Source organism: Roseateles sp. P2_H4, from assembly GCF_056403315.1.
The window spans coordinates 166990-222157 of the sequence record NZ_JBFUFR010000004.1; the positions used below are offsets into that span (position 1 = coordinate 166990).

Here is a 55168-nt window from a genome sequence, read left to right on the forward strand (position 1 = left end):
TGCCGACCTTGCCGTCACCCTCGAAGAAATTCGGCGCACCTGGTGCGCAAAGCGCGATGCAGTGCCTGAGTCCGTCCCAGGCCTTGTCGACATCGAGCTCCCTGCGCTCCGCGTCCGCGAGGCTGAGCGTGCTCGGCGCCCGTGGAGGTTTCGCCTTGCCCAGCAGCCGCAACAGCCACGAGGTCCGGTTGTCGGCGGCCAGTTGCTCGAGATAGCTCGAGTCATCTTCGGCTTCGAGCACACGCCAAGCGAGCGCGGGCTCGGCGAGGACCGCGTCCAGATGGGATGCGCTGACAGAGTAGGCGATGAGGCAGATGCCCATGGCTCCAGGTGGGAGTTGTGAGCGGGCGACTATGCCGGCAAACCGTCGCTCGTGGCCAGACCTGAGAATCCCCGCCAACCACCGCCACTTTGGCAGGTCCCATGCCCAAACTGACCGCCGCCGACACCCCGCAAGCCGTCGACCAGTTCATGGCGACCCTCGACCATCCCTTCAAGGCCGAGATCGAGACGCTGCGCCGGGCCATGCTCGCCGTCGACCCGTCCGTCGCCGAAGGCATCAAGTGGAATGCGCCGAGCTGGCGCACGACCGACTACTTCGCCACGACGCATCTGCGCAGCAAGAGCGGCCTCGGGCTGATCCTGCACCTGGGCGCCAAGGTGCGCGCCCTGCCTGAGGGTGGCCTCGACATTCCCGACCCCGCCGGCCTGCTGAAGTGGCTGGGCAGGGACCGCGCGCAGGTCGAGTTCAGCTCGGCCGCCGACTTCACCGCCAAGCTGCCCGCTCTGCAGGCCTTGCTGCGGGCGTGGATAGCCCAGGTCTGATCACCCCCGGGGTCAGGGCGGCTTGCCGGCCTTGGCCTTGGYCGCGGCGGCGCGTTCCTTTTCGATCGCCCGTATGTCCGAGATGCGATAGACCATGCCGGCGCAGCGCTTGTTGTGCGCATAGGTGCGTGCATGGAAATCGTCGACGGTGGCTTGTTGCTCCGACGCTTCGCGATTGATGGGCTCGACGCGCGCGTTCAGCGCATCCATCTGCTCGTTGTAGGCGTTGACGGCCTTTTCGTCCGATCCATCGACCGTCTTCTGCAACGCGACATGCGCTTGCACCTCATCCTGGAACTGCTTCAAGACCGCCTTGTGCCTGTCGGCCTTCTTCTGCAGCAACGCCTGCTCGAGTTTGAGCTTGTCCTCGCCGTCCATGCACTGTCGCAGGTCGTCCTTGCTGCCGTAGCGCGGCCCGGAGGTCGCCTGGGCCTGGGCTGCTGCGGCCATGGCCGCCAGAAACGTGAACAGGGCCAGCGTGCGGGCGCGAGCGACGAAATGCATGGGAAGGGTCCGTGGTCTGCCAGATTTTGAGGCCGCGACTATGCCAACGAAACATCGGTGAAAACTGCCGCGCCACGCGCCGGCGCCCCGGGGTTAGCCCTGGCTGGCCATCGCTGCGGCCCGTGCCGGTTGACAGCCAGTCGCCACTCCGGGACAAACCCGCCATCGACGAGCCCGCTCATCTCATGCCCGAAAACACAAGCGCTCCCCTGACCGTCCTTTGCATCCCCGGCCCCTGGGAGTCCCGCTCGGATCTGGTCCAGGCCATTGCCCGCGGCGGCAGCGGCTATCTCTTCGCGGGTCAGGTCCTCATGAACATGCAAACCAAGCAGACCTGCGAGCTGGACTTCCAGGCCCGGGACGATCGGATGGCGGCGGCCTTTCGCGCGGCGGGGCCGCATTGGGTGGGCACGCCCGAGATGCAGCGCATCGCCGATCACAGCGCCGTGGCCTATCTGGTGGTCGACGGGGGCGTCGCGATGACGGCCGAGGCGCTGATGCAAGCCGCCGACGCGTTGCTGGAAGCCGGCGGCCTGGGCGTCAAGGTGGAGAGCAGCGGCGTGGCGCACCCACCGGCCGACTGGCGGGAGCTGTGTGCCCATCTGCATCTTTTCAGTGCCCACCGCGCCTATGTGCTCTACGTCACCGGGCCCCAGGTGTATTCCTGCGGCATGCACAACCTGGGCCTGCGTGACGCCATCGTCGACAACGATGGCGACCCGGCCGAAGCGGTCGAGCTGTTGCGCGCCTTCACCCGCTATCTGTTCACCGAGTCGCCCACCATCCGCGCGGGGCAGACCTTCGGCGCGGCACAGGATGCGCCCGTCTACCGGCTGCTGGACGATCCCGGCCCGGGCTACGAAGACGACTCGCTGTACGCCAACCCCTTCGGCTTCTGGCGCCTGGTGCGGGCCGCCTGAGGCTGGGCGGAAGAATCCTTCCGCGGCGCCTCGGGCGCCACTCCAGATAATCCCCGCCATGCCCCGCATCGCCGTCATCGAAGACGACCCCACCACCAGCGAACAGCTGGCCGGCTGGATTCGTGCCGCCCGCCCCGAGCTGACCGTCGACCAATGGTTGGACCGCGACGCCGCCGAAGCCGCCCTGCTGCGCGAACGCTATGACCTCGTCGTGCTCGACATCGAACTGGGCCGCGAGCGCAATGCCGGCGTCGCGCTGATCAACGAGATCAACAAGCAGGGCCTGGGCACGCCGGTGCTGGTGGTGTCGGCCATGCCGGCGGCCATCTACCGCAGCATCATGAAGGCGCTGGACGCCTGGGACTATCTGCAGAAGACGACCTTCGACGAGGCCGAGTTCATCGAGACCTTCCTGGACATCCTGCGCACGGCGCGGCTGCGTGAGCCGGCGCCGAAGCCGGCCACGAAGGCCGGCGACGAAAGCCTGCAGCTCGACCCGCTGAAGCAGCGCACGCCGATGTGGCGCGGCCAGCGCATCAACCTGCCGCTGACGGCCCAGCGCATCCTCGCGACGCTGCATGCGCGCGCCGGCGAGGTGGTCAGCTACGAGGAGCTGTTCGACGTGGTGAAGAGCGGCCGCAACCGCGACAACGTGCGCAAGCATGTGGCGACCATCCGCGATGCGTTCAGGGACGTAGACCCGACGTTTGACGGCATCGAGAACATTCCCATGCGCGGCTTCCGCTGGACGAGCCAATAGTCTTCCCCTGTGCATGACTCAATCCAGCTTCCCTCTCGACCGCATTGATGCAGACGGCCGAGGCCTTGCCGTTGGCAGTTCGGTCGTTGTTCTGTCGGTTGCTTCATGTGTCACTGGCTTGCCGATCGAAGACCAAGAACGCCTCGCAGGAATAGTCGGCCAAGTACGGCAGGTGATTCGCTTCGACGAAGCGGGCTTTGTCTGGCTCTGCTTCGTATCGGGCGAGCGCAGCGATGACTTCTGTCTCTTTCCCAGCGAGGTTCGCATTGCGTAGGCGTGCGGCATGCTCAGTTGATCGCTCGCTGCTCGCGAGCGACCTCAAGAAATGAAGCTCGGCCGGGTCGACTTTCCGTTGCCCGACATGCCGCGTCTCGGCGTCGCGGCCTTCCGCAACCGCATCGTCTTCCACCTCGTCTTCATCGCCCTGGCCCTGGCCACGCTGGCCCTGGCCGTCGCGCTGCTGAACGAGGAACGCCAGCGCAATGCCCAACGCTATCAGCAGACCTTCGCCAAGTCGCTGGCCGAGGTCGTCGCGCAGCTGCGCCACCCGTCGGGCCAGCTGGCGCTGATGAACCCCGAGCCGGCGCAGCTCGAAGCCGGGTGGGTGGCGCCCCTGGTGCTGCCCTTTGCCGCCATCGACTTCGACGACGCGACCAAGGCGCAGCGCGCCGTCGACATGGCCGGCTGCGCGCTGCAATACCCGGGCGGCGCCAGCCTGTGCACTGCCGTGGGCAGCAATGCCTATGCGGGCGGCTTCGTCTACCTCGTGGCCGGCCTGGACGCGCCGCCGCTGGTCTCGCGCGAGCGCGGCGCGCTGGACCTGGCCGACGTGCACCGCGTGCGCATCAGCCTGAAGCGCGACGGCGTCGAGCAGCATTGGCTGGCGCCCGTCGAGATGCTGGACGCCCAGCGCGGCCAGCTGCCCGGCTTCGCCGTACAGGCCGCCGACAACACGACGACGCTGCCGCACAAGGCCCGCCCGCAGCGCGACTTCCGCGGCTGGGTGTGGCGCGAAGGCCCCTGCCTCAGCACCGCCGAGCCCTGCCCGCGCCGCACGACCGTGTCCATCCGCCTGCCGGTGGAGGCCTTTCGCGAAGCCCTTTTCCGCCCCGGCGGCCCGCAGTGGCCACCGGCCGACCTGTCCCGCACCGGCCTGCGCCTGGCCCTGCTCGGCCCGGGCGACGCGTCGCTGTTCGACAGCGCGGCATCGGAGGGCCAGGCACCGCTGACGCTGGCGCGACTGTCGGGCACGCTGTCGCCCGGCGAGACGCTGAAGATCCTGCGTGGCAACAACGTCGTCGCGCTGCTGCAGGGCGCCGAAGAGACCGGCACGCCGCCCTCGCCCTGGTTGACGGCGCTGATCCAGCACCTGCCCTCGCCGGCCACGCCGCGCACGCTGCAGGCCAAGGACAGCGTGACGACACCGGCCGGCCGCTTCGACGTCACGCTGACCGGTGATCTGCAGGGCCTGGACCGGTCCCTGAGCGCCAGCGCCGCCCGCCTGGCCTGGCCGGTGGGCGCCATGCTGGGATCCATAGCGCTGGCCTGGCTCATCATCGAGATGGGCCTGATCCGCCGCGTCGCGACGCTGACGAAACGCGCCGCGGCGCTGTCCCACCAGCTGCAGTCGCCGGAGCGCTTCGAGCTCGGCACGCTGGACGTGGCCGACCTGCGCGGCCGCGACGAACTGGGCATCCTGGCCGGCAGCCTGTCTGACCTGCTGCAGCATGCCCGCGACAGCCTGCGCCGCGAGCAGCTGCGTGCCGAGCGCGAGCACGACCAATGGCATGCCGTGGGCCACGAGATCATGTCGCCGCTGCAGTCATTGATGCTGCTGCACGCGGGCGACACCGACCCGAGCCGGCGCTATGTGCAGCGCATGCAGCAGGCCGTCAAGGTGCTCTATGGCCAGGCCTCACCGAGCGAGGCCCTGGCCGCCGCGACGCTGGCCGTGGGGCGGCTGGACCTGGACGCCTTCCTGCGCCAGGTGGCCGAGAACGCGGCCTATGCCGGCATCGCCAATGTGGCCTATGCGCCGACCGAGCCCGTCTGGGTGCAGGCCGACGAGTACCCGCTGGAAGACGCCATCACCCATGTGCTGAGCAACGCCGACCGCTACCGCGTGCCGGGCACGGCGATCACGCTGGCGCTGCGCGTTGAGGGCGAGCTGGCCGCCGTCAACATCCACAACCAGGGCCCACAGATCGCTGACGACCAACTCGCGCGCATCTTCGACTACGGCGTCAGCGACGCCGAGCCGGAGAACGGTCAGCGGCGCGGCCAAGGCCTGTTCGTCGCCAAGACCTATCTGGCCAAGATGGGCGGCAGCATCGCGGCGCGCAATGTGGATGACGGCGTGGTGTTCGAGATCGGGCTGCGCCGCTCCTAGTTCGCCTTCTTCATCCGCCCCAGCAGCTCGCGCGTCGCCAGCTCCGACGTCAACGACACCTCCAGCGGCACCCGGCACAGACCGGCATGGGCGTATTGCAGGTTCTCGTAGACCTCGGCAGCCGCCGGGAAATGGTCGAGCAGGCCGGACAACATCTCGTGGCCCTGGTGCTCGCTCAGCTCCGCGCTGAGCTTTGTGACCAGCAGCTGGTACTGGTGCGGGTCCGCGGCATGGCCCAGACCCTCCAAGGATTGCAGCAACTGCGCCAGGCGCACGAGGACCAGCAGTTCGGCAGGGACGGCAAGCTTGATGACGGAAGGCATGGAACGCAGATGCCGCCGCCGGTCGACATTTCAAGCGGCTCGGTTGCGGCATGTTGCACACCGGCCCCGCACAATCGGCGCCAGGAGGCCCTTTCACATGAAGTTCCTGCCCGACGAAACCTATGCCCTGCTCAGCGCCACCGGCGCCATCCGCCAGGAGGTCGGCGGCCGCGAGTTCTGGAGTCAGTCGCAGGAGGCCCTGGACGCGCTGGGCAAGGACTGGCTGGTGTCGGAATTCCTCTGCGACGCCGACTGGGGCAGCTGGGAGATGCACCCCAACGGCGAAGAGTTCGTCTACCTGCTGGATGGCGACATCGAGTTCCTGATGGAGACGAGCGAAGGCGTCGCCACCGCCCAGCGCATCACCGACCGCGGCGCCGTCGTCGTGCCGCGCGGCGTCTGGCACACGGCCAAGGTGCTCCGGCCCAGCCGCATGTTCTTCATCACGATGGGTGCCGGCACGCGCCATCAGCCGGTCTGAAATGGAGCCCCTCGTCCAAGGCGTACCTTGGTCGGTCCCCCGAGGGGACGGCGATGCTTGCAGCATTGAGCCGCAAGCACATCGCCTGCACGGGCCGGCTTGGGAGCGGCCCGGCGCTCGGCCCGAAAGAATGGCAACTAAAGAGGAGATGGCATGCCCCGCGACATCGTCTACACCCCCAAGGCCGCCAAGCCGCCGCCGACCTACAGCCAGGCCGTCAAGGCCGCCRGCCTGGTCTTCGTGTCCGGCACGGCGCCGACAGACCCCGAGACCGGCCAGTTCGTCGGCACAACGGTGCAGGAGCAGACACGCCAGTGCCTGACCAACATCGCCGCCATCCTGGAGGCCGCGGGCAGCGCCATGGACAGGATCGTCAGCGTGACCATCGTGCTGGCCGAAGAGGACGACTTCGCCGGCATGAACGAGGAATACCTGCGCTGGTTCCCGGTCGATCCACCGGCTCGCCAGGGGGCCAAGTTGCCGGCGCGCGTCCCGGGGCTGAAGGTGTCCATCGCGGCGATTGCCGAGGCCTGAGACGCCGCATGGACGGCGAGCTCGACTGCCAACGCTGCGGCGCCTGCTGCGCCGTCTTCCGCGTGTCCTTCTACTGGGCCGAGGCCGACGACGCGCCGGGCGGCACGGTGCCCGTGGCGCTGACACGGCCGGTCGGCCCGCTGCATCGCTGCATGGCGGGCACCGAGACGCGGCCGGTGCGCTGCATCGCGCTGCACGGCGAGGTGGGCGATGCGGTGTCCTGCGGCATCTATGCCCAGCGCTCCAGCACCTGCCGCGGCGTGCAGCCCGGCGACAGCCAATGCCTGAAGGCGCGTGCCGCCCACGGCCTTGAAAGCCCACGCCACGCCGCCATCTCGGCAGATTCGCCCCAACACTCCCTGCCATGAAGTCACTCGGCAAACGCGCCACCGGCCTCCGTCTCGAACGCATGCGGGGCTCGCCGCAATACCTGGTGACGGATACGGGCGAGGGCTTTCGCAACGTCCACCCCATCCAGCCGGGGCTGCGTGACCGCAGCGAGAGGCCGTCGCTGGGCGACTTCCTCTGCTCCGAGGGCCGCCGCACGCCGGCCGGCCCCCTGCCCGCGCACAACCCGCTGGACGCCTGGCTCAAGCCCACCGACACCGGCCTGCGTGCCACCTGGCTGGGCCACTCTACGGTGATGATCGAGATCGATGGTTTTCGCGTGCTGACCGACCCCGTCTGGGGCAAGCGCGCCTCGCCGTCGCAGCTGGCCGGCCCCAAGCGCTTCCAGCCCGTGCCGCTGGCGCTCAAGGCCCTGCCCAGGCTCGACGCCGTCGTCATCTCCCACGACCACTACGACCACCTGGACATGGCCACGGTCAAGGAGCTGGTCAAGCTGCAGGACGTGCCCTTCGTCACCTCGCTCGGCGTCGGTGCCCACCTGGAGGCCTGGGGCATCCCGGCCGAGCGCATCGTCGAGCTGGACTGGTGGSAACACTGGCAGGCACCCCAGGGCGAGCTGCGCATCCATGCCGCGCCTTCGCAGCACTTCTCGGGCCGGTCGCTGAACGACCGCAACGCGACGCTGTGGTCGTCCATCGTCATCGAGACGCCAAAACACCGCGTCTTCTTCAGCGGCGACACCGGCCTGACGAGCGAATACGCCGCCATCCGCGAGCGCTTCGGCGCCTTCGACCTCGTCATGCTCGAGGTCGGCGCCTTCCACCCCTCCTGGGGGGACATCCACCTCGGGCCCGAGAACGCGCTGAAGGCTTACCAGCTGCTGGGCGGCGGTGCCTTCCTGCCAGTGCACTGGGGCACCTTCTCGCTGGCCTTGCATGATTGGGATGCACCGGCCGAGACCCTGCTCGAACTCGGCCCCAGGCAGGGCGCCCAGCTGCTGATGCCCCGCCTGGGCGAGGCCGTGGAGCCGGCCAAGGGCGAGCCGGCCAGGCCCTGGTGGCGCGAGGCCGAGGCACCCGGCCACAAGACCCTCAAGCCCGCCGAGCCCGACGAGCCCAGCAAGATGCCCAAGGCCATGCCCTGGCCGCTTGACTAATTCGAGGACGAGCCCGAGGCCGGCGCGCTGCCGCTGCCCTGGATCTTGTCTGAGGTCTTGCGCACCGCGTTGTTGGTCGCGTCGGCGCCTTTCTTGACGCCGCTGGCCGCCGCATCCACGCCCTTGGACACCCCGCGGGCCGTGGCGTTGGCGCCGCGTTCGATGCCGCGCACCGTTGCCTTGGCACCGCGCTCGATGCCGCTCGCCGCCGCATGCACGCCGCGTGCAACACCGCTGGCCGCTGCCTGGGCGCCGCGCGCCACGGCGCCTTCGATCTTGTCGATCGTGGAGGGGGCCTCGTCAGCCGCCATCGCGGAGGTGGCGATCAGCAGGCCGGCAAGAGCCAGGGCGGTGGGCATGCGTTTCACGAGTCATTCCAATCCGTGGGGAGGAATGGCCGATTCTGCATGCAGCCCGCCGGACGCGCGGATGTCAACGTGTGACGATGGGAAAGGTGCCCGTCGCCTTGTCCATCAGGCTCAGAAAGCGCCCCAGGTCGATCTTGCTGCCGCTCACCTTGACGTCGTCAGACAGCAGCAGATCCTTGGCGCCCGCCGTGCCAGCCATCATGCGAACGAAGAAGCCCTTGGTCAGCGTCAACGTGGCGTTCGCATCCGCGGCCGGCTCGGCGCGGCGGTGGTGCAGCACGGCGTTCTCTATCCACAGCACGTAGGACTCCTTGGTGTCGGTCAGCACCAGGTTGATCTTGAAGTCCTTGCCCTCGGCGGCGGGGCCGTTGAGGCCGGCGGCCATGGCTTCGAGGAAGCGCTCGATGGGCGTCTGGGCCAGCATGTCCAGGAAGGCCGCACGGTTGACGCCCTGCTTGGGCGCGCCGCCGCGCAGCTCGGCCGCAGCCGTCAGATAGCTGTTGCGCCAGGTGGAGGCTTCGGCGACGAAGCCGAGCTGGTCATAGGCGCGGGCCAGCAGCTCGCGCGCCGCCTGGTTGCCGGCGTCGGCGAAGACGACGTGGTTCAGCAGCTCGGCGGCCCAGCGGTAGTCGCCCTGGTCGAAGGCGGTCTGCGCGGCGGCCACGGCCTTGTCGGCGCCACCGGCTAGCGCCACATAGCGCTTGGCGACGTCCACCGGCGGCAGCGGGTCGAGGTGGGCCGGGTTGCCGTCGTAGGCGCCGAGGTAGAACTGGTAGACGGCCTTCACGTTGTGGCGCAAGTCGCCGTAGTAGCCGCGCGCGCCGAAATGGTTCTGCAGCGACTTGGGCAGGCGGATCTGGTCGGCGATCTCGGCCGGCGTCAGGCCGGCGTTGATGAGGCGCACGGTCTGGTCGTGGGTGTATTTGTAGACGTCGCGGTGCTTGGTGATGAAGTCGGCGATGCGCTCATGCCCCCAGACCGGCCAGTTGTGCTGGCCGACATAGACCTCGGCGTCGCCGAGCTGGTCCAGCGCGCCTTGCATATAGCCGGCCCAGCGCAGCGCGTCGCGCACCTTGGCGCCACGCACGGGCAGCAGGTTGTGCATGGTCTGCGCGAGGTTCTCGGCGCCGCCATAGAGCTTGAGTGACGGCACCGAGAAGGTCATCTCGGCCGGTGCCTCGGCGCCGGGCACGTTGTGGAAGACGAAGCGCACGCCGTCCAGCAAGCGCTCCTCGGTGGGCTGGGTGATGAGATCGGTGGGCGCCAGCACGCCGAAAGTGCCGTAGCCCACCGCCTTGCCCAGGCCGGTGTCGACCAGGCCCTTGGCCGAACGCTCCAGGTTCTTGCCGAACTGGAAGTGCGAGCGGCGGCCCATGGCGGTGCCGACCATGACGTTCTCGCTTGTCGCTTCTTCCATGAAGCCGGCGGAGGCGATGACGGGCACCGTGCGCGCCTGCTCGGCCGTCAGCACGCCGAGGGCGCCGCCGAAATGGTCGATGTGGCTATGCGAGAACAGCAGCGCGGTGACGGGCTTGTCGCCCAGATGCTTGCGCGCGAAGGCCAAGGCCGCGGCAGCCGTCTCGCGGCAGGTCAGCGCGTCGACGACGATCCAGCCGGTCTGGCCTTCGATCAGCGTGATGTTGCCCATGTCGAAACCGCGCAGCTGGTAGACGCCGTCGACGACCTTGAAAAGGCCGATCTGCGCGTTCAGCTTGGCGTGGCGCCACAGGCTGGGGTTGACGCTGGAGGGGGCTGCACCATCGACGAACTTGAAGGCGTCGAAGTCGATGAGCACGCTGCCATCGGCCGCGAGGATCTTGCCCTCGGGGCGGGCGATGAGGCCGCGCTTGGCGTCCTCGAAGCCCTGGGCCTCGTCCAGCGGCAGCGACTTGGCGAACTCGGCGTTCGCTTGCACCGTCGTGGCGCTGGCGTCGCCGGATGGGGCCGCAGATTCACGGCTGCAGCCGGCCAGGGCCAGGATTGCGGCGAGCAGGGTCAGTGTTTTCATCCGTGGTCTCCGAGTCAGCGCGCGTCCGCGCGGATGAGATCGGCGGCCTTCTCGCCGATCATGATGGTGGGTGCATTGGTGTTGCCGCCGATCAGCGTCGGCATGACGGAAGCGTCGACGACGCGCAGGCCGCCCACGCCGTGCACGCGCAAGCGGTCGTCGACGACGGCCATCGCATCGCGCCCCATCTTGCAAGTGCCCACCGGGTGGTATTGCGTGTCGGCGCGAGCGCGGATGTCGGCGATGAGGCCGGCTTCGTCATCGGCGCGCACCGGGTAGAGCATCTCGCCGCGGATGCCGTCGAAGGGCGAGGACTCGACGAGGCGCTGCTGGATCTGCGCGCCCTTGACGAGCAACTGCAGATCGCGCTCGTCGCTGAGGAAGCGCGGGTCGATGCGCGGTGCGGCCAGCGGGTCGGGCCCGGCCAGCTCGACGCTGCCACGGCTGTGCGGCCGCAGCACGTCCACATGGCAGGAGATGCCATGGCCCCAGTGCAGCTTGCGGGCATGGTCGTCGACGATGCCGAGCACGAAGACGAGCTGCAGATCCGGCACCGCCACCTGCGGGTCCGAGCGCAGGAAGGCGCCGGATTCGGCGATGCTGCTCGTCAGCAGGCCGGTGCGGTGGCGCCGCCATTCGCCGACGGCACGGGCCAGCCGCACGCCACCGCGCAGCGACACACCGAAGGTGGGCGTGGCCGAAGGGCAGCGCCAGGTCTGCACATGGTCGATGTGGTCCTGCAGGTTCTGGCCGACGCCGGGCAGGTCGCGCTGCACGTCCAGGCCCATGCGCTGCAGATGGGCACCGGGGCCGATGCCGGACAGCATCAGCAACTGGGGCGAACCGAAGGCCCCCGCGCTGACGATGACCTCGCGGCGCGCACGCACGAGGCGCGAGGCGCCGCCGACGCGGTAGTCCACGCCCACCGCGCGGGCGTTGGCCAGGCGCAGCTTGGTCGCTTTCGCGTGCGTGATGACCTGCAGATTGGGGCGGTCGAGATTGGGCGTGAGGTAGGCCTTGGCCGCGCTGCAGCGCTCGCCGTTGACCTGCGTCACCTGGTAGATGAAGGAGCCGAATTGCTCGGCGCCGTTGTAGTCGCCGATATTGGGCAGGCCCTGCAGCGCCGCGGCGGCGAGGAAGGCCTGGTTGATGGGACTGGGGCTGCGCGGCAGCGTGACATTCAGCGGCCCATCGCGGCCGTGCAGCGGGCAGTGGCCGAACTGCTCGTTGTGCTCGGCGCGGCGGAAATAGGGCAGCACCTCGTCATGGCTCCAGCCGCTGTTGCCCAGGCTGGCCCAGTGGTCGTAGTCGTGGCGGTGGCCACGCACATAGAGCATGGCGTTGATGGAGCTGCTGCCGCCCAGGGTCTTGCCGCGCGGCTGGTAGCCACGCCGGCCGTTCAGGCCGGGCTGGGGCACGGTCTCGTAGGCGTAGTTGTTGATGCGCGTGGGCACCATGGCGACGACGCCGGCCGGCGCGTGGATGAGGGCGCTGCTGTCCGGCCCGCCGTTTTCCAGCAGGGCCACCGTCACGCCGGGGTCTTCGCTGAGCCGCGCGGCCAGCACGCAGCCGGCCGAACCGGCACCCACGATCACGTAATCGAACTCCACAGCGCTTGTCTCCTCCAGCCTCTGGGCGGGCCGGGGAGCGAAGGATGAAAGCCGGCGGGTATTACGTCCAACGCATAATTAGTCGGCATTCATTGCGTGGAGCGCATAGTGAATCTGCGCCAGCTCTCCCACCTGATCGCGCTGGCCGACGAGGGCCGCTTCGTCGCCGCGGCGGAGCGCGTGCACCTGAGCCAGGCCGCTTTCAGCCGCAGCATCCAGGCCCTCGAAGCCGACTGGGGCCTGCGCCTGTTCGAGCGCGGTCCGCTGGGCGCCGTACTGACGCCGGCCGGCCGCACGCTGGTAGAGCGAGCGCGCCGCCTGGTCTTCGATGCCGACTGCCTGGAGCGCGATGCCGAGCTGCTGCGCGGCGGCTTGCTGGGCGAGTTGGCCTTTGGCGCCGGGCCCGTGCCGGCGGCCGTGCTGGTGCCGCCGCTGCTGGCCGAGTTGCGCCGCCAGGCGCCGGGCGTCGTCGCCCGCGTGCGCTACGGCAATGTGCCCAGCCTGCTGACGCTGCTGACCGACGAGGCCATCGAGTTCTTCGTTGCCGACCGGCGCATGCTGACCGACGCGAGCCGGCTGGAGATGGCGCCCGTGGCGCAGATCTATGGCGGCGTCTATGTCCGCAGCGGCCACCCGCTGCTGGGTGCGGAAAACGTGACGACGGCGGACCTGACGCGCTTCGGACTCGGTGTCGTGTCCACGTCACCGCAGCTCTTTGTCTACATCGCTCAGGGTCTGGGCTTCGCCAGCCCGGGCGAGCTGCCGGTCGTCGTCGAATGCGATGACGTCACCACGCTGGCGCGGCTGGCGGCCGACGGCGACATGCTGGCGCTGCTGCCACGCGCCCTGCCCACGGCCATCGAACTGGGCCTGCAGCCGCTGCGCGGCGTGAAGACCTTCGGCGATCTCTACGTGGACGCCCACGCCGTCTGGCTGCGCGGCCGCACGCTGGCGCCGGCGGCGGAGACGGCGATCCGGCTGTTCAGGGCGGTGGCGGGTTCGGGCAGCTGACGATCAGCGGGACGGCTTCACGCGCCGGGCGGCCGTCTCGATGCCCCAGGTGACGAGAGTGAGCTTCTGGCGATCACTCGCGAAGCGCAGTTCGAACGGGCGCTCCAGGGCGAAGTAGTGCGTCGGCGAGGCCGGCACAAAGGTCAGCTTGATCGACTGGCCTTCCAAGGTGCCTATCAATCGTCCGCCCTCGGCGATCAGCTGTAGCCGCATGGGTTGAGGCAAGTCCAGCTGCCATGCACCCTGGCGGGACCGCACCGCGGCCTCGGGCTGCCTGGCGGCGATGAAGGGCAGGCCGCCATCACCCGTCACCGGCGTCGCGGTCTCGGCGACGAGCCGCCATTGGCCATCCTCTTCACGCGCCCACAACGCCGTCCAGCGCGTGCTGCCCTGCCGGGGCAGGCCGCCGAAGTAGGTGAAGCTGCCGCGCTCCAGGCCGCTGAGCAGCACCACGCTGTCCGACACCCGCAGGCTCTCTTCCTCCAGCGTCTCGGACGCGACCTGGCGAAGCTGGTCGTTGCCGCGCCGGATCGCCAGCTGCGCGGCCGTGACGCGGCGGCCGCCAACGTCGGTGTAGACATAGCGCTTGGACAGGCCCTGCAGATAGGTGGCCATGTCACCGCGCCCATGCGCCGTGGACAGCTCGGCATCGCGGGCCTTGACCTCGGCGATCACTGGGTCTTCCGCCTCGGCGGCCCAGCCGATCGACTGGCCCAGCAGACCGGCGGCGACCAGCGCGACGAGGCGACCGCAGCGGCGCCACGGATCAAAGCGAGTGCAAGAGATCGGCATGGAATGCTCCCCTTGCCAGGATCGCCCCGGCAACACGCATCCTAGTAGTTCGCCCGCCGCTCAGCTCGCCGCCGCCATCCTCTCCGCCAGCCAGTCCACAAACACCCTCACCCGCGACGACAGCTGCCTGGCATGGGGAAACAGCACATAGACCGGCATCGGTGCCGGCTGCCAGTCGGCAAACACCTCGACCAGCTCGCCGCTCGCCAGCTCCTTTTCAAAGTTGTAGCGCGGCGCCTGGATGAAGCCCAGGCCGGCGAGGCAGCAGGCGCCATAGCCTGACGCGCTGTTGACGCTGACCGGGCCGCGCAGCACCAGGCTGTGCGGCTGGCCGTCGATGACGAAATCGAAGGGCAGGATGCGGCCGCTGCCGCCGATGTAGTTGACGGCCTGGTGCTCGTTGGCGAACTCCTCCAGCGTGCGCGGCAGGCCACGGCGGGCGATGTAGTCGCGGCTGGCACACGTCACCTGGCGCAGCTGGGCCACGCGCCGGCCCACCATGGACGAGTCCTTGGGCTCGCCCGAGCGCAGCACGCAGTCCACGCCTTCGCGCACGAGGTCGACAAAGCGGTCGCCCAGGCCGATCTCCAGTTCGACGTCGGGGTAGCGGGCATGGAAGTCGCCGAGATAGGGCAGCACGAAGCGCTGGGCCTGGTTGCCCTGCATGTCCACGCGCAGCTTGCCGCGCGGCTTGAGCTGGGCGCTGCGGAACAGGTCCTCGGCCTCGCCGACGTCCTGCAGGATCTGCTGGCAGCGCAGGTGATAGGCCTGGCCGTCCAGCGTCGGGCTCACGTGGCGCGTCGTGCGGTTGAGCAGGCGCACGCCCAGGCGCGCCTCCAGCTGCTGCACGGCCAGGCTGACCGAGGCGCGCGGCAGCTGCAGCTCGTCGGCGGCCTTGGTGAAGCTGGCCAGGTCGACGATGCGCACGAAGAGGCGCATCGCATCGAGTCGGTCCATGGCCGTTTGGCTCCAATTGTTTAGATGGACTGGATTGTTATGTCTTGTTCTGCTGATTTATCCGAACCAGCTCGAACAATACATTGAACTCACAGGGCCGCCACCGGTCCTGCCATCCAACCCCAACGACTGGAGCACCCCGTGAGCAACACCACCACTTCTTCTTCCTCTTCCCGCGTCGCCATCGTCACCGGCGCCTCGCGCGGCATCGGCGCGGCGATTGCGCAGCAACTTGCCGCCGATGGCCATGCCGTCGTCGTCAACTACGCCGGCAATGCCGTTGAAGCGCAAAAGGTCGTCGATGCGATCGTGGACCGTGGCGGCCGCGCCATCGCCGTGCAGGCCGACGTGGCCGACGCGGGCGCGGCCAAGCTGCTGTTCGACGCCGCCACCGAAGCCTTCGGCGGCGTTGACGTCCTCGTCAACAACGCCGGTGCCATGGCCAATGAACTGCCCCAGCTGGCGGACACCAGCGACGCTACTTTCGACCGCCTCTTCGACATCAATGTGAAGGGCAGTTTTTTCGCCATGCGCGAGGCGGCCAAGCGCCTGCGCCACGGCGGCCGCATCATCAATTTCTCGACCAGCGTCATCGGTCTGGCCCTGCCGGGCTATGCCGTCTACGCGGCCACCAAGAGCGCCATCGAGACGATGACGAACATCCTCGCCAAGGAGCTGCGCGGCAAGAACATCACCGTCAACGCCGTGGCCCCCGGCCCGACCGCGACGAATCTGTTCCTGAACGGCAAGACGCCCGAGCAGGTCGAGCGCCTGGCCAAGATGGCGCCGCTGGAGCGCCTGGGCCAACCCGAGGACATCGCGACGATCGTCGGCGTGCTGGCCGGCCCGCAGGGCGGCTGGGTCAACGGCCAGACGGTGCGCGTCAACGGCGGCATCGTCTGAGGAGGACTGCAGCATGAGCCAACAAGTCATCCTCGTCACCGGCGCCTCCAGTGGCATCGGCAAGCTGAGCGCGCTGGCCCTGGCCACCGCCGGCCACACCGTCTACGCCAGCATGCGCGGCGTGACCGCCAAGAACGCGGACAAGGCCCGCGAGCTGCGCGACTGGAGCTTCGCCCGCGGGCTGGACCTGCGCGTCGTGGAGCTGGACGTGCTGTCGCAGCCCAGCGCCGATGCGGCCGTCGCCACCATCGTGGCCGAACAGGGGCGGCTGGACGTCGTCATGCACAACGCCGGCCACCTCGTCGTCGGGCCGACCGAGGCCTACACGCCGGAGGAAATCACGGCCGTCTTCGACACCAATGTGCTGGGCGCCCAGCGCGTCAACCGCGCGGCATTGCCAGTGCTGCGCGAACAGCAGCGCGGCCTGCTGCTGTGGATAGGCAGCACGACGACGCGCGGCGGCTTCCCGCCCTTCCTCGGCCCCTATGCGGCGGCCAAGGCGGCGATGGACTCGTTGGCCGTGACGATGAGCTTCGAGCTGGCCCGCTTCGGCATCGAGACCAGCATCGTCGTGCCCGGCGCCTTCACCAGCGGCACGGATCATTTCGCCAACGCCGGCAAGCCGGCCGACGCGGCCAAGGCCACGGCCTATGCGCGCTACGCCGGCCTGATGGACCAGATCGGCGCGCGCCTGACCGCATTGATGCCGCCCGAGGCCGACCCGCAGGCGGTGGCCGACGAGGTCGCGCGCATCGTCGGCCTGGCCCATGGCCAGCGACCTTTCCGCTCGGTGGTGGACTTCATGGACGACGGCGCGGCCGCCGTCACCGAGGTAGCCGAACGCATGCGCGAGGAATTCGCCGCGCGCATCGGCATCGCGGATCTGCTCAGGCCGGCCGTCGTCTGATCAGAAGCTGAAATTGACCGGCGTCACGCCGCCAGCCGTCACCACCACCGGGGTCATCACCTGGGTCGTGCCGTTGAGATTGGCATTCAACGTGTAGAGCAGATCGACACCGCTGGCGCCGGAGATGAAGTTCAGCATGGCCGGCGGCGCGGCATAGGTTGCCACCCAAGGCGGCGCGGCCGGCAAGCGCAGCGTGTAGGCGCCGGTGGTCGAGTCCGACAGGGTCTCGGCGATCGTCACGACGCGCCCGCCGCTGAGTTGCTGGGTCGCCCGGACGCCGGCGGTGGCGGCCACGTCGGCAGCCTTCACGCTGCCCAGAACCTGGCCGTCGACGGCGGCCACGGGTGTCAACGGCGCGGCCGAGGTACTGACAGCGGTCACGGCGCTGGCTGTCACCGGCACGCCCGTCACGACCAGCGTGGCCCGCGATGTGGCCTTGACAACGAGGTCGTAAGTGCCCGCCGCCACCGGTGCCAGCACGAAGCGGCCGCTGGCCTCGGGCGTGGTGGCCTTCAGCACGACGCCGCCCTGTTGCAGGCTGACGACCGTGCCGCCATTGGCGACGCTGGCATCCACATAGCCGCTGACGCCCGACAGCAGATTGGGCACGACGGAGACGACGGGCTTGAGCAGGTATTGCCCCGAGTTGCCTGCGCTGACGACGGATTTGCAGGCGTCAAAGTCAAGCACGAAGTCGGCCAGCTGGTTGGCCGCGATGTCGATGTTGGCATTGAGCTTGAGGCCGCTCGTCTGGCCGCTGGGCGTCTTCAGCGCGACCTCGCTGCCACCGCTGGGCACCACCGAATTGGCCAGCGGCGTGGCCGTGCTGTTCTCGGCCAGCACCAGGCGCAGCTGGGCGTAATGGCCCACGGCCAGCGGTACCTGGCCGAGGCTGGCGAGCACGCCGTTCTGTAGCTCCAGCAGGTCGAAGCGCTGTGTCGGTCCGACCGTCAGATCCGTCCAACCCGCGCCGTCCTCGCTGGCATCGGCGCTGGCGTTGACGCGCACCTTTTGTACGGTCACATAGACATGGTCGAAGCCGCAGGCTGGCGCGTCGGTGAGGCTGAGGGCGAGGGTGCCCGAGATGTTGTTGGACGGTGTCGTGACGACCGGCGCACCGCCATCGTCGCCACCCCCACCGCAGGCCACCAGGACCAGGGCTGCCGCGCATGCACTCAGGGTTGGGTACTTCATGAGAACCTCCAATCGTGACCCCTCCCCGCCAACAGTGTTGGCTTTCGCCATGTGCCCAGGCTTTACGAATCGCGTCGGGTTGTTACCCGCTCACCGTCGCCTGCGCGCGGCGGCGGCCAGCTCCTGAGGGCTGACCACCCAGGCCGGATTGCCCACCACGCGCTCGACGACGAGGTCGATGAAGGCGCGCACCCGCGCCGGCTGGGCCACGCGGCTGCCGTAGTAGAGGTAAAGGCCGAGGTGGGCGCAGACATGCTCGGTCAGCAGCGGCACGAGCTGGCCGCTGCGGATCAGCGGGGCGGCCGTGGCGCCGACGAGCTGGCCGATGCACTGCCCGGCCACCACGGCATGGGCCTCCAGCTCGACGTCGTTGGTCATGAAGATCGAAGCGACGTCGCGCCCGACGATCTCGTCGCCCACCAGGAACTCCCAGGGCATGGCCTTGCCGGTGCTCGGGTGGCGAAAGCCGCTGCAGCGGTGGCGCGCGAGCTCATCGATGCTCCGCGGCGCGCCGTGGCGGGCGATATAGCCCGGTGCGGCGCAGACGATGAGCTGCAGCGGCATCAGATGGCGGGCGATCAGGCCTTCGCCCGGCGGCGTGCCGGCCCGAAAGCCCACGTCGACGCGGTCCGCCACCCAGTCGCCGATGCGGTCGTCCAGCTGCACATCGGGTTCCACATCGGGATGACGGGCACAGAACTCCTCCAGCACCGGCCACAGCACCGGCAGCATCAGCGAGCGCGCGGCCGTGATGCGCAGTGGCCCGGCGATGACATCGCGGCCCTGGCGCGCCCCGTGCAGCGCGCGCTGCAGCGCCTGCAGGCCGGGCGCGGCGGCGCCGAGAAAGCGCTCGCCCTCCTCCGTCAGGCTGAGCCGGCGCGTCGTGCGGTGGAAGAGGCGCACGCCGAGATAGCTCTCCAGCTGCGTCAGCGCCTGGCTGGCCGCCTGCGGCGTGATGCCCTGCGCCACGGCGGCCTGGCGCAGGCTACCCAGCTCGGCAGCCTTGGTGAAGGTGGTGATGGCGCGCAGTTCGTTGAATGCCATTGTCACGATTCACTTGCTAATCAATGACGAGATTCTGGGCTAGTTGAATATCAATCGCGATCCTAAATTTCGCTCCATCGGCCGATCCACCTTCAACACCCAGGAGCCCCCACATGACCACGACCCCCAACTTCAAGCGCGTCTGGATGATCACCGGCGCCTCGCGCGGCATCGGCGCACGCATCGCCGAAGCCGCCCTGGCCCAAGGCGACGCCGTCGTCGCGACGGCCCGTGACGCCGCCACCATCGAGAAGCGCTTTGGCGCCCAGCCCGGCCTGCTGGCCGTGGCCCTGGACGTCACCGACGAGTCCCAGGCCGCTCGGGCCACGGCCGCCGCGCTGGCCCGCTTCGGTCGCATCGACGTCCTCGTCAACAATGCCGGCTACGGCCTGCTCGGCGCCGTCGAGGAGGCCAGCGCCGACGAGGTGCGCCGCCTGTACGAGACCAATGTCTTCGGCCTGCTGAACGTGACCCGCGCCGTGCTGCCGCAGATGCGCGAGCGCCGCAGCGGCCATGTCATCAACATCTCGTCGCTGGGCGGGGTCCGTTCGGCCGCGGGTTTCGGCGTCTACTGCTCGACCAAGTTCGCCGTCGAGGGCATCACCGAGGCCCTGCATGCCGAGCTCGCGCCGCTGGGCATCCATGCCACCGTCGTCGAGCCCGGCTATTTCCGCACCGAGTTCCTGGAAGGCCAGTCCCTGGTCACGTCGCCGCGCGAGCTGGCCGACTACGCCGCCAGTGCCGGCCAGGTGCGCGAGGCCGCCAGGCGCATCAGCCTCAACCAGCCCGGCGACCCCGAGCGCCTGGCCCAGGCCATGCTGACGCTGGTGGACGCCAAGACGCCGCCGCTGCGCCTGCCCATGGGCACGGACACGCTGCAGGCGATTGCCGACAAGCACGCCTTTGTCGAGCGCGAGACGGCTGAGTGGCGCAGCCTGGCGGCGTCGACGGACTTCCCGAAGCTGCAGGCCGCCTGAGGCCTCAGCCGCGGCGCTTGCCGCTGTCGTGCACCACTTCGCCATCGGACTTGGTAAACGGCGGCAACGGCCCGACGGGCAGCAACTCCAGCACCGCCTCGGACGGCCGGCACAGCGCGGTTCCCAGGGGCGTCACGACGATGGGGCGGTTCAGCAGCACGGGGTGCTGCTCGATCGCATCCAGCAGCGCGTCGTCGCCCAAGGCCGGGTCGCCCAGGCCGAGTTCGGTGAACACGGCTTCCTTGTCGCGCAACAGCGCGCGCAGCGGCTGGCCCGTCGCCGTGGCGATGGCGCGAATCTCGTCGCGGCTCGGCAGCGCGTTCATGTATTCGACGACATGCGGCTCCAGGCCGGCATGGCGGATCAACGCGAGCACATTGCGCGAGGTGCCGCACTTGGGGTTGTGGAAGAGGGTGATGTCGCTCATGGCGCTACCTTAGCCTGTGTGGCGACGCCGGCCAGGCGCTCGGGGGGTGTCGCTGTCAGCAGCGCCAGCAGCCCCACAATCTCGCGGCTGACTTTTTCACCCCGCAATGCGCCTCATCTCACTCGCCCTGCTGACCACCGCCTTTGCCCTGCCCGGCTGCAACAAGCGCCTGGCCGACGTGCCCGCCGCGTTGCCGGCCGCCTCCGCGGCACAGGACAGCAGCGCGACGGCCAGGCTGCGCGAGGAGGGCGACGGCCTGCTGTCCCTGCACCGCCAGATCGTCGTGCTGATGGACGGCGAGGCCGCGCTGCCAGCCGCCCAACGCCGCGAGGTGCAGGCCCTGGGCCAGCAGCTCTTCCATGAACTGCTGCAGCGCCAGCAGCGCCTGGCCGATCTCGCGCTGAAGCCCGAGTCGCTGGAAGCCACCGCGGCCCTGCTGACGCGCATCGAGAGCGAGCCCAGCTGGTTCGATGCCGACCGCCTGGCCTTCAAGGAAGTGCTGGGCCAGCTCGCCACCGGCCTGAAAAGCGCGCAGACGCTGGACGGCATCAAGCTGGCACGCCGCGCCCAGGAGGACCTGGACACGCTGGCCGAGGTCGAGAAGGCCTATGAACAGGAGCTGAAGGAAGTCTTCGGCGGCTTTGCCAAGCGTGGCATCGAGTTGAAGCGCGAGCGCTGGAGCGATTACGTCGCCAAGTTGAAGGCCCTGCACACGCGCGACGCCGTCATGAAGCAGCACGGTGCCCAGCTGCCTGCCGCGGCCGACCTGGCGCCCGAGCCGGTCGCGTCTGGCGCCATGCGCGGCGTGGCCGCCAAGGAGCGCGAGGTCTTCGGCGACAAGCTGCCGCCCAAGACCGTGCTGCTGACCTTCGACGACGGCCCGCATGCGCGTTACACCGACGAGATCCTGGAGATCCTGAAGCGCTACAACGCACCGGCCGTGTTCTTCCAGCTCGGCCAGAACCTCGGCAAAGTCGATGCCGACGGCAAGATCCAGCCGGGCAATGGCAGCGCCGTGGCCAAGCGGGTTCTCGCCGCTGGCCACCAGCTGGCCAACCACAGCTTCACGCATGGGCTGATGTCCAAGTTCGAGCTGGTCAAGGTCAAGGAAGAAGCCGCCAACACGGAGGCGCTGCTGGATGCGGCGGGTCGCAATGGCGACGCGTTGTTTCGATTCCCTTATGGCGCGCGCAACGACGGCGCGCTGACGACGATCGAGGCGCTGAAGCTGCGCTCGATGATGTGGAACGTCGACTCCCTGGACTGGAGCGACCCCATCCCCAAGAGCATCGCCGCGCGCGTGATGGCCGAACTGGACAAGCAGCAGCGCGGCATCGTGCTCTTCCACGACATCCACGCTCGCACCGTGCAGGCCCTGCCGCTGGTGCTGGACCAGCTCGCCGCCGAGGGCTGGCGCTTTGCGAGCTTCAAGGACGGGCAGTTCGTCGTGTCCACCGACAAGACCGCCGCCGCGCCGCCGCCTGCGCCCGGCGAGCTGTATCGCGACAGCCACGCCCTGGTCATCGGCATCAACCAATACACGGCCTGGCCCAAGCTGTCGCACGCGGTCCGTGACGCGCAAGCCGTGCGCGAATCGCTGGTCACGCGCTTCGGCTTCGCGCCCGACCGCGTCACGCTGCTGACCGATGCGGAGGCGACGCGCGCCAACATCCTGAAGGCGCTCAACGAACGCTTCGGCGACAGCAAGCGCGTCAAGCGCGACGACCGCGTCTTCGTCTTCTTCGCCGGCCATGGCAGCACGCGCAAGCTGCCCAGCGGCCGCGAGGTGGGCTATATCGTGCCAGTGGATGCGGGGCTCAACGACCTGCAGACCGACGCCATCGCCATGCCCCAACTGCAGGAAGTGGCCGAGGCCATCACGGCCAAGCACGCGCTGTTCGTCATCGACGCCTGCTACTCGGGTCTCGGCCTGACGCGGGGCGGCTCGGCGGCGGCCGACAGCAACTTCGCCCGCACCAACGCCCGCCGCATCGGCCGCCAGATGATGACGGCCGGCGGCGCCGACCAGCAGGTGGCCGACGACGGCCCCGGCGGCCATTCCGTCTTCACGTGGACGCTGCTGCAGGCCCTGAACGGCAAGGCCGACCTGAACGGCGACGGCCTCATCACCGCCACCGAACTGGCCGCCTACGTGGCGCCCGCCGTTTCGTCCATCGCCCACCAGACGCCGGCCTTCGGCAGCCTGCCGGGCTCGGAAGGCGGCGAGTTCATCTTCGAGCTGCCGGTAGCGCAGGAGCCCGCGCTGAGCGGCGCCGTGGCCCAGCTGGACGACAAGGCCAGCCAGTTCGCCGCCAAGCTCGACGAGGCCAGCAGCGCCGGCCGCCAGGTGGCCGCTGCGGCCAGTGGCGCAGCGAGTTCCGTGCAGGTGACCATCAAGGGCCTGGACGGCAAGGACCAGGCCCTGGCCGCCACCACCGCCCGCGTCGACCCCGGCGCCCGCGTCACCGCCCAACGCGCCAACGACCGCGGCCTGCAGCTCTACCGGGAGCGCCGCTACGACGAGGCCGAAGCCGCGTTCAAGGAGGCTTTACAGCTGCAACCGAAGTTCGCGCTGGCCGCCAACAACCTCGGCTTCGTGCTGTACCGGCGCGGCAAGCCGGCGGAGGCGGCGGTCTGGTTCGAGAAGGCCGTCGAGATGGACGGCAGCCGGTCGCTGGCCTGGCTCAACCTCGGCGACGCGCGCCTGCTGGCGGGCGACGAAGGCAAGGCGATGGCGGCGTACAAGACCTTCCTGGAGCTGGCGCCCAAGCATGCGCGGGCGGCGGAGCTGCAGGCATGGATTGCGAATCCGTCGGAGGGGACGCGGCCGAAGCCGGTGTGAGCTGCAGGCTGATCTCAGATGGAAGTCGACTCGACTCTGATGCTCTGCGCCGCCGCAATTGGCGCAGCTCAGGTGTTGGATTGCAGCCTGCTTCGGTCGGGCCGCAAACAAGGCAAGACAGCCTTTGCCTTCTCCACCATCGAGTGGCTTTGGGGCGCAATGTGCGTCTATTTGCTTGTCAACAACACTGACCGTTTCCCGTCGTGGTTGGCCGGCGTCTTTGTGGCCCAGCTCGCCGCATGGGTGCTGTACGTCGTCGTCCAGATGACGCGCGGCCGCGCAGCGGAAACCTTTGAACTCTCTCCGTCGGAGGCGCTGGCGGGCGGTGCGTTCGGAGCGTCCTATGCCATCGCTTCCTTGGTCGCTTGGTTCTGGCGCTGATGTCATCAGCTACTTCTCAGCGCTGCACTCCATCAACCCCTTCAACGCCCTCAAATCCTTGCGCACATGCGCCGCATCCTGCTCAAAGGCCTGATCACTCGCCCCCGCCATCCTCAGCACGACGAAGCTCAGCGCACAGCCCTCATCCACCGGTGTGACGCGGAAGGCGTTGTGCGTGGTCACGCCGTCCGGCGTCGTCACGTCATGGTCCAGCACGCCGAAGTCGTTTCGCGGCGCCATGCGGATCTGGATGCGGCCCATGGGTGAGTCGGGCACCACCCAGTGGTCGCCTTCCGGTTCGATGTCGGCCGTCGCCAGGCCCGAGGCCCAGAGGTGCAGGTTCTCGCGCCGGCGGGCGAACTCGTAGACCTGCTGCGCCGGCGCGGCGACGGTTTCGCTGACGACCCTGATTTCGCGTGGCATGCAGACCTCCGGTGCGCTGGAGCTTGTCACAGGGACTGGCGGGTAGGCAAACCGCGCTCCTGCTGGCACTGCAGGCCGGCCAGATTCAGCCTGCAGACATCAGCCCGTCCTCATCCTGTGTTCCACTCCGCCTTGAAGTCTGTCCGTGCTGATGTCTTCCGGAGATCTTGATGCCCTCATCTGCCTCGCTCCCCGCCGCAACCCGACGCGACGTGCTTCGCGACGAGTTGCTCGCCACCGTCGGCCTGCTCAAGCAGCGACGCGCGGCCGAGATCGCGGAGGGCTATATCGACGACTATGTCGCCATGCACTGGATGGAATGGCAAGGCGGYACGCTGCGCCTGACGACGACCGGCGAAAACGTCTGCAAGCACCTGAAGGCCTTGCTGGCCCGCACCGCGCCGCGCTCCGCCATCTGAGGGCGCCACGGGCCTGGCCCGAGGCCCAACCATCGCCATGCCCACCATCGATCCCCTGCTGCTGGCGACCGTCCGCATCGCCACCTTTGACGGCAGCAAGGGCCTGACGAACGCGACGGGTTTTTTCTTCCGGCGCGACGACCGGCTCTACCTGGTCAGCAGCCGCCATGTCTTCATCGACGAAGAAAGCGGCCATCTGCCCGACCGCATCGAGATCGAGCTGCATGGCGATGCGGAGAACCTGGCCGACTCCATCGGTTGGTCGGCGCTGCTGTACCACGATGGCCTGGCGAGTTGGCGCCAGGGCGGGGACGACGGCGGCGACATCGACGTGGCCGTGCTGCAGATCGACCACGACGCCCTGCCCTCCACGGTCGCGCTGGCGGCGTTCACGCCCGAGAACCTGCCCGCCGCGGACGAAGCGGTCGCCATCGGCGAGGCGGTGCTGATCCCGGGCTTTCCGCTCGGCTTTCATGACGGGCTGCACCATTTCCCCGTGCTGCGCCAGGGCATCGTCGCCTCGCCCTACGGGTGGCGCTTCCAGGGCATGGGCTGGTTCCTGACCGATGCGCGGACGCATCGCGGCATCAGCGGCGCACCTGTCGTCGTGCGCGCGCCAGGCCGCACGGCACTGCCCTGGTTGCTGCTGGGCATCCATTCCACGCGGCTGGACATGGGCAACCGCGACCTGGCGGTCGACGAGTCGCTGGGGCTCAACGCGTCCTGGTATGCAGACATCCTCATGACGCTGACAGAAGAAGCGCCCGTCTCCCCGCCAGACGACGTGGCCGACAAGCCTGAGGGCCCGGCAGCGACGCCGCCGCCGAAAGTGCAAGGCGACGCCCCGGCCTGAAGGCGCCGGCGGGCCCGCCCGGCGCGCCTGTGTTCCACTTCCGCCGTGAAGTCCCTGTCCCCCGAATCCCGCGAATCCCGGCCGCCTGCGCCGGCCTTTCCCCTCCCGCAGCCCCGCCACGCCGCACGACTGCCCGCCAGCCTCGCGCCCGAGGACTGGGCCCGCATCCGCCAGGCCGCCCATGCCCTGCCCCAGGTGCTGGTGCCGGACGATTTCGACGACGGCAGCGACGAGTCGCTGGACCGCCTGGGCTGCATCCAGATCTCCAAGGCCGCCGGTGGTGGCCGGCCGAGCCGCTGGATCCTGCCGGTCCACATTCCCGTGGCCCTGGCCCAGCTCGAAGCCACGCCGCAGACCAACACGCTGCGCCCGCAGCTGCAGCAGCGCCTGCACCAGTTGGAGAGCCTGGGCCTGCGCCGCGAAGGCCTGCTGTTCACGCGGCTGTGCGTGCACCCGATCACGCTTGTGCACGAGGGCTGGCGCATCGACCTGTCGCACCGCGTGCCGGTGCCCGAAGAGCCGGTCTGGGCCTTCTTCCGCGATGGCGATGCGGCCGCGCTGCGGCACGGCCTGGGCCAGGCGCCCGAGTATTCCTACAAGGCCGAGCTGACGCTGCACATCAACCACCTGATCGCACGCAGCGAGGCCATGGGCCACGGCAGCCAGCTGGCCTCGCTGCTGCCGCGCCTGCAGGCCGAGTGCAGCGTGCCCATGCCCTATGAGGACCTGAAAGCCGCGTTGACGCGGGCCCAGGATCGCTGGGAGCAGACGGTCGAGGAGCAGGACACCCTCGCCAGCCTGGGCCGCGAGCTGGCCTTCCAGGGCTACCCGGACAGCTTCGACGCGGCGCGCAAGCTGGGCCGCAAGGTCACGCTTTATCTCGGCCCGCCCAACAGCGGCAAGACCTATTCGGCCTTCGAGCGGCTGGGGCAGGCGCTGGACGGCGCCTACCTCGCGCCGCTGCGCCTGCTGGCGCTGGAGGGCCGCGACCGCCTGGTAGGCCGCGGCGTGCCCTGCTCGCTGCTGACCGGCGAGGAGAGCGTCCCGGCGGCGGACGCGCGCGTCGTGAGCAGCACCATCGAGATGGTCAACACCCGCGATATCGTCGACGTGGCCGTCATCGACGAAGCGCAGATGATCTTCGACGACTCGCGCGGCTGGGCCTGGACCCAGGCAATCGTCGGCGTGCCGGCGCGCGAGCTCATCATCATCGCGTCGGCCTATGCCGCGCCGGCCATCGAGCGCCTGCTGCAGCTGTGCGGCGAGAAGCCGGAGACGCGCGTCTTCGAGCGCAAGCAGCATGTGCAGCTGATGCCCGCCCCGGTGCCGATGACGCATCTGCACGCCGGCGACGCGGTCGTCGCCTTCAGCCGCCGCGACGTGCTGATGCTGCGCGACCAGATCTCGCAGAACGGCCATGCCGTCAGCGTCATCTACGGCGCGCTGCCGCCCGAGGTGCGCCGCCGCGAGGCCGAGCGCTTCGCCGTCGGTGCGAGTGCCGTGCTGGTCGCGACCGACGCCATCGGCATGGGTCTGAACCTGCCCATACGCCGCGTGCTGTTCTCGACGCTGACCAAGTTCGACGGTGTCGGCGACCGTGAGCTGTCGGTCAGCGAGGTGCACCAGATCGCCGGCCGCGCCGGCCGCTACGGCATGCACGACGAGGGCTTCGTGTCGGTGCTGAAGGAGGCCGAGGCCGACGCGATGAAGACGCTGCGCTCGCTGCTGCCCAAGGAGCCGCGCGCGCCGCGCGACTTCAAGGCTCCGGTGGCGCCGAACTGGCGCCATGTGCAGACCATCTCGCGCCGCATGGGCGTGGACAAGCTGCACGCGGTGCTGAGCATCTTCATGCAGCAGCTGCGCCTGGACGACGCCCACTTCGCTGTGGCCGAGCTGGAGCAGATGCTGGAGCTGGCCGAGGCCCTGGACCGCAATGCGGCCGCGCTGCCGCTGCAGGAGCGCTTCCGCTACGCCCAGGCGCCGGTGGACTCGCGCCTGCCCATGCTGGTGGAGCAGTTCCACGGCTGGGCCACCAACCACGCCCGCACCGGCAAGGCCGGCGAGCCGCATTTCCTCGACGAGTACGACCAGCACGGACGCCTGGACCGCATGGAGCAGGCGCTGCGCATCTGCACGCTGTGGCTGTGGCTGGACCTGCGCTTCCCCGAGGTCTACGGCCACCTGGAAGAAGTCATCGACCTGCGCGCACGGCTCAACGACGGCATCGAGCGGCAGCTCAAGGGCAAGAAGGCGCTCTGGCAGCGAAGGGGACGCTAGGTCGGGATGCGCAGGATCCTCGCCATCATCCTGCTGGGCATCCCGCCCCTGCTGCTGATTCGGTGGGACAGCCGCCACGGCAATGCCGTGCCGAACTGGCTGATGCTGACGGTCTGCGCGCCGCTGATCATCGCCGTGCTGGCCGCGGAGTTCTCCGGCAAGGACGAGGTCAGCGACGCCGGCCGGGCCATCGGCAACTGGCTGCTGTTCCTGCTGGGCCTCTTCGGCATGGGCATCGGCATGGTCAGCTTCGCGCTGCGGCGCGAATCGACCTGGCTGGGCCTGTTCGGCGTGTTCGGCTGGGCGTTGCCGCTGGGCGCGCTGATGACCGTCGCCGCCGTGGCTCGCGCGCTGCGGGGCTGACTCAGGCCGCCGCGTAGCGCGGCGCCGGCGTGTTGCTCGACAACCGCCCCGACATCGCCTGCCGCGCCGCCTCATAGGCCAGCAAGGGCGCCTCATCGTGCAATGGCGGCACCGTGATGAGCTCGCCACGGTCGAAGCCGACCAGGGCGGCGTCCACCAGGGCCTCGGCCGACATGACCCACTCCTTGGGCAGATGCTCGATGGCCAGGCCGCCACGGGCCCAGAAATCGGTCGCCGTCGCGCCGGGCAGCACGGCTTGCACACGCACGCCTTGAGCGGCCAGCTCGTGGTGCAGGGACTGGCTGAAGGCCGTCACGAAGGCCTTGCTGCCGCCGTAGACGCCGTTCAGCAGCTCGGGCGTGATGCTGACGATGGACGAGATGTTGATGACCGCACCAAGGCTGCGCGCGACGAAGCCGGGCACGGCCGCATAGGTCAGCCGCGTCAGCGCCGTCACATTGAGCTCGATCAGGTGGGTCATCTGCTCGACGTCGGCCTCCAGCAGCTTGGCCGCCGTGCCGATGCCGGCGTTGTTGACGAGCAGCGTCAGGCTGGCGTCGTCGCGCAAGCGCTGCTCGACGCGGGCCCGCTGGGCGGCCTGGGCGAGGTCGGCGACGAGGACGTCGACCTTGCGGCCCGTCTCTGCCGTCAGGCGCGAGGCCAGCGCATCCAGACGGGCGCCATCACGGGCGACGAGGACGAGGTCGTGGCCTCGGCGGGCCAGGCGATCGGCGTAGACGGCACCGATGCCGGACGAGGCACCGGTGATCAGGGCGGTACCGAGAGGGGAAGTGGTGCTCATGACAGGTTCTCCGAAAGCGAGAGGGTTGGCGTGGGGAGAATTCTGGGGACGAGTGCTCATGTCTCAAATGACGTATACAGTCATGTTTCGAGACATGCATTCCAAGGAGCCGACATGCACCGCCTGGGCTTTGTGCTGAGCGATGGCTTCCAGCTGATGGCGCTGGCCACGCAGGCCGTCTTCGAGTTCGCCAACCTCGCGGCCGAGGAGCAGTTCTACGACTTCGCCTGCTACAGCGTGGCCGGGGGCGACGTGATCTCGTCCAGTGGCGTGCGCATCGGCACGAGGCCGCTGGCGTCCTGCACGCAGGCCGACACCTGGCTGGTGGCCGGCGCTTCCGACCCCATCGTCGCGCCGACCCAGCCCGAGGTGCTGAAGTTCCTGCGCCGCGCCGCGCGCCATGCACGCCGCTTCGCCGGCCTGTGCACGGGCGGCTTTGCGCTGGCCGAGGCCGGCCTGCTGGACGGCCGGCGCGCGACCACGCACTGGCTCTTCTCCCGCGACATGCAGGCCCGCCATCCCGACATCCGCGTCGAGGACGACCGCATCTTCATCATCGACGGCCCGGTCTGGACCTCCGCGGGCATGACCGCCGCGCTGGACCTGTCCCTGGCCATGGTGGAGGCCGACCTCGGCGAGGCCGTCGCGCGGGCCGTCGCGCACAAGCTCGTCATGCCGCAGCGCCGCGCGGGCGGGCAGTCGCAGCACTCGGAGCTGCTGGAGCTGGCGCCCAAGTCCGACCGCATCCAGCAGGCGCTGGACTATGCGCGGGGCCATCTGAAGCAGGCGCTGTCGGTGGAGGAGCTGGCCGAAGTGGCGAACCTCAGCCCGCGCCAGTTCAGCCGCGTGTTCACGGCCGAGACCGGGCAGTCACCGGCCAAGGCCGTCGAGGGGCTGCGCCTGGAAGCGGCGCGGCTGATGATCGAGCAGAGCCGCCACCCGCTCGAGGTCGTCGCGCGCGAAGCGGGCTTTCGCGACCGGCGCCATCTGCGCGAGGTTTTTGTTCGCAACTTCGGCGTGCCGCCGCAGTCGACCCGGCGCGGTGCAAGGGCTTCGAGCTAGCGCCCCGAAACGACCGTCGGTTGCGATGACACTGCCGCATCGCATTCGGAGATGGCTTCCATGATCAAGGTCAGCGTCCTCTACCCCCAGGCGCCCGGCACGCGCTTCGACCACGACTACTACCGCGACCACCACATGCCGCTGTTGCAGGCGCGGCTGGGGTCGGCCTTGTTGCGCTACACGGTCGACCGCGGCCTGGCCAATGTCGCGGCACCCGATCAGCCTCCCCACTTCGTGGCCGGCTGCGAGCTGTTCTTCGACAGCGTCGAGGCCTACCGGACCGCGATGGCGCCACACGGGCCCGAGATCAGGGGCGACATCCCCAATTACACGGACCGGCAGCCGGTGGTGCAGATCAACGAAGTGGTGGTCGGCTAGAAGACACCCAGCGTCGCGGAAGCAATCCACCGCGGCACCGGCTGTTTTCTTCCACGGCGCTTGGCCAGAATGGCCGCACCATGCCTGCATATCACTGCACCGCGATCGGACTGGGCCTGCTGCTCGAAGCCTTCTGGCCTATGGCGGCCCATGCCGCCGACCGAGTTCAGCCGCTGCATCCCGGCATCAACCACATCGCCCTGAAGGCCGGCTCGCCGCCAGGCATGGCCGTGCTGGCGCATCGCGAGAACTTCAATGCCCACGGCTTCGACGTGTTGACGCTTTACGCCAAGCTGCCCACGATGGCCGACCAAGCGCCGCAGTGGCAGATCGTGCCGCTGTTCGATGCGACGGGCGAGCACCTGGAGCTGCGCGCCTCGGGTGGCGCGGACTGCCTGCTGCACGACTTCCGGCTGCTGCGCGCCGCGCGCGGCCGGGACGCGGCGCTGGTGCTGGCGGAGCGCGAGCTTGGCGAGAGTTTTGCCGCGCCGGCCAAAGTCACTTTCCGCTTCTTCCGGCTGCGCGCCAACGAGGGGGGCGAAATCGGCCGACCGGTGCTGTATTTCGAGTTCGATCGGGCCCAGAAGGCCAAGGCCGCATATTGCGATGTCGGCGAAGCGATGCGGGCCGAGCTTGGCTTGGCTGCCGACACGCGCCGCTAGACGACACCCAGCGCGATCAGGTCGCGGGCCGTCTGCACGATGGCCTCGCGTGGCGGGCGCGGCACCCAATCCAGCACTTCCCGCGCATGGCTTGAATCCTGGTGCCGCGCGGTGCCCAGCTCGCTGGCCGCGGCGCGCACCGTCGGGCTGACCTTGGCCAGCAGGCGCACCACCCAGTCGGGCATCTGCAGGGTCGGAACCTTGCGCGCCTGCTCGCCCAGCTCGGCGCGCAGGATGGCCGCGATCTCGCGCAGCCACAGGAAGCCGCCGCAGGCGATGAAGCGCTCGCCGGCCATGCCGGGCGCGGTGAGCGCGCGCCAGTGCAACTCGGCCACGTCGCGCACGTCGACGATGCCAAAGCCGATATGGGGCAGGGCCGGCACCTTGCCGCGCAGCAGGCTTTGCACGATGACGACGCTGGCCGAATAGTCGGCGCTGGCCACCGGGCCCAGCACGACCGACGGGTTGACCGTGCAGAACTCCAGCCCGCCGCCCTCGCGCGCCACCCAGTCGCGCGCGGCGCGTTCGGCCACCGTCTTGGACTGGATGTAGGGCGGGATGCCGGGCGTCTGCAGCCGCGTCCAGTCGTCCTCGTTGAAATGGTGCTCGCCCGGGCCGTGGCCATAGGAGATGGCGGCCACCGACGAGGTCATGACGACGCGCTGCACGCCGGCGTCGCGCGCGGCCTTCAGCGCGCGCAGCGCGCCGTCGCGGGCGGGAACGATCAGTTCGTTGGCGTCGCGTGGCACGCCCACCGGCAGCGGTGAGGCGAGATGGGCCATGTGGCTGCAGCCGGCGGCCGCCTCGGCCCAGCCGGCGCCAAGCATCAGGTCGGCGGCAAAGCAGCGCAGCTGCTCGCTGGCGCCCACGCCCAGCAGCTGGCGCAGGGCCGCTTCGCGCTTCAGGTCGCGCACGGTGGTGTTCACCTGCCAGCCGGCCGTCAGCAGCTGGCGGATCAGCACGCCGGCGATGAAGCCGCTGCCGCCGGTGACGAGGACACGGGGAGGGGTGTTCATGCGGGCTACTCCACGAACATGCGCGCATGCCCTTCATGCGCAGCGGGCGAGCGCCAGTAGGGCGATTCGAAGGTGACGTGGATGGAGGGGCACTCGTCCTTCGGCCGCAGGAAGACGCTACGCACTCGCCTACCCTGCGTCTGCAGCGCGCGGCGCAACTCATCCTCGCCGGGCAGCTGGAATCCTGGCTGGGTGTACAGCACCAACTCCGCCACCGTGGGGTGCTGCGCGAGCGTTTCGAAGTCGACATGGCCCGCCGGCAACAGCACGCTGGCGCTCTGCAGTTCCGCCCAGTGCTTGAAGGTCTCGTAGCTGGCCAGCGTCCCGCCACGGCTGTAGATGAAGGTCCAGCGCAGCCGGTTCAGCCCTGCGATGGGCTCGAAGTTCTGCACCTTGGGGGTCTTGCAAATCTCCAGCATTTCGATGCTTGGGGCCTGGGCCAGCGCGCCGAGGTCCGTGAGGCTCAGGCAGTGCGCCAGTCGCAACTCGCGCAGCGCCTGGAAAGGCGCCAGGCCTTCCAGCGAGGTCAAGGGCGCCCCGGAAAGGATGAGGGATTCCAGACCTTGCCAGCCGTCGAGGGCGTTCAGCGTCTTGAGCTTGCGCGGGCGCCTGAGCTCCACGCGGCGCAAGGCGGGGTTGTTCAGCCATTGGGGGTTGAGCTTCTCGGCGTCCAGGCAGCGGAAGTTGCGCAAACGCGGGAGCTTGCGGTAGTCGCCATGGGCTGGTGGCGCCTTGTACAGATGGATCTGCTCCAGGCCCGGCAGCAGGTCGATGTCCTCCAGGCTCAGCTCTTCCGACGGGCTCCTGAGGCCGCGGATCTTGTGGGCATAGGGTTGCAGCACCCCCAACGAACCCAGGCCGGCACCGGGGCTGACCCAGTAGACGTCGTTCTCCGCCAGCGCGGCCTCCGAGGCGGCGCTCCAGCGATAGATGTCCAGATCCAGCGTGCCGTCGGGGCGCCCTTGCAGCCAGTGGTCGTCGCTCTTTTCCAGAAAGTCCGGCGTCTCGCCTAACCATCCCTCGAATTCGCAGTCATGCTGCAGGCCGAGCTGGCACATCTCCTTCGTCCAGGCGAGCAGGGCGTCTTCCGTCATCAGCAACGGCGGGGTGAGGCCGGTGACCACCCATGACGCCACCGCCAGCCAGGTGGCGGTCCAGTCCACGAAGGCGCCCGTCTTGCGCACCTGCGGGTCATGGCCGCGCGCCTTCAGCACGGCCGCCAGCGAATCGGCCTTGGCCTGCGTGTGGGTGTGGAAGAAGAACTTCAGCGCCTTTTCATCGGTCGGCCGAATCCGCCAGGACCGCAGCGAGGCCAGTTGCCGGGGCGTTTTCCAAGCGGCCCGCTCCAGGCTGCGCTCGAAGCGTTCCTCGGTGACAAAGCTTTCCATGCCGCCGCCTCTCCCTTGATGAATGCGCCGCATCGTAAGCAAGGAAAACGACGGGCCGGCCCATGACGCCCGTCATGCCCGGGGCATTCCCATTGCCAGACAGTCACCCGGGACGGACAGTCGCGGTTTTCTTCTTCGCATCTCGACGGGACACCCCCTTGACCTCCGCCACCCTGACCGCGGGCAGCGACGCCACAAGCGACGCACGCGCCCGCCACGACCGATCCTTCCTGGGCCACCCCGCCGGCCTGGGCTGGCTGTCCTTCTGCGAGCTGTGGGAGCGCTTCAGCTACTACGGCATGCAGGCCCTGCTGGTGCTCTACCTGAGCAACTACCTTTTCCTGCCGACCCACATCGGCAACGTGGCCGGCATGGACGCGCTGCGCCATGCCATCGAGAACGTCACCGGCCCGCGCTCGCCGCAGCAGCTGGCGTCCGCGGTGTTCGGCCTCTACGTGGGCCTGGTCTATCTGACGCCCATCTTCGGCGGCCTGCTGGCCGACCGCGTGCTGGGCCGCACGCGCACCGTCGTCATCGGCGCATTGCTGATGGCCACCGGCCACTTCCTGATGGCCTTCGAGACGGCGCTGCTGCCGGCCCTGGGCTGCCTGTTGCTCGGCGTGGGTTGCTTCAAGGGCAATATCGCGGCCCAGGTGGGCGACCTCTACGCGCCGGGAGACAAGCGCCGGGCGAGTGCCTTCCAGATCTTCATGCTGGCCGTGCAGATCGCCGTCATCGCCGCGCCCATCGTCTGCGGCACGCTGGGCGAGAAGGTCGGCTGGCACTGGGGCTTCGGCTCGGCCGGCGTGGGCATGCTGATCGGCCTGTTCGTCTACCTGGCCGGCCGCCGCTGGCTGCCGCCGGAACCCCAGCGCGAAGCCGGCAAGGCCGCGGCCCGCCCGCCGCTGGGCCGCCGCGGCGCGATGCAGGTTGCGCTGCTCGTCGGCATCCTGCCGGTGCTGATGCTGTCCATCGTCGGCAACCAGCAGTTCAACAACGCCTATCCGCTGTGGTCGCAGCAGCATATGGACATGATGGTGGGCAGCTTCGAGGTGCCGGTGACCTGGCTGCAGGCCGTGGACGCCCTGGTCAGCACCATCACGATGCTGGGCTCGCTGGCCTTCTGGCGTTGGTGGGCCACGCGCCGCACCGAGCCCGATGAAGTCACCAAGATGGCGCTGGGCTCCTTCGTGGCGGCCGGTGCACCGGCGCTGCTGCTGATCCCGGCGTTTGCGCTGGAGGCCGGCGGCGGCAAGATCAGCATCCTGTGGACCTTTGCCTACACGCTGGTCAACGACATCGGCTTCGCCAACATCATGCCGGTGGGCCTGGCCCTGTATTCGCGTGCCGCGCCGCGCGGCCTGCAGGGCGTCATGATCGGCGTCTACTACCTGCACCTCTTCTTCGGCAACACCTTCGTCGGCTGGCTGGCCGGTTTGCTGGAGGTCATGCCGGGTTCGCAGTTCTGGGGCCTGCATGCGGTGCTGGTGGCCGCCGCCGGCGTGGGACTGCTGGTGGTCAAGCTGGTGTTCGGCCGGCTGCTGGCGCCGGACGGGGTGCCGGCCCAGGCCTGACACGCTCAGGGCGTGGCAGGGTCCGGCGTGGCCACGCCCAGTGAACGCGTCAGGGCGGCCATCAAGGCCTTGTACCTGGCGCGCACCTCGGGCTTGCCGGCCGCGCTGCCGGGCTCCGAGAAGCTCGCCGTCCACGCCTCGTCCCAGGTGTAGCCGCAATCGCTGCGGCGGTCGCCATCGGGGCCCCAGATCAAGGCGCGCAGGCGCGCGTCATGGCCCGCACCGGTGTAGGTCTCGAACAGCGCCTCGATGAAGGCCTGGTAGGCCTTGTAGACCTCGGCCTCGAAGACATGCCGGTAGATGTTGAGGGTGCGGTCCAGCTCGCGCTTGGCCTGGATGGCTTCGGCGGGCGAGACCGTCTTCCAGTAGCCCACCCAGGTGAAGAAGCACAGCAGCTTGTTCAGGCGCGGCGCGATCTCGTCATAGATGGCCAGCCGCTTCTCGATGAGCTTCTGGTTGGTCCAGTTGCTGAGGTCCAGGCGCTTGAGCTGGCGGCTGAACAGCCAGCCCAGCAGGGCCACCGACAGCGGCGTCAGCACGCCGACGATGAGCTTGGCGATTTCCAAGGTGGGCCATTGAGCCATTCAAGCCTCCTGAGGCAGCAGGCGCAGCGTAGCCGGATGCATCGGCACGGCGCAATCCCGCCTGCCTAAACTCTGCGGGCATGCACGACGCCCTCGACCACCTGGCCCGTGAACTGTCGCTGGACGCAGCGGCGCAGGAAGGCCTGCGGCTGCGCTTCGGCCTCGCCTGCGTGCAGCGGGTGCGGCATCTGCTGGAGGACGCCGACGTCATCGCCTGCCTCGACGTGCTGGGGCGCTTTGTGGACGGCCGCGCCACGCAGGCAGAGCTGGAGGCGGCGGCCGCCGAAGCAGCGCGGCTGGCCAACCACCACCCCGGCTCGCGCTCGCTGGACGGCGTGGGCCATGCCGCGGTGTCGGCCTCCTACGCCGTCGCCAACGCGCTGGCCGGCCGGGCGCTGCGCGCGGCCGAGTACGCGGCCTATGCCAGCGTCTACGGCGAGGGCGGCCATGGCGCCGTGCAGCAGCGCGAGTCCTTCCAGCCTGAGTTCGACTGGCAGCTGCAGAGGCTGCGAGACCTCGCCGCTGAAGTGCCGCGCTAGCGCTGCCTACACTGCAACGCATGATCACCGTCCACCACCTCAACAACTCCCGCTCGCAGCGCGTGCTGTGGCTGCTCGAAGAACTGGGCCTGCCCTACGAGATCAAGCACTACCAGCGCGACGCCAAGACCTCGCTGGCACCGCCCGAGCTGCGCCAGGTACACCCGCTGGGCAAGAGCCCCGTCATCACCGAGGGCGGCCTGACGGTGGCCGAGAGCGGCGCCATCCTCGAATACCTGGTGGACCGCCACGGCCAGGGCCGCCTCAAGCCCACGGGTGAGCAGGACCTGCTGCACTACCGCTACTTCATGCACTTCGCCGAAGGCTCGGCCATGCCCCCGCTGGTCATGAAGCTAGTCTTCAACAAGATCAAGCGCGCCCCCATGCCCTTCTTCGTCAAGCCCATTGCCAAGGGCATTGCCGACAAGGTGCTGGGCAGCTTCGTGCAACCCAATATCGATGCGCAACTGAAGTTCCTCGAAGCCGAGCTGGCCTCGCGGCCTTGGTTTGCCGGCGCCGAGTTCTCGGCGGCGGATGTGCAGATGAGCTTCCCGGTCGAAGCCGCGGCGGCGCGGGGCACGATGGACAGCTACCCCAAGCTGAAGGACTTCCTGGCCCGCATCCACGCGCGGCCGGCCTACAAGAAGGCCCTGGAGCGCGGCGGGCCGTACAGCCTGATGAACTGAGCGGCCTACACTGGCGCCAAGGCTGCGCGCTGCGCAGCCGCATCCGTCTTGCCCCGCCGGCCTGTCGCCCGGCCGCTGTGAATAAACAGTGGCGCTGACCTCCCCGTGTCGCATTGCGCTCGAACACGCAGGTCACCTGGGGCTCTCATGCCCGGCTATGAAATCAAAGTCCAGACACTCGCCATCAATGGCGCAACGGATCTGCAGGTCCGCTCGCTGCTGGACAACGACCAGTTCGCCGACTCCGCCGGTGCGGCCGAGGCCCTGGGCATCTCGCCCGCGCAATGGCCGTTGTTCGGCCAGGTCTGGCCCTCAGGGCTGCACCTGGCCGCCACGATGGCGATCCGGCCCCTGACCGACGGCGAGCGCATCCTCGAGATCGGCTGCGGCCTGGCCCTGGCGAGCCTGGTCTGCCACCGCCGCGGCGCCGAGGTGACGGCCAGCGACATTCACCCGCTGGCCGGTGCCTTCCTGCTGGAGAACTTGCGCCTGAACGAGCTTGCGCCGATGCGCTACTGCCATGGCGACTGGAGCGAAGACGCCGTGATCGCAGACGGTGGCGCGCCACGCGTGCAAGGGCGCTTCGACCTCATCATCGGCAGCGACGTGCTCTATGAGCGCGACGACGGCGGCGCGTTGGCGGCCTTCATCGAAAAGCATGCGCTGCCGCGCTGCGAGCTGCTCATCGTCGACCCCAACCGCGGCAACCGCGCGGCGTTCGGCAAGCGCATGGTGGCGCTGGGGTTCGAGTTCAGTGAGACGCCGCTGATGGCCGAGGCGGGGAGCCCGGAATACCGGGGTCGACTGATGCGGTTTGTGCGGGGTTGAGCAGCGAGTGGCCACGCAGGCCGATCTTGTCCGCGTGTCCTGCCATCGGCTCAGCCGTGCACGCGGCCCCATGTGGTGGGCTCTGACACCCGACCGCTGAAGTCAGTCCAGCGCTCGGCAGCAAGGTCGTACAGCTTGCAGCGCTTGGCTGTCTGCACATACCAGCGCCATGAGAACCGCTGCACGATGATGCGCCCCGGCAGCGCGGCTTCAAGAATGGATTGCGCCTGCTTGAGCTTGTACAGCGGGATGCTCATGTCCACGTGATGGGCGGTGTGTTCCATGATGTGGTGCAGCAGACCGCCGATCTTCAGCGGAAACGTCAGATGCACGGTGGTGGACACGAAAGGGTCGCTGGCCGACCAGCGCGCCTTGTCTTCGTGCCACCGCACTTCCGTGTGGGTGTGATGCACGTAGATCACGAAGCCGATCATGGCATTCCAGAACACGAACGGCACGGCAAAGCCCAGCGCGACCATCGCCCAGACCGACTGGCCGGTGGCCCGCGCCGCCCAGACCAGCAAGGCGATCCACACGGCGCCCGCCGCAACGGCGAGCAGGCCATCGGCCACAAACAGGGCGCGGCGTGCCGGCATGTAGCGCTTGCTGGGAAACAGCATGCGCAGCCACCACATCTCGATGAAGTAGTACAGGCCGGGCGCCCAGCCGCTGCGGTACACGCGCTCCAGCAGGCGCCTGGCTGGCGGCAGGGCAGCGTACTGCGCAGAGGTGAGCGGCTGCCACACGAAATCCTTGCCCTTGAGATTCGTGAAGCCGTGATGCATCACGTTGTGCCCCACCTCCCACAGGCTGTATGGCGTGAGCGACGGCAGGAAGGCGATGCGCCCCAGCCAGCGGTTGAGCCGGCGGTGTGGCGTATAGCTCTGGTGGCAGGCGTCGTGGCCGATGATGAACAGGCGCCCGATCACGAAGCCAGCCGCCAAAGCCACCGGCAGCTTCATCCACCACGCCGGCAGCAGCACCACGCCCGCCATGGCGGCGACGAACAGCATCCAGTCCAGGAGCAACAGTCCCACGGCACGCACGGTCTCGGGCTGAGAGACAGGGATCAGCCAGGAACGTATTTCCTTGCGCGCAGGCATCCGTGCGTCGCGATCAATGATCGGCACCGCACTGGGGCGAGACGACGAGGAACCGGAAGAAGAGGACGAAGACGGCTGCAAGACTTGACTCATGGGAACGCTGTCAATGAACTCGTTCGATGCTAGCCAGCCGTCGGTGCAAGGATATTGCGATGCGTCAAGGACTGCGCAATGCCGCGCGGTCCCGCCTGTTGCGCACGCCCAGCGCGCCAGCCTGTGCGGCATCCTCCAGCCGTCAGCGCTTGGCCCCCTTCGGCCCGTACTCCACCACCCTGCACCCCGCCCCCTGCGGGTTCTCGCAACAGGCCGCCAGCTTCTTCAGGCTCTCGCTGAACTGCTCGTTCCACTGCGCTTCGCTGTGCAGATTGCCGGGGCTCATCCAGTGCGACTGCGGGAACTTCCGGGACCAGGCATCGCCGCCTTCCTGCTCCGCATTGCCGGTGGACTGCTTCATCGCGACCTTGCAGGAATTCATATTGCCCATGCGGTGGCAGGCGGTGCAGGTGTTGCCGCGCGTCGTGATGCCGAAGGCGTTGAGCCTGGCCCAGGCCTTCTTGAAGTCCTCGCCAATGGCCTTGGGCTCGTAGAAGCCGAAGGGATCGCCGGGCAGTTGAGTCGTTTGCGCGATATAGGGCGAGTACATGAAGGGCCCGCTGTCATGGCAGTTCACGCAGGCGGGCTGGCTGTTGGCGACCTTCGCGGGCGTGAGCCAGACCTTGTCGGCCGGCAACGCCGCCGTGCCTTCCGGGCTGGGCGGCTGGGGCTTGCGCGTCAGCGTGCTGGGCGAGGGCACCCAGCGGCCGTCGATGCCGCTGCCAGGGGTCAGGGGCGCCTTGGCCTTGGCGGTGAACCAGCAGGTCTTGCCATTCTTCAGGCTGTGCGAGATGACGTTGATCTCGTCGAACAGCGGGCTGCCCGCCGGCCGTGCGAGCTGCTTGCGGCAGATGGCGCTGACCTGCGCCGCCTTGTCGTCGCGCAGCACCAGCGCGCGGCTGCCCGGCACGCACTGGCTTTGTGCATCGGCCTGCGGCAGCAGGGAAGGCCGGTCGCAGCGCGGCGGCGCGGTGTCGGCCGGCACGCGCTGGCCGTCGATGGTGATGGGGATCTCCTCGCCGGCCATGCAGCTGAAGGCGGGGATCTCGCCGATCTGCTCGGCGCACTGGCGGCCGTATTCGAACAGCGTCTCGGCCTGGGCGGCACCGGCGAGCAGCAACAGCAGCAAGGCTCTCATGCGACCACCAGGCCTTTCTCCGCCAGCACCACGGCGCGTATCGCCTGGTGGTAGCGGGCGTAGCCGGTGCAGCGGCAGATGTGCTGGCCGACTGCGTCCTCGATGGCCGCGTCGAGCTGCTCGCGCTTGACGGGCTGCACGCGCAGGCGGCCGAGCAGCATCTCGGTCGCCATGACGAAGCCCGGCGTGCAGTAGCCGCACTGGAAGGCGAAGTGGTCGAGGAAGGCCTGTTGCACGGCGCTGGGCTTGGCCATGCTGCCGGTGCCCTCCACCGTCGTGATGGACTGGCCCTGCAGCAGGGCCACCGGTGTGGAGCAGGCGAGCATGGGCTGGGCCTGGCTGTCCGGCTGGCGGCGCGCCGCGACCGTGCAGGCCTTGCAGACGCCGATGCCGCAGCACAACCGCGTGCCGGACAGGCCCAGCTCCTCGCGCAGGAAGTCGACCAGGGGCAGGTCGGTCGGCACCTCGGTCCGGATGGGCCGGCCGTTGACGTGGAACTGGACGGGGACGAGATGGTCACTCATGCCAGGGCCCTTTCGATGTCGGCGGCAGTGATCGGCAGGCTGCGAAAGCGCTTGCCGGTCGCGTGGGCGATGGCATTGCCGATGGCCGGCGCAATGGGGCAGAGCACGGCTTCGGCAATGCCCTTGGCCGTGGTCTCGGTGGTGGGCAGCGGCGTGATGCGCATGCGCGCCAGCGGCAGGTCGGCACTCAGCGCGACGTGATAGCGGTCGAGGTTCCAGCGCCCGTCGCCCGCACCGCCGGCTTCGAGCGGCAGGTCTTCCAGCAGCGCGTAGCCTATGCCCATCGCGATGCCGCCCTGGGCCTGGCCCATCAGCAGGTCGGGCTGTAGCACCTTGCCGGCGTCCACCAGCAGCTGCACGTCGACAACGCGCGGCACATGGTTCTTCGGCCCGATCTCGACAGCGACCAGCACGCCCGACGGCGCGTACAGGCTGCGGCCGTAGAGGGCGGCCTGGGGATTGGGCGGCACGACGTTCTGGCGCATCACGGCGGTCCAGCTCAACTCATTGGCAGCGCGCAGCGACAGGCCGTCGATGGGCAGCTGCAGGGACTGCTCGGGCGACAGGGCGTAGGTGCCGGCCACCCAGGAGCCTTCGTAGAGGCCATGCACCATGGCCGCCGCCGTCCAGCCCTTCGCGTAGACCTTGGCGGCCAGCGCGGCCAAAGGCAGCCGCTCCAGGCCCGGTGCGGTGAGATGACCCGCGACCCAGGCCGTCTTGCCCTGCAGCCGCGCCAGCGGCACGCCCCAGAGCGCGGCCGCGGCCGGCAGCAGGCCGGCCTGGAAGAGCACCTGGCTGGCCTGCTCGGTCACGTGGACCTGGTGGAAGGCCGTCAGGCAGGCGCTGCTGGACATCGCAAAGCCCGCCGTCCAGTTGGGCTTGCTCCAGTCGCCGCCGGGGTAGGTGCTGACGTCCAGCGCGTTGAAGCTGGCGACGTCGCCCATGACGATGTCGTGGGCGTTGTGGCCCAGCCAGCCGGCCGTGGAGAGGGCCAGCGTCGTCGCCGAGCCATTGCCCATGTCGACGCAATTGGTGCGCACGTTGAGGCGGCCGGCGGCGTCGATGGCGACCTCGGCCATGACGCCATCCTTGCCCGTGCCATAGGCCTGGTTGGCCAGCGCAAAGCCGACGCCGTAGCGGATGCCCTCACGGGCCTTGCGCGCCTTCACGGCCTCACGGTCGCGCCACAGAACATGCTCGCGCGAGCGGCGGCAGATCTCGCGCAGCGTCATCGCCTGCGTCAGCGGTGCGCCGGTGATGGTGCGGTCGCCCTCGCGCAGCGCGTTGAGCTCGCGCAGCGCGATGGGGTCGCGCTTGAGCGCCACGGCGACTTCATCCACCAGCGTCTCGACGGCAAAGCTGGCCTGCGGCCCGCCGAAGCCGCGCATGGAACCGGCGACGACGCCGGTGCTGGGTTGGGCGATGGCGTCCACATAGGCCTGCTTGATGTCGTAGCCGCTGAGGCCGCAGTAGGCGGCCAGCATGGCGACGAACTGGCTGTAGTTGTTCTGCCCGCCCGAGGGCAGCACCTGCTGGCTGCCGAAGGCCAGGAATTTGCCGGTCCTGGCGTCCACGGCGATGCGCTGCGTGATCTTGCTGGCCAGCTGCTTGAGGCCGCCCTGGAACTGCTCGTAGCGGTCCTGGGCGATGCGCACCGGGCCATCGGCCAGGGCCGCCGTGACGGCCAGCAGCGGCGGGAAGGTGGACACGTCGCGCCCGCCGAAGCCGCCGCCGGGATAGCAGGAGTTCAGCACCACGGTCGCCACCTTGATGGGGCAGTTCTTGCTGAACAGCGCCAGGCTGTCGAGGGAGTCGCCGTTGGTGGCCTGGGTGCCGAGCACGAGGTTGAGCGTGCCCGTGCCTTCGCTGTCCAGCCAGGCGAGGCCCGCTTCGGGCTCCATGAACATCGGGTCGAGCACCTGCGTCGTGTAGCTGCCGCCGAGCTGCAGCACGGTGGGGCGGGGCGCCTGCAGCGTGGCGTCGATGCGCTCGCGCAGCGCCTTGGCCTTGCTGTTGTAGGGCTGGCTGGCGCTGTCGGGCGCAAGCGGGTCGGAGGCATAGCCCACCTGCACCTGCGAGAAGGGTTCGGCGCCTGGCGCGTCATAACGCGTCAGGTAGTTGACCGGCGAATAGGCCTTCAGAATAGGAATGACGGGCGGTGACGGCGGAGGCGGCGGCAGGGCGGCCGTCTTCACGACGCCGGGCTGGAACTGCAGCACCCGCTTGGCGCGGCGGTAGGCGTTGCTGTCGGCAAAGACGAGGATGGCCACCGGCTGGCCGTAGAACTGCGGCGCGCTGCCCACCGGCACGAGCAGCTGATAGACGCCGTCATTGCCCGCGCTGGAGAAAGGCAGTTGCAGGTTCAGCGAGGCCAGGTCGCGCTGCGGCCAGGGGTAGTCGGTGAGGGCGGTCTGCGTGATCGTCAGCAGCGGCGCCGCATCCGCGCCCCTGAGGCCGCCGAGGTCGAGGCCGRCGAACAGCAGGCCCGGCTGCGTCGCGCGCAGGATCATGGCCATGCGCTCGGGGCTGCTCGTGGGCCAGCCGGGCATGTCGGCGGCGCGGAAGTCGCGGGCGTAGATCTTCTCGCCCGTGACCTTGGCCAGGCCATCGATGCGAAAGCGCGCCTTGCCCGGCCCGCCCGACCAGTCGGGCGCCCCCGCTGGCGCATGGGGCTGCACGGGGGTTTCAGGCCGCGGCGACCGGGCGCCGGCCAGCTTGGCCACGAGCGGCTTGGCCAGGGCGAGTTCGTGCACCAGCAGCGTCACGGCCGCCGCGCCGCTGCCGATGACGCCGCGGCGGGTCAGCCTGAACGGCCCGTTCGGATTCGTTTCCGGGATGTCCGACACGCCTGCCTCCCTCCGTTCAATTGGGGGGCGAGTGTGTCACCGCCATGCGCTCGCCATCAGAGGATCAGCCCGTACTCGGCGCCTCATGGCCGCGCATGGCCGCGGCTAGCGCGTCAGGCGATAGATCAGCAAGGCCGCACGGATGGCGCCGCGTTCGATGGACGCGATCTCCAGCCATTCGTCCGGCGTGTGCGCACCGCCGCCCGCGGCGCCCAGGCCGTCCAAGCTGTCCACCAGCGGCGCGACGAATTGCACATCGCCCGCGCCGCGCTGGCCGGGCGGGAAGGCCACGATGGCATTCAGGCCGGCGTCGGCGCTGGCGAGCGAATAAGCCTCCAGCAGCTTGAGGTTGCCGGGCGTGGGCGCCATCGGCGGGTAGGTTTCGTGGAAGCTGAGCTTGGAGCGCGTGCCGGGCAGGGCCTGCTCGACGATGGCCTGCATGCGCTCGCGGGCCCTGGCACCCTGCGCTTCGGTCAGATAGCGCAGGTCGCCGCGCACCTGGGCATCGCGCGGGATGACATTGGTCTTGCCGAAGGCCTGGCCCTGGCTCTCGCCGTCATCCCATTTGGCGCTGGTGCCGGCGACCAGCGTCGCGGCATTGAAGGTCAGGTCGGGCTCGATGAGCTGCTCGCGGAAGGCGTTCAACACGCGGGCGGCCTCGTACAGCGCGCCATAGCCGTCACGGCCAAAGACGCCGGCCGAGTGGCCGGTGCGGGCCGTGACATTCAGATGCCAGGTCCCGGAGGCGCGACGGCCGATGGTGGCGGTGTCGCGGCCTTGCTCGTCCTTGGCCGAACCTTCGAAGGCCAGCGCCACGTCGCTCTGCTTTGCCGCGTCGATCAGCGCGGCGCGCGCCACTTCGATCGGGCTGCCAGCGCGCTCCTCGTCGCCGGTGAAGACGGCGCGCACCGTGCGCCCCTGCAGCGCGCCGGCCTCGTTCAGCGCCCGCAGCGCCAGCAGGATGATGACGTCGCCGCCCTTCATGTCGGACACGCCCTGGCCGCGCACACGCCCGCCGTCGGCTGCCCAAGGCGGCACGGCGCTGTCCTTCTCGAAGACAGTGTCCAGGTGGCCGATCAGCAGCACGCGCTTGCCCTTGTCGCCGCTGCGCTCGGCCACCAGATGGCCGGCGCGCTTCATCGCGGCCGGCATGTCGACCCAGCGCGTCTTGAAGCCCAGCGCGTCGAACTCCTTGCCGTAGAGGGCGCCGACCTCGCGCACGCCGGCCGGGTTCAGCGTGCCGCTGTTGACGAGCACGCTGCGTTCCAGCAGCTTGAGCGCGTCGGGCGTCAGCCGCTTCACGTTGGCAACGATCAGCTGCTCTTGCGCATCGAGGCCGGCGGCCATGGCCGAGGAAGTGGCGAGCAGCAGGGCGAGAGCGGTCAGGACGGCGTGCGGCTTCTTCATGCCCTGAGTTTCACCGCAAGTTCAGGTCGTCAGGGCGTCGTCCACGGCGTTGCTGCGCGCGACGACCAGCCGCTTCTCGGCCCGCCAGGCCGGCAGGCTGTCGGGCGCCTCGCGCGGCGACAGGCCGTTGGCGCGGATGGCGCCCACATAGCCGTCGCGGCCCTGGGCCTTGGCGGCATACAGCGCCGAATCGGCCAGGGCCAGGCAGGCGCGCCAGTCCCACAGCCGCGGGTGGCGCGGGTCCAGCGGGAAGGCGCAGAAGCCGATGGACACGGTCACGTGCACGGTCTCGCCCGGCGCGATCTCGAAGGGCTGCTCGCGCACGGCGGCACAGACGCGCGCGGCCAGCTCGGCGGCGTCGCGCCTCTCCGTCTCGCGGGCCAGGGCCAGGATCTCCTCGCCGCCCCAGCGCACCAGGGAGTCGGTTTCGCGGAAGACGGCGCGCAGCCGCTCGGACAGTTGCACCAGCACCGCGTCGCCGGCCGCATGGCCGTGCACGTCGTTGATGCGCTTGAAATGGTCCAGGTCGAGCAGCATCAGCAGCAGGTCGGCCTTGGCGCCGACGACGGCCCCGGGCCCGCCATCGGGCGTCTCGAAGCGGCGCAGGCACAGGCGCAGGTCGTCGTCCAGGCGCAGCTCCAGGTAGCGGCGGTTGCGCAGGCCGGTCAGGGCGTCGGTCAGGCTGAGCTCGCGCAGCTCGGCGGTGCGTTCGTCCACCAGCGCCTTGAGCTCGGTCTCGCGCAGGCGCAGCGAGCGCGTGCGCCAGCGCATCCAGGCCCAGATGGCCAGCAGCGCCGCCAGCACGCCGGCGATGCGCGCCGCGTCGGTCTCCCACCAGGCCGGCTCCAGCGTGATGGGCAGCTGCAGCTGCTCGGTGCCCCACAGGCTGTGATGGGCGGTGGCGCGCACCTGCAGCACATATTGGCCGGGCCTGAGCGGGCCGAAGCTGGGGTTGCGGCCGCTGGCGTCGACGCGGGTCCAGTCGCTGTCCAGGCCGTCCAGCCGGTATTCATAGCGCAGCCGCGTCGGGTCGGCGTAGTCCAGGGCGGCGAACTCGACGGACAGCGTGCGCTTGGCCGGCGGCAGCGTCAGGCCCTGGGCGCCGTGCGGCAGCTCCCAGGGCTGGCCATTGACGCGCACGCCGCTGATGACCAGCGGCGGGCTGGTGCGCTGCGCGCGGTAGGCCTCGGGCAGCACGCGCAGCAGGCCGCGGCTGCCGCCGAACAGCAGGCCGCCACCCGGCAGCTCGGTGCTGGCAAAAAACCAGAAGCTGCCGAAGTTGGCGCCCTCGGCGCTGCCGAAGCTGTCCAGCCGGTCGGCCGCCGGGTCGTAGACATAGAGCTGGCTCCAGATGCGGCCCTGCTCGTCCTCGTGCAGATTGCCGCCGAACACGCCTTCCACGCCGTGGCGCTCGCTGATGCGCTCGAAGCGCGCACGGCCCTCGCCGTCCCAGCCCTTGAGGCGGTGCAGGCCGCTGACCGGCGTGTCCACCCACAGCCGCCCGTCGCGTCCCCACAGCAGCGCCATGACGATGGGGCTGGCCAGGGCCTCGCCGGGCGCCTGCGGCACGACCTCGAGGCTGCCGTCGCCGGCCTGCTTCTCGCGGAACAGGCCTTGCTGGCCGCCCACCCAGAGGCGCCCGTCCGGCGCGGCGCTCAGCACATAGACACCGCCGTGCAGCGGCCCGCCCAGCGGGTGCACGCGCTCCGGTGCCGCGGCGGCCTCGCCCGCCAGGCGGTACAGGCCCTCCTGCATGCCCAGCCAGACGCTGCCGTCCGGCCGCAGCAGCAGCTGCTGGGCCCGGCCACCGTCCAGCGCCCAGTCGCGCAGCAGGCGACCGTCGGCGCTGCGGTGCTCCAGGCGGCCCGCAGCCGCCATCCACAGGCTGGCGTCGGCCGCCTCGGCCATGATCTCGACGACGCTGCGCCGCTCCCGCGGCCATTCGCCCAAGGTGGCCAGGTCGCGGCCCGGGCGGCCGTCCAGGCGGGCGATGTGGCCGGCCTGCGTCGGCGCCAGCACCTCGCCGTTCTTCAGCGCCAGCACGGCCCGCACGTCGGCTTCGGCCAGCGGGCTGTTCAGGTCGACGTCGGGGCCGCGCACGGCCAGCGCGGGGTGGGAAAGATGGCGCTGCACGCCCAGGCCGTAGCCGCTGACCCACATCGCGCCGCTGCGGTCGCGCAGCAGGCCGCTGACGTCGTTGCCGGCCAGGCCCATGACACGGCGTGCATCCTGGCGCAGGCGCGCCTCGATATCACCGCTGGCCGGGTTGACCCAGAACAGCCCGACCTTGCCCCCCACCCAGAGCCGCCCGTCGGGCGCCTCGGCGAGGGCGTTGATGGGCATGCCCAGCGCCTGCACCCAGCGCACCTGGCCCTGCTCGACGACGCCCAGATGCCCGTCCTGCGTGCCCAGCCAGATGCGCCCGCCGCGGTCCTCGGCCAGGGCCTGCACGGGCATGCCGGCGTCCAGGCCGGGCAGGGCGAGGTTTTCCCAGGCGCCGTTGACGAAGCGCGCCAGCCCGCGCCAGTGGCCGGCCCAGACGACGCCATCGGCACCCACCTGCAGCGCGAGTACCCGCTTCTCGGCCTGGCCGCGCCAGCGCAGCTCATGGGCCTCGAAGCGCTTGGCGGCCGGCAGGTAGCGGAACAGGCCCTGGCCCAGGGTGCCGACCCAGATGCTGCCGTCGCGCGCCGCCGCCAGCGCCCGGATGGACGCCTGCGGACCCGTGCCGCCCTGGGCGCTGCCATGGCTTTCGACGCGGTCCTGCTCGGGGTCATAGGCCACCAGGCCCTGGAACTCCGTGCCTATCCACATGCGCCCGTCGGCCGCCGGGGCCATCGCCCTCACCCAGCCCAGGCTGCGCTTGGCCGTCGTGTCGCCAGCCTGCTCGATGGGCCGCAAGCGGTAGCCGTCGTAGCGGGTCACGCCCTTGTTCGTCGCGATCCACATGAAGCCGGCGCGGTCCTGGGCGATGGCCGGCACCGAGTTCTGCGGCACCGTCACGCTGCGGAATTGCACCTCCATCGGGCCCACGCCGGCGTCGGCGCGGGCCAAACCCGCCCCGAGCAGCATCAGCAGACCGAGCAGGCCTTGAATTAGGGGGTGCATACACCGCCATCCTAAAGGCGCCGATTGACGGCACCACCTGCGCGGGTGTAGCGCGCGGGCCTCAGCCGGCGAACAAGTCACGCAGGCTGCGCTCCGGATCGGCCATGAAATCACGCATGACCCGGAAGTGCGCCGTGTCCTCGTAGCCCACGCGGTGGATGCCGTCGGCGTCGAAACGGTAGACCCAGGCGTCCGGATACGCCATCAGGATGGGCGAATGCGTCGCGATGACGAATTGCGAGCCCTGGCGCACCAGTTCATGCAGGCGCGCCAGCGCGTCGAGCTGGCGTTGCGGCGACAGGGCCGCCTCCGGTTCGTCGAGGATGAAGAGGCTGCGGCCACCGAAGCGCTCGTTGAGCAGCTTCAGGAAGGACTCGCCGTGCGACTGCTCGTGCAGGGAGCGGCCACCGTAGGAATCGATGATGGGCGGGCCGAAGGCGGGCGCCTCATCGAGCTTCTCGATCTCGGTCGCGACATTGAAGAAGCTCTCGGCGCGCAGGAACCAGCCGTCGCGTGGCTGCTTGAAGCCCTTGGCCACGCGGAGGACCTCGTGCAGCACCGAATGCGAGGCCCGCGTGCCGAAGTGGAAGTTCCTGCTGCCGCCCTCGGCATTGAAGCCCATGGCCACGGCCAGGGCCTCCAGCAGCGTCGACTTGCCCGAGCCGTTCTCGCCGACGAAGAAGGTGACCTTGGGGTGCAGCTCCAGGCGGTCCAGCGTGCGCACTGCGGCCAGGTTGAAGGGGTAGCGCTCGAAGGACTCGACCTTGTCGCGCTGCAGCGCGAGGTGGAAGACGAACTGGGAGGGCAGCATGCGTGGCCTACTTCAGAGGCATCGCTGTTAAAGCATCACCCTGAACGTAGTGAAGGCTGTAGCCGGAGTAGAGGAGTGAACCTGACGCAACCTCGGCATCGAAGCACCGGGTTAGTTCTTCCTCCGAGCTGAACCCATATTGCTCTATCCGGTCTCGCACAAAGTTTCCGAGGCGCCAGGCATCCAACCCATCGATTTGTCCCCCCTTGCCAAAATCAAAGTCCACGGGACCAGCTTCGAGATCCACTCGGCAGCCGTATCCATGCTTCGCGTACTTCACGCCACCCGGCAACACACCGAGCTGCGGGATTCCGTTGCAGGCCCACGCCATGTCGCTTGCAGGTCGGGCGATTCCACCCTGCTCCAGGAGGTCCACGGCGGACGAAACCGCCGCGAGGTACTCGGCAATGATCGAGGCAAGGCGTTGATCCATTGGCTAGGCAAGTCCGTTGACCAGTCGCGGTAAGACACGGACTATGCCAAGGGATCGCCCATGCCGACTCGTCAGGCCAACGCCGCCACCGCGTCCACCACCACCCGCCCATCCAGCAGCCTCAACGTCCGCGACGCCTGGGCCGCATGCTCCAGCGAGTGCGTGACCATGACCAGCGTCGTGCCCTCGGCATTGAGCTCGCGCAGGATGCGCATGACCTCGGCGCCGTGGGCGCTGTCGAGGTTGCCGGTGGGCTCGTCGGCGAGCAGCAGGGCCGGCCGCGCGGCGATGGCGCGGGCAATCGCCACGCGCTGCTGCTGGCCGCCGCTCAGCTGGCTGGGCCGGTGGCCAGCGCGGTGGGCGATGCCGAGGCGCTCCATCACTTCGGCCACGCGCTCGCGGCGGGCGCGTGCCGGCAGCTCGCCGTATTCCAGCGCCAGCGCGATGTTCTCGGCCACGCTGAGATCGTCGATGAGGTTGAAGCTCTGGAAGACGAAGCCGATGCGGCCGCGGCGCAGCGTGTTGAGCTGCTTTTCGCTCCAGCCGGCGACGTTGTGGCCATCGAACCAGTATTCGCCGCCCGACGGCGCGTCGAGCAGGCCGAGGATGCCCAGCAGCGTGGACTTGCCACAGCCCGAGGGGCCGGTGATGGCGAGGTATTCACCGGCCTCGATGTCGAGGTCGATGCGGTCCAAGGCCGTGGTCTCGATGTCGCCGGTGTGGAAGGTCTTGGTGAGGTGTTTGAGCTTGAACATGCGTCAATCCAGTTGGAGGGTTTGGGCCGAAGCAAAGGCGCGGTAGGGGGAGACGACGACCTGCTCGCCGGACTGCAGGCCGCCGAGGACCTCGATGACGCCATCGGCGCGACGGCCGAGCTTGAGTTCGCGGCGCCGGGCGTGGCGGCCGTCGGCGTCAATCACGAAGGCCCAGGCGCCGCCGGTGTCGGCATAGAAGCCGCCGTCGCGCAGCAGCAAGGCCTGGGTGGGCTGGCCCAGCGTCAGGCGCACGTCCAGGCCCTGGCCGACCTGCAGCGGCGGCGCATCGGCGTCGAAGCCCAGCTCGACAGTGAAGCGGCCGTCCTTGACCTGGGGGTCGATGCGGGCGACGTGCAGCGCGTGGTCGCGGCCGTCGTGAGCCAGGGTGGCGGTCAGGCCCTCGCGCACGCGGCCCAGGTGGAACTCGTCCAGGCGCAGCTCCAGCTTGAAGCGGCCCAGGCTGTCCAGGCGCGCGATGCGCGTGCCGCTGCGCACGCTCTCGCCCACCTGCAGCGCGAGGCCGGTCAGCCGGCCGGCCACCGGCGCGCGCACGGCCAGGCCTTCGCTGGCGGCGCGCATGGCGTCCAGCCGCTTGTTGAGGTCGGCCACCGCGCGCTGCATGGCCTGCACGGACTGCTCGCGCACGGCCAGCTCCTCGCGGCCATCGGCCTGCTGCTGGGCGAACAGGCGCTCGGCCATGGACAGCTTGTCGGCCGAGTCCTCCAACGCCGACGGCGACAGGAAGCCGGTGGCGGCCAGCTCGCGATTGCGCTGGTGCAGGCGACGCACGCGCTCCAGCTCGAACTGCGATTCGGTCAAGCTGCGGCGCTGCGCCGCCTGGGCCTGCATCCACGCGGCGCGCAGGGTGGAGAAGTTGGCGAGCTGCTGGGCGGCCTCGCTGGAGCGCGCCATCAGCTCCTGGGCGCGCTGGCTGCTGGCCAGCACGACCAGCAGCTGGCCGGCTTCGACACGTTCGCCGTCCTTGACCAGCACCTGCTCGACGCGGCCTTCCTCGGTCGCGTCCAGCAGCACCGACTGCAGCGGCTGGGCGGTGGCGCGGCCGACCACGACGTCGCGGAAGGCGCCAGGCTTGGCAGCCGCGATCTCGACATCGGCGCGGGACACCGGCACGCCGCGCGGCCAGTGGCGCAACAGCAGGCCGGCTCCGCCCAACGCGACGGCGGTCGCCAGCACCACCAGCCAGCGGCGCGACGGCACGGCGACGCGCCGGTCCATGGCCGCGCCGGAAGTCAGCACCGCGCTCATCCGCGCAAAGCCTGCAACGGCCGCAGTGCCAGCGCAGCGTGCAGGTGACGCGCCACGGCCAGGGCCGTCACGGTGGCCAGCAGCGCCACCGAGGCCAGCAGCACCCACAGCGAGAACGGCCCCACCGGCGCGCGTTCGACGAAGTCCGCCAGATAGCGCTGCGACAGCCAGGCCGCCACCGGCAGGGCGATGGCGCAGGCCACCGCCAGCACACCGGCGAACTCGCGCGCCAGCAGGCCCGCCACCGCGCCCGCGCCGGCGCCATGCAGCTTGCGCAGCACGATCTCGCGCTCGCGCAGCCGCAGCGTGTAGGCGGCCAGCGCGTAGATGCCCACGGCCGCGAGGCCCAGGGCCATCAGGCCGGCGATGCCGACGACGCGGCCCAGGCGCGTGTCGTCGGCCACCTTCTGCAGCAGCATGTCGCGCATGGGCAGGGCACTGGCCTCGGCGTCAGGAAAACTCTTCTTGACCAGGGCCGCCAGCTTCACGCGCGTGGCCTGGGGGTCGCGGCTGTGCACGCCGATGACGCCATAGCCGCGCTCCACCGCGGGCCGGATGGCATGCGGCTGCGGCGGGCTGCGCGGGCCTTCGAGGCGGATGTCGTCGATGACGGCCACCACCGTGGCGGGCTTGCCGTCGTCGATGTTGGGGCCTGTGCCGAGTTGCTGGCCCACGGCCGCCTCGGGGCTGGCAAAGCCGAGGGCACGCACGCCGCTGCGGTCCAGCACGATGCCCAGCTGGGCCTGCTCGGCGACATGGTCGGCCGACAGGCGCCCGGCAATGACGCGCATGCCATAGAGCTGGAAATAGCCCGGCGTGAAGCCGACGCCGGTGCGCAGGCTCACCGACTTGCCGCCGACACCGGTGAACTCGCCATACCAGCTGGCGAAGTCGCGGCCGGGCACGTCCTCGGCGGCGGCGGTGGCGATGACCTCGGGCCAAATGCGGATTCGCTCCAGCAGCGCCTTCGTCTGCGCGGGCTGGGCCTCCCAGGGCAGCTCGATGGCGACGCGGTCCTGCGTTTCGAAGCCGCGCGGGATGTCGGCGGTGTGCTCGGCCTGCCACAGCACCGTGAAGGCCAGCGTTGCGAACACGGCGGCGGCGCCGAACTGCAGCGTCGTCATGACGCGGCGCAGCCAGCGGCTGGCCCGACCCTCGCTGTGGCTGCGGCCCGCCAGCGACTCGGCCGGCCGCACGCGCAGCGCGATGCCACTGAGCGGCAGCGCACTGAGGGCGGCGATGGCGCCGCACAGCAGCAGCGTCAGCCCCACCATGGCCGGCGCCAGCACGGGCGCGTGGAACTGACGCTGCATCAGCACCTCGACCGCGGGCGTGGCCCACCAGGCCAGCAGCAGGCCCAGGGCGCCGGCCAGGCCCGCCACGACGGCCGCCTCGGCGAAGAACTGCAGGGCCAGCTGGCGCGCGCCGGCGCCCAGCGACTTGCGCAGGCCAATCTCGCGCTGGCGCTTCAGCGTGCGCACGCTCCACAGGTTGACGAAGTTGATGACGGCCAGCGCCAGCACGCCGGCCGCCGCGGCCGCCAGGCTGCCGAGCTGCAGGCGGCGCAGCGGGCTGCCGGCACCATGCAGGCCGACGTCCACCACCGGCATGGCGCGCAGATAGGCTGGCTTGCCGCCGCCCTTCAGGAAGTCCATCGGGAAGCCGGGCGGGATGGGTTGCTGGTCCAACAGCCGCTGCGCGAGCGTGGTCAGCTGCTCGGGTCGGGCGCCCGGCTGAAGGCGGGCGTACAGGTGGCCGGTGGTGTGGAGCCAGGTGTCCGAGCGCGCCAGATAGGCCTTGGCGGCAGGCGCGTGGAAGCCGGCAATGGCGTCGAAGCCGAGCATGCCGTTGAGGTTGGGCGTGGGCAGCACGGCCTTGACGGTCAGCGTGAACTGATGCGCCGGCTCGCGGCCTTCGGGGTCGGGCGGCAAGGCGATGCTGAAGCTGCGACCGACCGCCTGCGCCGTGCCGAACAGCTTTTCGGCCGCCGATACGCTCAGCGCGATGCCCTCGGGCGTGCCGAGGGCCGCGGCCATGTCGCCGGCCAGCGGCTTCAGGCCGAACAGGGTCTGCAGGTCGGCGTCGCCCACCGCGATGACGATGCGGCTGCTGCGCTGCACACCCTGGGCATCGGCGGCGCTGGCCGCCAGCTGCGTGAACAGCACCCGGCTCATCGCCTCGACCGGCGCCCCGTTGGCGCGCAGCTCGTTGTACAGGGGCACGGTGGGCACTTCACGGTACCAGTCGGTCTTGATGCCCCCGGGGCCCCGCGCCTGCCATTCGAAGGCGACCAGGCGCTCGCGCTCGGGCAGGCCGGCGTCGGGCCACAGCACGTCCTGCAGGAAGCTGGCGGTCAGCAGCGTGAGGGCCAGGCCCAGGGCCAGGCCGGCGATGACGAGGGCGGCCGGGCCGGGCTCGGCGCGCAACTGGCGCCAGGCGCCGCGCCAGAAAAGGGTGGAGGGGAGCAGCTTCATGGGTGGGTCTTGTGCAAGAGGCGGGCCAGCCCGTCTTTCCCGGGGAAACCGGGTTTCCCACGGTGGTGGCGTCCGGAAGCGGACACCGCCACTGTCCGCTTCCGGACACCGTCTTGCCCGGGTGCGCATGCGGCGCTTAGAGTCGCGCCCTCTCATGGCCGGCCTGCTCATCCTCGACGACGACCCCGACGTGGCCCTGGCCGCGCGGCTGGCGCTGCGCCGGCTCGGCGCCGTGGCCGTGCGCCACGCGCCCGCCGAGCTGATGGCGGCGCTGGACGAGACCCGGCCCGACGTGCTGCTGCTGGACATGAACTTCACGCCCGGCGCCAGCGACGGCGCCGCCGGCCTTGCGCTGCTGCGCGAGGTCGTCGCGCGTCGCGACGCGCCGGCCGTCATCGTCATGACGGCCTATGCCGAGGTGGAGCTGGCCGTGCAGGCCTTGAAGGCGGGTGCGGTCGACTTCATCACCAAGCCCTGGCCGAACGAAAGGCTGGTGGCCTGCGTGCAGGCCGCGTTGGCGCGCCGTGCGCCGGCGCCTGCGGCTGGCGAGCTGCTGGGCGAGTCGGCCGCGATGCAGTCGCTGCGTGCGCAGATCGCCCAGGTCGGCAACAGCGAGGCCAGCGTGCTCATCCTCGGCGAGAACGGTGTCGGCAAGGAGCTGGTGGCGCGCGCCCTGCACCAGGCATCGCCCCGCGCTGCCGGCCCACTGCTGGCGGTCGACATGGGCTCCCTGCCCGAGGCGCTGGTGGAGAGCGAGCTCTTCGGCCACCGCCGCGGCAGCTTCACGGATGCGCGCGAATCGCGGCCGGGGCGCTTTGTCGCGGCGGCGGGCGGCACGCTGTTCCTCGACGAGATCGGCAACCTGCCGCTGGCCAGCCAGGCCAAGCTCCTGGCCGCGCTGGAGCGGCGCGAGGTGACACCGCTGGGCAGCGACAAGCCGGTGGCCGTCGACGTGCGCGTACTGGCCGCGACCAATGTGCCCGAGGCCGAGCTCTTCGACGCGCGGCGCTTCCGGCCCGACCTGCTCTACCGCCTCAACACCGTGGTGCTGCGCGTGCCGCCGCTGCGCGAGCGTGGCGCGACGGACGTGGCCCTGCTGCTGCGCCACTACCTCGCCCACTTTGCGAGCGGCAAGCCGGCGCGCGACATCGAGGCCGATGCGCTGGCAAGGCTTTGCGCCTGTCGCTGGCCGGGCAATGTGCGCGAGCTGCGCCAGGCTTGCGAGCGCGCCACGCTGCTGGCGCGCGGGCCGGTGTTCACGTTCGCGGACTTTGGCCTGGCGGAGCTCGCCGCGCCCGCACCGGTCGAACCGGGCCTGGACCTCGCCCAACGCGAGCGCGAAGCCGTGCAGGCGGCCCTGGCCCAGGCCGACGGCAATATCAGCCAGGCCGCCAAGCTGCTGGGCGTGAGCCGGGCGGCGCTGTATCGCAAACTGGAAAAGCATGGCCTTTGAGCGCGCCCGCGTCGCCACCGCGGCGGTCGTGCTGGCCGCCAGCGCGGCCGGCGCCATGGCCGCGCTGGAATCGCCGCGCGTGCTCGTCGCCTGCGCCTTGGCCGGACTCCTTGCCGCCACCTTCGGCTGGGCGGCACTGACGCGCCTCGCTCACCGGCCCACGCCATTGCCACCCGATCCACTCCCCGCGCCGCGCCCCGACCTGGACGCGGCGCTGGAGCACGCGCCGCTCGCGCTGTGGC

At 69.8% G+C, this 55168-nt stretch carries 54 protein-coding genes and 1 pseudogene (1 of these 55 cut by a window edge); 28 read left to right on the plus strand and 27 right to left on the minus strand.

Annotation, left to right across the window (positions count from 1 at the left end; genetic code table 11):
* Positions 1–322: the 5' portion of a DUF1877 family protein gene (locus tag AC1DW3_RS04725; protein WP_477929063.1), read on the minus strand. 263 nt of this gene lie to the left of the window's left edge; the window shows 322 of its 585 coding nt (coding positions 1–322); its start codon is at positions 320–322; its stop codon lies off the left edge, out of view.
* 101 nt (positions 323–423) lie between these two features.
* Between AC1DW3_RS04725 and AC1DW3_RS04730 the strand changes: the two genes are divergently transcribed.
* Positions 424–825 (plus strand): DUF1801 domain-containing protein, encoded by a 402-nt coding sequence (locus AC1DW3_RS04730; RefSeq protein ID WP_477929065.1) that lies wholly within the window; start codon positions 424–426, stop codon positions 823–825.
* A gap of 12 nt (positions 826–837) precedes the next feature.
* Here the strand turns inward: AC1DW3_RS04730 and AC1DW3_RS04735 are convergent, their stop codons facing one another.
* Complete coding sequence (locus AC1DW3_RS04735) at positions 838–1329, minus strand: hypothetical protein (RefSeq protein WP_477929066.1); 492 nt, start codon at positions 1327–1329, stop codon at positions 838–840.
* A gap of 185 nt (positions 1330–1514) precedes the next feature.
* Here AC1DW3_RS04735 and AC1DW3_RS04740 point away from each other — a divergent pair, with 185 nt between their 5' ends.
* The 4 genes from AC1DW3_RS04740 to AC1DW3_RS04755 are packed head-to-tail and all read left to right on the plus strand — an operon-like array spanning position 1515 to position 5398.
* Positions 1515–2249 (plus strand): DUF4261 domain-containing protein, encoded by a 735-nt coding sequence (locus AC1DW3_RS04740; protein WP_477929068.1) that lies wholly within the window; start codon positions 1515–1517, stop codon positions 2247–2249.
* A 58-nt stretch (positions 2250–2307) separates the two neighbouring features.
* Positions 2308–3009: a response regulator transcription factor gene (locus tag AC1DW3_RS04745; protein ID WP_477929070.1), complete on the plus strand. Its 702-nt coding sequence runs from the start codon at positions 2308–2310 to the stop codon at positions 3007–3009.
* Between the two features lie 13 nt (positions 3010–3022).
* Entirely contained in the window at positions 3023–3283 is a 261-nt protein-coding gene (locus AC1DW3_RS04750; RefSeq protein ID WP_477929072.1) for a hypothetical protein, read from the plus strand.
* A 51-nt stretch (positions 3284–3334) separates the two neighbouring features.
* Positions 3335–5398: a sensor histidine kinase gene (locus AC1DW3_RS04755; protein ID WP_477929074.1), complete on the plus strand. Its 2064-nt coding sequence runs from the start codon at positions 3335–3337 to the stop codon at positions 5396–5398.
* Here the strand turns inward: AC1DW3_RS04755 and AC1DW3_RS04760 are convergent.
* Positions 5395–5721, minus strand: coding sequence for a hypothetical protein (locus AC1DW3_RS04760; protein WP_477929076.1), 327 nt, complete (start codon positions 5719–5721; stop codon positions 5395–5397). The two genes, AC1DW3_RS04755 and AC1DW3_RS04760, sit on opposite strands and share 4 nt — an antisense overlap.
* Positions 5722–5818: 97 nt before the next feature.
* Here AC1DW3_RS04760 and AC1DW3_RS04765 point away from each other — a divergent pair, with 97 nt between their 5' ends.
* The 4 genes from AC1DW3_RS04765 to AC1DW3_RS04780 all read left to right on the plus strand — a co-directional run bounded on the left by AC1DW3_RS04765 (position 5819) and on the right by AC1DW3_RS04780 (position 8240).
* Positions 5819–6202 (plus strand): cupin domain-containing protein, encoded by a 384-nt coding sequence (locus tag AC1DW3_RS04765; RefSeq protein WP_477929078.1) that lies wholly within the window; start codon positions 5819–5821, stop codon positions 6200–6202.
* 153 nt (positions 6203–6355) lie between these two features.
* Positions 6356–6736 (plus strand): RidA family protein, encoded by a 381-nt coding sequence (locus AC1DW3_RS04770; RefSeq protein ID WP_477929080.1) that lies wholly within the window; start codon positions 6356–6358, stop codon positions 6734–6736.
* Positions 6737–6744: 8 nt separating this feature from the next.
* Positions 6745–7104 carry a YkgJ family cysteine cluster protein gene (locus AC1DW3_RS04775; protein WP_477929082.1) on the plus strand — a complete coding sequence of 120 codons (360 nt, stop codon included), beginning with the start codon at positions 6745–6747 and terminating at the stop codon, positions 7102–7104.
* Positions 7101–8240 (plus strand): MBL fold metallo-hydrolase, encoded by a 1140-nt coding sequence (locus AC1DW3_RS04780; protein ID WP_477929084.1) that lies wholly within the window; start codon positions 7101–7103, stop codon positions 8238–8240. The genes AC1DW3_RS04775 and AC1DW3_RS04780 overlap by 4 nt, the downstream gene beginning before the upstream one ends.
* Here AC1DW3_RS04780 and AC1DW3_RS04785 read toward each other — a convergent pair.
* The 3 genes from AC1DW3_RS04785 to AC1DW3_RS04795 all read right to left on the minus strand — a co-directional run bounded on the left by AC1DW3_RS04785 (position 8237) and on the right by AC1DW3_RS04795 (position 12226).
* The gene (locus AC1DW3_RS04785; protein WP_477929086.1) at positions 8237–8608 is read right to left on the minus strand and encodes a hypothetical protein; all 372 of its coding nucleotides are present in this window, start codon (positions 8606–8608) and stop codon (positions 8237–8239) included. The two genes, AC1DW3_RS04780 and AC1DW3_RS04785, sit on opposite strands and share 4 nt — an antisense overlap.
* A 64-nt stretch (positions 8609–8672) precedes the next feature.
* Complete coding sequence (locus tag AC1DW3_RS04790; RefSeq protein WP_477929088.1) at positions 8673–10616, minus strand: alkyl/aryl-sulfatase; 1944 nt, start codon at positions 10614–10616, stop codon at positions 8673–8675.
* A 14-nt stretch (positions 10617–10630) separates the two neighbouring features.
* On the minus strand, positions 10631–12226 hold the full coding sequence (locus AC1DW3_RS04795) for a GMC family oxidoreductase (RefSeq protein ID WP_477929090.1): 1596 nt from the start codon (positions 12224–12226) through the stop codon (positions 10631–10633).
* A gap of 108 nt (positions 12227–12334) precedes the next feature.
* Here AC1DW3_RS04795 and AC1DW3_RS04800 point away from each other — a divergent pair, with 108 nt between their 5' ends.
* Positions 12335–13237 carry a LysR family transcriptional regulator gene (locus tag AC1DW3_RS04800; RefSeq protein WP_477929092.1) on the plus strand — a complete coding sequence of 301 codons (903 nt, stop codon included), beginning with the start codon at positions 12335–12337 and terminating at the stop codon, positions 13235–13237.
* Positions 13238–13240: 3 nt separating this feature from the next.
* Here AC1DW3_RS04800 and AC1DW3_RS04805 read toward each other — a convergent pair whose 3' ends face one another.
* Positions 13241–14029, minus strand: a complete 789-nt coding sequence (locus tag AC1DW3_RS04805) for a YybH family protein (RefSeq protein WP_477929094.1) — start codon at positions 14027–14029, stop codon at positions 13241–13243.
* Between the two features lie 60 nt (positions 14030–14089).
* Positions 14090–14986: a LysR family transcriptional regulator gene (locus tag AC1DW3_RS04810; RefSeq protein ID WP_477929096.1), complete on the minus strand. Its 897-nt coding sequence runs from the start codon at positions 14984–14986 to the stop codon at positions 14090–14092.
* Between the two features lie 141 nt (positions 14987–15127).
* Between AC1DW3_RS04810 and AC1DW3_RS04815 the strand changes: the two genes are divergently transcribed.
* On the plus strand, positions 15128–15889 hold the full coding sequence (locus AC1DW3_RS04815) for an SDR family oxidoreductase (RefSeq protein WP_477929097.1): 762 nt from the start codon (positions 15128–15130) through the stop codon (positions 15887–15889).
* A gap of 13 nt (positions 15890–15902) precedes the next feature.
* Positions 15903–16796 carry an SDR family oxidoreductase gene (locus AC1DW3_RS04820; RefSeq protein WP_477929099.1) on the plus strand — a complete coding sequence of 298 codons (894 nt, stop codon included), beginning with the start codon at positions 15903–15905 and terminating at the stop codon, positions 16794–16796.
* Here the strand turns inward: AC1DW3_RS04820 and AC1DW3_RS04825 are convergent, their stop codons facing one another.
* On the minus strand, positions 16797–17990 hold the full coding sequence (locus AC1DW3_RS04825; RefSeq protein ID WP_477929101.1) for a DUF4382 domain-containing protein: 1194 nt from the start codon (positions 17988–17990) through the stop codon (positions 16797–16799).
* A gap of 90 nt (positions 17991–18080) precedes the next feature.
* Positions 18081–19034 (minus strand): LysR family transcriptional regulator, encoded by a 954-nt coding sequence (locus AC1DW3_RS04830; protein ID WP_477929103.1) that lies wholly within the window; start codon positions 19032–19034, stop codon positions 18081–18083.
* A gap of 113 nt (positions 19035–19147) precedes the next feature.
* On the opposite strand from AC1DW3_RS04830, the gene AC1DW3_RS04835 reads away from it, so the two are divergent.
* Complete coding sequence (locus AC1DW3_RS04835; protein WP_477929105.1) at positions 19148–20011, plus strand: oxidoreductase; 864 nt, start codon at positions 19148–19150, stop codon at positions 20009–20011.
* Between the two features lie 4 nt (positions 20012–20015).
* Here AC1DW3_RS04835 and arsC read toward each other — a convergent pair whose 3' ends face one another.
* Positions 20016–20438 carry an arsenate reductase (glutaredoxin) gene (arsC, locus tag AC1DW3_RS04840; RefSeq protein WP_477929107.1) on the minus strand — a complete coding sequence of 141 codons (423 nt, stop codon included), beginning with the start codon at positions 20436–20438 and terminating at the stop codon, positions 20016–20018.
* Between the two features lie 106 nt (positions 20439–20544).
* On the opposite strand from arsC, the gene AC1DW3_RS04845 reads away from it, so the two are divergent.
* A complete protein-coding gene (locus tag AC1DW3_RS04845) occupies positions 20545–23280 on the plus strand; it encodes a polysaccharide deacetylase family protein (RefSeq protein ID WP_477929110.1) in 2736 nt (911 codons plus the stop codon).
* Between the two features lie 18 nt (positions 23281–23298).
* Positions 23299–23661: a hypothetical protein gene (locus AC1DW3_RS04850; RefSeq protein WP_477929112.1), complete on the plus strand. Its 363-nt coding sequence runs from the start codon at positions 23299–23301 to the stop codon at positions 23659–23661.
* A 9-nt stretch (positions 23662–23670) separates the two neighbouring features.
* On the opposite strand, the gene AC1DW3_RS04855 is transcribed toward AC1DW3_RS04850, so the two are convergent.
* Positions 23671–24084: an SRPBCC family protein gene (locus tag AC1DW3_RS04855; protein ID WP_477929114.1), complete on the minus strand. Its 414-nt coding sequence runs from the start codon at positions 24082–24084 to the stop codon at positions 23671–23673.
* Positions 24085–24254: 170 nt separating this feature from the next.
* Here AC1DW3_RS04855 and AC1DW3_RS04860 point away from each other — a divergent pair, with 170 nt between their 5' ends.
* From AC1DW3_RS04860 to AC1DW3_RS04875, 4 genes are read left to right on the plus strand one after another with little or no spacing between them, the layout of a single operon-like run.
* Positions 24255–24503 (plus strand): hypothetical protein, encoded by a 249-nt coding sequence (locus tag AC1DW3_RS04860; protein WP_477929115.1) that lies wholly within the window; start codon positions 24255–24257, stop codon positions 24501–24503.
* Positions 24504–24540: 37 nt separating this feature from the next.
* Positions 24541–25356 (plus strand): S1 family peptidase, encoded by an 816-nt coding sequence (locus AC1DW3_RS04865; RefSeq protein WP_477929117.1) that lies wholly within the window; start codon positions 24541–24543, stop codon positions 25354–25356.
* 45 nt (positions 25357–25401) lie between these two features.
* Complete coding sequence (locus AC1DW3_RS04870) at positions 25402–27633, plus strand: helicase-related protein (protein ID WP_477929119.1); 2232 nt, start codon at positions 25402–25404, stop codon at positions 27631–27633.
* A gap of 6 nt (positions 27634–27639) precedes the next feature.
* Complete coding sequence (locus AC1DW3_RS04875; RefSeq protein ID WP_477929121.1) at positions 27640–27996, plus strand: hypothetical protein; 357 nt, start codon at positions 27640–27642, stop codon at positions 27994–27996.
* A gap of 1 nt (position 27997) precedes the next feature.
* Here the strand turns inward: AC1DW3_RS04875 and AC1DW3_RS04880 are convergent, their stop codons facing one another.
* Positions 27998–28798, minus strand: coding sequence for an SDR family NAD(P)-dependent oxidoreductase (locus AC1DW3_RS04880; protein WP_477929123.1), 801 nt, complete (start codon positions 28796–28798; stop codon positions 27998–28000).
* A gap of 114 nt (positions 28799–28912) precedes the next feature.
* Between AC1DW3_RS04880 and AC1DW3_RS04885 the strand changes: the two genes are divergently transcribed.
* The 3 genes from AC1DW3_RS04885 (at position 28913) to AC1DW3_RS04895 (ending at position 30900) form a co-directional block, all read left to right on the plus strand.
* Complete coding sequence (locus AC1DW3_RS04885; RefSeq protein ID WP_477929124.1) at positions 28913–29860, plus strand: GlxA family transcriptional regulator; 948 nt, start codon at positions 28913–28915, stop codon at positions 29858–29860.
* A gap of 60 nt (positions 29861–29920) precedes the next feature.
* On the plus strand, positions 29921–30238 hold the full coding sequence (locus tag AC1DW3_RS04890) for an EthD family reductase (protein ID WP_477929167.1): 318 nt from the start codon (positions 29921–29923) through the stop codon (positions 30236–30238).
* 80 nt (positions 30239–30318) lie between these two features.
* Positions 30319–30900: a hypothetical protein gene (locus AC1DW3_RS04895; RefSeq protein WP_477929126.1), complete on the plus strand. Its 582-nt coding sequence runs from the start codon at positions 30319–30321 to the stop codon at positions 30898–30900.
* On the opposite strand, the gene AC1DW3_RS04900 is transcribed toward AC1DW3_RS04895, so the two are convergent.
* Both AC1DW3_RS04900 and AC1DW3_RS04905 read right to left on the minus strand, forming a co-directional pair.
* Complete coding sequence (locus AC1DW3_RS04900) at positions 30897–31916, minus strand: NAD-dependent epimerase/dehydratase family protein (RefSeq protein ID WP_477929128.1); 1020 nt, start codon at positions 31914–31916, stop codon at positions 30897–30899. The two genes, AC1DW3_RS04895 and AC1DW3_RS04900, sit on opposite strands and share 4 nt — an antisense overlap.
* Before the next feature lie 5 nt (positions 31917–31921).
* The gene (locus AC1DW3_RS04905; protein WP_477929130.1) at positions 31922–33304 is read right to left on the minus strand and encodes a hypothetical protein; all 1383 of its coding nucleotides are present in this window, start codon (positions 33302–33304) and stop codon (positions 31922–31924) included.
* 158 nt (positions 33305–33462) lie between these two features.
* On the opposite strand from AC1DW3_RS04905, the gene AC1DW3_RS04910 reads away from it, so the two are divergent.
* Positions 33463–34878 (plus strand): peptide MFS transporter, encoded by a 1416-nt coding sequence (locus AC1DW3_RS04910; protein ID WP_477929132.1) that lies wholly within the window; start codon positions 33463–33465, stop codon positions 34876–34878.
* 5 nt (positions 34879–34883) lie between these two features.
* Here the strand turns inward: AC1DW3_RS04910 and AC1DW3_RS04915 are convergent, their stop codons facing one another.
* A complete protein-coding gene (locus AC1DW3_RS04915) occupies positions 34884–35462 on the minus strand; it encodes a hypothetical protein (RefSeq protein WP_477929134.1) in 579 nt (192 codons plus the stop codon).
* 80 nt (positions 35463–35542) lie between these two features.
* On the opposite strand from AC1DW3_RS04915, the gene AC1DW3_RS04920 reads away from it, so the two are divergent.
* From AC1DW3_RS04920 to AC1DW3_RS04930, 3 genes are all read left to right on the plus strand, one after another.
* Positions 35543–36001 carry a hypothetical protein gene (locus AC1DW3_RS04920; protein WP_477929135.1) on the plus strand — a complete coding sequence of 153 codons (459 nt, stop codon included), beginning with the start codon at positions 35543–35545 and terminating at the stop codon, positions 35999–36001.
* A 20-nt stretch (positions 36002–36021) separates the two neighbouring features.
* Complete coding sequence (locus tag AC1DW3_RS04925; RefSeq protein WP_477929137.1) at positions 36022–36687, plus strand: glutathione S-transferase family protein; 666 nt, start codon at positions 36022–36024, stop codon at positions 36685–36687.
* Between the two features lie 147 nt (positions 36688–36834).
* Positions 36835–37515 (plus strand): class I SAM-dependent methyltransferase, encoded by a 681-nt coding sequence (locus AC1DW3_RS04930; protein ID WP_477929138.1) that lies wholly within the window; start codon positions 36835–36837, stop codon positions 37513–37515.
* Between the two features lie 50 nt (positions 37516–37565).
* Here the strand turns inward: AC1DW3_RS04930 and AC1DW3_RS04935 are convergent, their stop codons facing one another.
* From AC1DW3_RS04935 to AC1DW3_RS04985, 11 genes are all read right to left on the minus strand, one after another.
* Entirely contained in the window at positions 37566–38711 is a 1146-nt protein-coding gene (locus tag AC1DW3_RS04935) for a fatty acid desaturase (RefSeq protein WP_477929140.1), read from the minus strand.
* A gap of 142 nt (positions 38712–38853) precedes the next feature.
* A complete protein-coding gene (locus tag AC1DW3_RS04940) occupies positions 38854–39849 on the minus strand; it encodes a hypothetical protein (protein ID WP_477929141.1) in 996 nt (331 codons plus the stop codon).
* A complete protein-coding gene (locus tag AC1DW3_RS04945) occupies positions 39846–40373 on the minus strand; it encodes a (2Fe-2S)-binding protein (RefSeq protein WP_477929143.1) in 528 nt (175 codons plus the stop codon). Before AC1DW3_RS04945 ends, AC1DW3_RS04940 begins: the two co-directional genes overlap by 4 nt.
* Positions 40370–43219: a xanthine dehydrogenase family protein molybdopterin-binding subunit gene (locus tag AC1DW3_RS04950; protein WP_477929145.1), complete on the minus strand. Its 2850-nt coding sequence runs from the start codon at positions 43217–43219 to the stop codon at positions 40370–40372. The genes AC1DW3_RS04945 and AC1DW3_RS04950 overlap by 4 nt, the downstream gene beginning before the upstream one ends.
* A gap of 105 nt (positions 43220–43324) precedes the next feature.
* Entirely contained in the window at positions 43325–44626 is a 1302-nt protein-coding gene (locus AC1DW3_RS04955) for a M20/M25/M40 family metallo-hydrolase (RefSeq protein WP_477929147.1), read from the minus strand.
* Positions 44627–44647: 21 nt separating this feature from the next.
* Positions 44648–47734 (minus strand): ligand-binding sensor domain-containing diguanylate cyclase, encoded by a 3087-nt coding sequence (locus AC1DW3_RS04960; protein WP_477929149.1) that lies wholly within the window; start codon positions 47732–47734, stop codon positions 44648–44650.
* A gap of 61 nt (positions 47735–47795) precedes the next feature.
* Positions 47796–48545 (minus strand): AAA family ATPase, encoded by a 750-nt coding sequence (locus tag AC1DW3_RS04965; RefSeq protein WP_477929151.1) that lies wholly within the window; start codon positions 48543–48545, stop codon positions 47796–47798.
* Between the two features lie 7 nt (positions 48546–48552).
* Entirely contained in the window at positions 48553–48978 is a 426-nt protein-coding gene (locus AC1DW3_RS04970; protein ID WP_477929153.1) for a DUF6896 domain-containing protein, read from the minus strand.
* Between the two features lie 71 nt (positions 48979–49049).
* Positions 49050–49733, minus strand: a complete 684-nt coding sequence (locus AC1DW3_RS04975; RefSeq protein ID WP_477929154.1) for an ABC transporter ATP-binding protein — start codon at positions 49731–49733, stop codon at positions 49050–49052.
* A gap of 3 nt (positions 49734–49736) precedes the next feature.
* Entirely contained in the window at positions 49737–50999 is a 1263-nt protein-coding gene (locus AC1DW3_RS04980) for an efflux RND transporter periplasmic adaptor subunit (RefSeq protein ID WP_477929156.1), read from the minus strand.
* Positions 50996–53473, minus strand: a complete 2478-nt coding sequence (locus tag AC1DW3_RS04985) for an ABC transporter permease (protein WP_477929158.1) — start codon at positions 53471–53473, stop codon at positions 50996–50998. Before AC1DW3_RS04985 ends, AC1DW3_RS04980 begins: the two co-directional genes overlap by 4 nt.
* Positions 53474–53627: 154 nt before the next feature.
* Between AC1DW3_RS04985 and AC1DW3_RS04990 the strand changes: the two genes are divergently transcribed.
* Together AC1DW3_RS04990 and AC1DW3_RS04995 are read left to right on the plus strand one after the other, a co-directional pair.
* A complete protein-coding gene (locus AC1DW3_RS04990) occupies positions 53628–54926 on the plus strand; it encodes a sigma-54-dependent transcriptional regulator (protein WP_477929159.1) in 1299 nt (432 codons plus the stop codon).
* A pseudogene (locus AC1DW3_RS04995) lies at positions 54916–55168 on the plus strand (hypothetical protein); the annotation flags it as partial. The gene AC1DW3_RS04990 and the pseudogene AC1DW3_RS04995, both read left to right, overlap by 11 nt.

What these genes read in the sequence shown, in the direction of transcription:
- AC1DW3_RS04965 (WP_477929151.1), bottom strand. Translation starts at nt 48,545, where the DNA reads ATGCTGCCCTCCCAGTTCGTCTTCCACCTCGCGCTGCAGCGCGACAAG.
- AC1DW3_RS04960 (WP_477929149.1), bottom strand. Translation starts at nt 47,734, where the DNA reads ATGCACCCCCTAATTCAAGGCCTGCTCGGTCTGCTGATGCTGCTCGGG.
- AC1DW3_RS04765 (WP_477929078.1), top strand. Translation starts at nt 5,819, where the DNA reads ATGAAGTTCCTGCCCGACGAAACCTATGCCCTGCTCAGCGCCACCGGC.
- AC1DW3_RS04730 (WP_477929065.1), top strand. Translation starts at nt 424, where the DNA reads ATGCCCAAACTGACCGCCGCCGACACCCCGCAAGCCGTCGACCAGTTC.
- AC1DW3_RS04790 (WP_477929088.1), bottom strand. Translation starts at nt 10,616, where the DNA reads ATGAAAACACTGACCCTGCTCGCCGCAATCCTGGCCCTGGCCGGCTGC.
- AC1DW3_RS04940 (WP_477929141.1), bottom strand. Translation starts at nt 39,849, where the DNA reads ATGAGAGCCTTGCTGCTGTTGCTGCTCGCCGGTGCCGCCCAGGCCGAG.
- AC1DW3_RS04975 (WP_477929154.1), bottom strand. Translation starts at nt 49,733, where the DNA reads ATGTTCAAGCTCAAACACCTCACCAAGACCTTCCACACCGGCGACATC.
- AC1DW3_RS04810 (WP_477929096.1), bottom strand. Translation starts at nt 14,986, where the DNA reads ATGGACCGACTCGATGCGATGCGCCTCTTCGTGCGCATCGTCGACCTG.
- AC1DW3_RS04880 (WP_477929123.1), bottom strand. Translation starts at nt 28,798, where the DNA reads ATGAGCACCACTTCCCCTCTCGGTACCGCCCTGATCACCGGTGCCTCG.
- AC1DW3_RS04875 (WP_477929121.1), top strand. Translation starts at nt 27,640, where the DNA reads ATGCGCAGGATCCTCGCCATCATCCTGCTGGGCATCCCGCCCCTGCTG.
- AC1DW3_RS04900 (WP_477929128.1), bottom strand. Translation starts at nt 31,916, where the DNA reads ATGAACACCCCTCCCCGTGTCCTCGTCACCGGCGGCAGCGGCTTCATC.
- AC1DW3_RS04890 (WP_477929167.1), top strand. Translation starts at nt 29,921, where the DNA reads ATGATCAAGGTCAGCGTCCTCTACCCCCAGGCGCCCGGCACGCGCTTC.
- AC1DW3_RS04955 (WP_477929147.1), bottom strand. Translation starts at nt 44,626, where the DNA reads ATGAAGAAGCCGCACGCCGTCCTGACCGCTCTCGCCCTGCTGCTCGCC.
- AC1DW3_RS04925 (WP_477929137.1), top strand. Translation starts at nt 36,022, where the DNA reads ATGATCACCGTCCACCACCTCAACAACTCCCGCTCGCAGCGCGTGCTG.
- AC1DW3_RS04805 (WP_477929094.1), bottom strand. Translation starts at nt 14,029, where the DNA reads ATGCCGATCTCTTGCACTCGCTTTGATCCGTGGCGCCGCTGCGGTCGC.
- AC1DW3_RS04830 (WP_477929103.1), bottom strand. Translation starts at nt 19,034, where the DNA reads ATGGCATTCAACGAACTGCGCGCCATCACCACCTTCACCAAGGCTGCC.
- AC1DW3_RS04895 (WP_477929126.1), top strand. Translation starts at nt 30,319, where the DNA reads ATGCCTGCATATCACTGCACCGCGATCGGACTGGGCCTGCTGCTCGAA.
- AC1DW3_RS04885 (WP_477929124.1), top strand. Translation starts at nt 28,913, where the DNA reads ATGCACCGCCTGGGCTTTGTGCTGAGCGATGGCTTCCAGCTGATGGCG.
- AC1DW3_RS04745 (WP_477929070.1), top strand. Translation starts at nt 2,308, where the DNA reads ATGCCCCGCATCGCCGTCATCGAAGACGACCCCACCACCAGCGAACAG.
- AC1DW3_RS04990 (WP_477929159.1), top strand. Translation starts at nt 53,628, where the DNA reads ATGGCCGGCCTGCTCATCCTCGACGACGACCCCGACGTGGCCCTGGCC.
- AC1DW3_RS04740 (WP_477929068.1), top strand. Translation starts at nt 1,515, where the DNA reads ATGCCCGAAAACACAAGCGCTCCCCTGACCGTCCTTTGCATCCCCGGC.
- AC1DW3_RS04850 (WP_477929112.1), top strand. Translation starts at nt 23,299, where the DNA reads ATGGAAGTCGACTCGACTCTGATGCTCTGCGCCGCCGCAATTGGCGCA.
- AC1DW3_RS04845 (WP_477929110.1), top strand. Translation starts at nt 20,545, where the DNA reads ATGCGCCTCATCTCACTCGCCCTGCTGACCACCGCCTTTGCCCTGCCC.
- AC1DW3_RS04825 (WP_477929101.1), bottom strand. Translation starts at nt 17,990, where the DNA reads ATGAAGTACCCAACCCTGAGTGCATGCGCGGCAGCCCTGGTCCTGGTG.
- AC1DW3_RS04920 (WP_477929135.1), top strand. Translation starts at nt 35,543, where the DNA reads ATGCACGACGCCCTCGACCACCTGGCCCGTGAACTGTCGCTGGACGCA.
- AC1DW3_RS04945 (WP_477929143.1), bottom strand. Translation starts at nt 40,373, where the DNA reads ATGAGTGACCATCTCGTCCCCGTCCAGTTCCACGTCAACGGCCGGCCC.
- AC1DW3_RS04750 (WP_477929072.1), top strand. Translation starts at nt 3,023, where the DNA reads ATGACTCAATCCAGCTTCCCTCTCGACCGCATTGATGCAGACGGCCGA.
- AC1DW3_RS04970 (WP_477929153.1), bottom strand. Translation starts at nt 48,978, where the DNA reads ATGGATCAACGCCTTGCCTCGATCATTGCCGAGTACCTCGCGGCGGTT.
- AC1DW3_RS04760 (WP_477929076.1), bottom strand. Translation starts at nt 5,721, where the DNA reads ATGCCTTCCGTCATCAAGCTTGCCGTCCCTGCCGAACTGCTGGTCCTC.
- AC1DW3_RS04755 (WP_477929074.1), top strand. Translation starts at nt 3,335, where the DNA reads ATGAAGCTCGGCCGGGTCGACTTTCCGTTGCCCGACATGCCGCGTCTC.
- AC1DW3_RS04865 (WP_477929117.1), top strand. Translation starts at nt 24,541, where the DNA reads ATGCCCACCATCGATCCCCTGCTGCTGGCGACCGTCCGCATCGCCACC.
- AC1DW3_RS04835 (WP_477929105.1), top strand. Translation starts at nt 19,148, where the DNA reads ATGACCACGACCCCCAACTTCAAGCGCGTCTGGATGATCACCGGCGCC.
- AC1DW3_RS04980 (WP_477929156.1), bottom strand. Translation starts at nt 50,999, where the DNA reads ATGAGCGCGGTGCTGACTTCCGGCGCGGCCATGGACCGGCGCGTCGCC.
- AC1DW3_RS04985 (WP_477929158.1), bottom strand. Translation starts at nt 53,473, where the DNA reads ATGAAGCTGCTCCCCTCCACCCTTTTCTGGCGCGGCGCCTGGCGCCAG.
- AC1DW3_RS04935 (WP_477929140.1), bottom strand. Translation starts at nt 38,711, where the DNA reads ATGAGTCAAGTCTTGCAGCCGTCTTCGTCCTCTTCTTCCGGTTCCTCG.
- AC1DW3_RS04820 (WP_477929099.1), top strand. Translation starts at nt 15,903, where the DNA reads ATGAGCCAACAAGTCATCCTCGTCACCGGCGCCTCCAGTGGCATCGGC.
- arsC (WP_477929107.1), bottom strand. Translation starts at nt 20,438, where the DNA reads ATGAGCGACATCACCCTCTTCCACAACCCCAAGTGCGGCACCTCGCGC.
- AC1DW3_RS04930 (WP_477929138.1), top strand. Translation starts at nt 36,835, where the DNA reads ATGCCCGGCTATGAAATCAAAGTCCAGACACTCGCCATCAATGGCGCA.
- AC1DW3_RS04915 (WP_477929134.1), bottom strand. Translation starts at nt 35,462, where the DNA reads ATGGCTCAATGGCCCACCTTGGAAATCGCCAAGCTCATCGTCGGCGTG.
- AC1DW3_RS04775 (WP_477929082.1), top strand. Translation starts at nt 6,745, where the DNA reads ATGGACGGCGAGCTCGACTGCCAACGCTGCGGCGCCTGCTGCGCCGTC.
- AC1DW3_RS04905 (WP_477929130.1), bottom strand. Translation starts at nt 33,304, where the DNA reads ATGGAAAGCTTTGTCACCGAGGAACGCTTCGAGCGCAGCCTGGAGCGG.
- AC1DW3_RS04855 (WP_477929114.1), bottom strand. Translation starts at nt 24,084, where the DNA reads ATGCCACGCGAAATCAGGGTCGTCAGCGAAACCGTCGCCGCGCCGGCG.